Source organism: uncultured Brevundimonas sp., from assembly GCF_963975535.1.
Lineage (GTDB): Bacteria > Pseudomonadota > Alphaproteobacteria > Caulobacterales > Caulobacteraceae > Brevundimonas.
Genome location: NZ_CAXBHE010000004.1, coordinates 1 through 55830, shown reverse-complemented (window position 1 = coordinate 55830; position 55830 = coordinate 1). Strand labels below are relative to the sequence as shown.

Genomic DNA, 55830 nt, shown 5'->3' with positions numbered 1-55830 from the left:
TTTCCCGCGGCGTCGGTTCCGACGTCGACCTGTCGGCCCTGCGCATCCTTGGCCTGATGGTGCTGAAGTCCCCGGCCGTCATCATCCAGTTGCTCCCGTTCGTCTTCCTGTTCGGTACCCTCGCCGCCTATATCGGCCTGAACCGGCGCAGTGAGCTCATCGCCATGCGGGCCGCCGGGGTCTCGGCCTGGCGGTTCGTGCTGCCGGCCGCCGGCGCGGCCTTCCTGCTGGGGATCGTGACCGTGACAGCGCTCGGTCCGGCGGCGGCTTCGGCCGATGGCCTGTTCCAGCGTGAGCGCGGACGCCTGAGCAGTGGCGCGGCCGGGACGGACAGCTCCGGCGTTGTCTGGCTGCGCGAGGGCGACGGACCGCGTCAGGTGGTGATCCGGGCCGAACGCCAGGACCGGGCCAACGCGCGGCTGCTCGGCGTGACCTTCTTCATCTATTCGACCGACCCCGAGGGCCGGAGGGTGTTCACCGAACGACTCGACGCGGCTTCGGCCAGCCTCAGCGCCGGTCGCTGGCGGCTCGTTGATGCGATCGGGGCCCAGACCGGGCAACGCGCCGTGCCCTATGCAACGCTCGACCTGCCCTCCAGCCTGGCCGACGAGGAGGCCTTCGAGCGGTTCGCGCGACCGCTCTCGACCCCCTTCTGGTCCCTGCCGGCCCAGATCAAGCGTGTGGAGGACGCGGGCTTTTCATCGACGGCCTACAGACTGCGGCTGCAGCAGTTGCTGGCGACCCCGCTGATGTTCGCCGCCATGTCGATCCTGGCCGCGGCCTTTTCATTGCGGCTGATGCGGCTGGGCGACCTGGCCCGGATGAGCGCGGCGGCGGTCGTGCTCGGGTTCGGCTTCTTCTTTCTCAACCAGTCTGCTGCGGCCTTCGGGTCGGCCGAGGTGATTCCACCCTTTGTCGCGGCCTGGCTGCCCCCCATCCTGACGGCCCTCGCGGCCCTGACCTTGCTGTTCTATACCGAAGACGGCTAAGCGGACGCTCATCCGTCCCAGAGTGAATGTCGAATGCAGCGTGACCGCAGCGTCCTGAACAGGCGAGCCCTGCGCCTCCGGCTTCTGGCCGGAACGGCGGCGATCCTGCTTGGACCCTGGGTCCCTGTCGCAACGGCCCAGGCCCAGATTCCCGCACCGGCCGCTTCCGCCACACCCGGTCCGGACGGACTGACGCCCCAGGCGGCCTATTTCGACGCCGATATCCTGAGCCGCGACGGCGATGTAGTGACCGCCGACAGCTATCCGGGAAGCCGGGTTCTCGCGCGTTTCCAGCAACATACCCTGCGCGCCGGCAGGGTCACCTATGATCTGGCCGAGGGGCTGGCGTCCGCCTCGGGCAATGCCCAACTCGTGGATCCGGACGGCAACGTCGTCTTCGCCAGTCTTCTGGAGCTCAATTCCGATCTCCAGACCGGAGTCGCCGTCGATTTCGCGACCCGAATGGCCAACGGGGCCAGCCTGATGGCCGCCACCGCCGTGCGCCGCAGCGCCACGGTCAACGAGCTCAACTACGCGATTTTTACACCCTGCCCGGTCTGCAACGCCGACGGCAGCCACCGCACCCCCACGATCTCGATCCAGGCCGAGCAAGTGGTCCAGGACGAAAGCCTGCGGGCGATCCTGTACCGCAATGCCGTCTTCAAGGTCGGCGGCGTCCCGGTCTTCTACCTGCCGGTCTTCGCTCACCCCGACCCGACCGTCGAGCGCGCCTCGGGTTTTCTGGTGCCGTTGGTCAACTACGACGAAGGCCGGGGCATCAGCTACGAACAACCCTATCTCGTGGTGGTCTCACCGTCCGAGGACTGGTTGATCAGCCCACAGATCAACTCCCGGGTCGCGCCGCTGCTGAACCTCCAGTGGCGCCGCCGGTTTGCCAACGGCACTGTGGTGGCCCGAAGCGGCTACACCTATGCGCAGAATTTCGGTGATTTCGACATCGACGGCGACGGCATCGACGACACCAACGTTCCCCTGGCCGAAGAACATCGAAGCTATCTTCTGGCCCATGGACGGTTCGACCTGGACGGACCGTGGCGCTGGGGCTTCACGGCCGAACGGACCTCCGACAAAACCCTGTTCGACCGCTATGACGTGATCTCCCCCTACCAGGACAACGGCCTCTACTACGGCGACCAGCGCCGTCTGATCAGCCAGCTGTACGCCGAACGTCAGACAGCCCACGCCTATCTGTCGGTCGCGGCCTTCTCGCTCCAGAGTCTGCGGGTCGCCGCGGCCAACGAGGACGCCCCCGGCCTGAACATCTTCGAAAACGACAACAGTCTTCCGCTGGTCGCCCCGTTGATCGATGCCCGCTGGGAACCGTCCGGGCCCGTCTTCGGCGGTCGGTTGCGCCTGCACGGCTCGTCCGTGGCCCTGTTCCGCGACGCCTACGTCGGCGGTCCCGTCCTGCGGCCCGAGCAGATTCCGACAGGCTCCACCCTCGGTCTGCCCGGCGTCGACAGCCGACGCCTCACCGCCCAGGCAGAGTGGCGACGGATTGTCACCTCGGCCGCCGGGCTGCGGTGGGAGCCGTTCGTCGACGTGCGCACCGACGTCTATTCGGTATCGGACCTGCCGCCGATGCTCGGCGTCGACAGCACGACGATCACGCGCGGTCGCGCCACCGCCGGACTCGACGTCAGCTATCCGCTCATCCGCCGCTTCGCCGACGGCACCGACCTGGTTCTGGAGCCGGTCGGCCAGTTGTCCGTGTCCACCGATGCCGATCTCGACCCGCGGATTCCGAATGAAGACAGCCAGACCCTTGAGCTGGACGAGAGTTCGCTGTTCCGCGTCGACCGCTTTCCCGGCCAGGACCTCTACGAAGGCGGCCTTCGTCTGACCGCCGGCACCCGCGCCACATTGAACTGGGTCGGCGGCCGGCAGGCCAGCCTGTTCATTGGCCGCAGCCTGCGTCTGGATGAGGAACCGGCCTTTCTGGTCCCGGTGCCGGACGCTCCGTCGCAACTCTATGACCCGACCGGGCTGGCGGCGAAGTCGTCGGACTGGGTCGTGCAGGGCAGTTTCACCCCGTCGGACCGGGTTCGCGGCTGGGGTCACGCCACCGTCGACAGCAGCGGCAGTATCCGCCGCGCCGAACTGACCGTCGACGGTCGCTGGGGACGGCGTAACCAGGGGAGCCTGACCTATATCGTCGACCGCTCCGACCCCCTGCGGCGGCTGAACCCCTATCCCAACCCGTTCGATCCGGCCGCCCCGCCGATCCAGCAATCACTGAATCGCAACTACGAATTCGTCCAGTTGGCGGTGCAGCAATTTGTCCGCGGCAACTGGGGCATGACGGCGACCGGCATCGTCGATCTGGAGCGGGATCTGATCACCCGGTCCGAAGTGGGCCTGCTGTTCGACGATGATTGCTTCCGGTTTGAGATCGGTTTCCGCAGGGACAATACCCGCGTTCGACCCAGCGGCCCGTCCGAAGGTGTCTATGTCCGCCTAAACCTCGCCACTTTCGGCGGTTCAGGTTATGGACAAAGCGACAGGCGTTGGTAGCGACGCCGATAAGGCGCGCAGGCCGTTGGCGATCCATCCGGATCGATACGTTGCCGCCTCGAGGAATCAGGACTGACGATGCGTTTTAAGCGTTACATGACGGGCGTCGCCATCGCCGCGCTCCTGGCCGGCTCGGCCCATGCCCAGAATCCGGGACAATCCCCGATCGCTGCGGGAACCCTGAATCCGGCCTCCGAGGAGGCCCCGGCCCGGCCCGTCACGGCACCGGAATTCCGCATGGCCGACGGGATCGTCGCCACGGTCAACGACAGCATCATCACCGGCTTCGACCTGCGCCAGCGTATGCTGCTGGTCATCGCCATGACCCAGGTCCAACCGACGGACGAAAACATTCAGGCCATCCAGCAGGAAGCCCTGAACGTCCTGATCGATGAACGTCTGCAGGCCCAGGAAATCGCTTCCTACAAGGACCTCATCGTCTCGGACGCGGAAGTGGACGCCGAGATCGCGGCCATGGCGCAGGAGGTTGGCACCACGGCCGACACCTATCTGAGCTTCCTCGCCGAAGGCGGCATCCGCCCGCAGACCCTGCGCGAACAGATGCGCGTATCGATCGGCTGGCGCGCCCTGGTGGGGGGACGCTTCGGCAGCCGCGCCCGGGTCAGCCGGGGCCAGGTCGAGCAGGTCATGCGTCAGCTGGCTGAGTCCGCGTCCAAGCCCCAGTATCTGATCGGTGAAATCTATATCGAGGCCGCCCGCGTCGGCGGCCAGCAGCAGGCGCTGGACGGCGCGGCCCAGCTGGTCCAGCAGATGGTCCAGGGTGCCCCGTTCCAGGCCGTGGCCCAGCAGTTCTCGGCCGCGCCTTCGGCCGTGCGCGGCGGTGACGCCGGATGGGTGGTTCAGGGTACGGTCCAGCCGGCGCTGCAGACGGCTCTGGACCAGCTCAACGTCGGACAACTGTCGCGGCCGATTCCGGTCGAGGGCGGCGTCTACATCATCTACATGCGCGACAAGCGGGACAATTCGGCCAGCAGTCTGGTGCAGCTGAAGCAGGTGATGGTGCGCTTGCCGGAGTCGGCGAGCGAGGCCGACGTGATGGCCGCGACGACGCGGCTGACGGCGCTGCAGCCGCAGCTGACCTGCGACAACATGCTGGCGCGGGCCACCTCGGAAGAGGGCCTGCTCGGCGCCGACCTGGGCGAGGCCGAGGTGCCGAGCCTGGCCCCGCAGTTCCAGCAGGTGGCCCGGTCGGCCGCCGTGGGCTCGGTCAGCTCGCCGCTGCGTACGCCGCTGGGCGTGCATCTGGTGGCCGTGTGCGGCCGTCGCGCCGGCGGCATCGAGGCCCCGTCCTATCGCGACGTCGAGAACCGGCTGCGCAGCCAGAACCTGGCCATGCTGGGCCGTCGCTACATCCGCGACCTGCGCGCCGACGCCCTGATCGAGATGAAATAATGCCCGGGCCCCTGCCGCCGCTGGCCCTGTCGCTGGGCGAGCCGGCGGGCGTGGGGCCCGAGATCATCGCCGCCGCCTGGAAAGCCCTGAAGGCCGAGGGCCCCGTCTTCGCCGTGATCGGGGACGCCGGCCTGCTGCGGGCGCGGGAGGTGCCGGTGGTCGAGATCACCGCCCTGTCCGACGCGCCCGGCGTGTTCGCCCGCGCCGTGCCGGTCCTGCACCATCCCCTGCCCGCCCCGGTGCGTCCCGGCCATCCCGAGCCGGCCAATGCCGCGGCCGTGGCCGACGGGATCGAACTGGCGGTCAACCTGGCCATGTCGGGCGAGGCCTCGGGCGTGGTCACCGCCCCGATCGCCAAGGCCCCGCTGTATGCCGCCGGCTTCCGCTTTCCCGGCCATACGGAATTCATCGCCGAACTGACCGCCGACCTGCCGTTCCGCGGCACCCGCGGCCCGGTGATGATGCTGACGGCGCGCGACCTGCGCGCCTGTCTGGTGACCATTCACGCCCCCCTGTCGGAGGTGCCCGAACTGGTCACGGTCGAGCGGGTCTGCCGCACCGCCCGGGTGGTGCATGAATCGATGCAGCGCGATTTCGGCATCGCCCGCCCGCGCCTGGCCCTGGCCGCCCTGAACCCCCACGCCGGCGAAGGCGGGGCCATCGGCCTGGAGGAGATCGAGGTTCTGGCCCCGGCCGTAGCCATCCTGCGCGCCGAAGGCCTCACCATCAGCGATCCGACGCCCGCCGACACCCTGTTCCACGACGAGGCCCGGGCTGGCTATGACGCGGTCCTCTGCCTGTACCACGATCAGGCCCTGATCCCGGTCAAGACCCTGGACTTCTGGGGCGGCGTCAACGCCACCCTGGGCCTGCCCGTCGTGCGCACCTCCCCCGACCACGGCACGGGGTTCGACATCGCCGGCCAGGGCGTGGCGCGGGCCGACAGCCTGATCGCCGCGATCCGGCTGGCCGGGGTGATGGCGCGGGCAAGGGCGGGCTGATCGTCTCCTCCCTGTTGCGAAGCAATGGGGAGGTGGATCGACGGCGAAGCCGGCGAGACGGAGGGGGGGTGGTGCGCACGGCGGGTTCCCTCCACCGCTTCGCGGTCCCCCTCCCCATTGCATGGGGAGGAGACGGGGCGCGGGCGGTGCGCTAAGCCCCCCCAATGACCGACCTCCCCTCCCTGCGTGAAACGCTCGACGCCCATGGGCTGCTGGCCAAGAAGAGTTTCGGCCAGCATTTCCTGCTCGACCTGAACGTCACCCGCAAGATCGTGCGCCTGGCCGGGCCGTTCGAGGGGCGCAGTGTGATCGAGGTCGGGCCGGGGCCGGGCGGGCTGACGCGGGCCCTGATCGAGAGCGATGCCGGCCAGGTGGTTCTGGTCGAGAAGGATCCCCGCTTCCTGCCGCTGCTGGCCGAGCTGGACGACGGCACCGGGCGGCTGGTCACGGTCGAGGCCGATGCGCTGAAGGTGGATGAAGCGTCGCTGGTCGCAGGCCCGGCCCATGTGGTCTCCAACCTGCCCTATAATGTCGGCACGCCACTGCTGATCAAATGGATCACCGGGCCGTGGCTGCCGGTCGCCCTGACCCTGATGTTCCAGAAGGAGGTGGCCGAACGCATCGTGGCCGCTCCGGGCGAGGACGCCTATGGCCGGCTGGCGGTGATCGCCCAGGCCGTGTGCGAGGCGCGCATCGTCATGCATCTGCCGGCCGCGGCCTTTACCCCGCCGCCCAAGGTCGCCAGTGCCGTGGTGCATCTGATCCCCCGCCCCGACCGCCCCGACCGGGCCACGCTGAAACGGCTGGAGACGGTGACGGCGGCGGCCTTCGGCCAGAGGCGCAAGATGCTGCGCTCCAGCCTGAAACAGCTGGGCGGGGCAAGCCTGTGCGAGGCCGCCGGGGTCAATCCCGACGCCCGCGCCGAGGTCATCGACGGGGCCGGCTTCCTGCGGCTGGCGAACGCGCTGAAGGCGAACGCGCGCTGATGACGACCGGAATCGAACCGTTTCGCGCCATTGCCATCAGCCGGCTGGCCCATGCGCTGAAGGCCGGGGGGCGCAGCATCATCCATATGGAGTTCGGCCAGCCCTCGACCGGGGCTCCGGCCGCGGCCATCGCCCGGGCCCATCAGGTGCTGGACAGCGACGGCATGGGCTATTGGGAAAGCCCGCTGCTGAAGGCGCGGATCGCGCAGCATTATCAGGATCGCTATGGCCTGACGGTCGCGCCCGAGCGGCTGTTGCTGACCTGCGGGGCCTCACCGGCCCTGGTGCTGGCCCTGACCTCGCGTTTCGCGCCCGGCGACCGCATCGCCATGGCCCGGCCCGGCTATGTCGCCTATCGCAATACGGTGCGCGGCCTGCGCATGACGCCGGTCGAGATCGGCTGCGGGCCCGACGACCACTATCAGCTGACAGCGCGAGCCCTGGCGGCGCTGGAGCCGGCCCCGGCGGGGGTGATCATCGCCAGCCCGGCCAATCCGACCGGATCGATCATCCCGGCGACGGAGCTGGCGGCCATCGCCGCCGTCTGTGCCGCGCGCGGCATCGTCATCATCTCGGACGAAATCTATCACGGGCTCAGCTTCGGCGCGCCGACGCCGTCGATGCTGGAGTTCACGCCCGACGCCCTGGTGATCAACAGCTTCTCGAAATACTGGAGCATGACCGGCTGGCGGCTGGGCTGGCTACTGGTGCCGGCCGACCATGTCGAGACGGCGAAAGCCTATATCGGCAACCTGTTCCTGACCCCGCCGTCGCTGAGCCAGCACGCCGGACTGGTGGCCATGGACCAGCATGAGGAGCTGGAGGGCCATGTCGCCGTCTATCGCCGCAACCGAGAACTGATGCTAGCCGCCCTGCCCGCCCTGGGGCTGAAGACCATCGCCCCGCCCGACGGGGCCTTCTACATCTGGGCCGACATCGGCCACCTGAGCCACGACAGCCTGGCCTTTTGCGAGGCCCTGCTGCGCGACACCGGCGTGGCCACGGCCCCCGGCATCGATTTCGACCCGGTCGACGGCGAGCATTTCATCCGCATCAGCTTCGCCGTGTCGACCGCGGAGGTGGAAGAGGCGTTGCAGCGGATGGTGGCGTGGTTTGGGGCGCGGAAAGCGGGGTGATGGGGGCCAGCTGGCAGACTTCTGCCGATTGAGCGACGCCCGTTAATCTCCACGCTCAAACGGTATGATCGAGCAATCTTACGAAAGCCGGATCTTCAAGAATAAGGGACAACCCACGAATAACAGCTGAGGCTGGGTCAACCGAAATGCTTACGGGAAGACCTGTGTGGTCACGAACCTCTTCCGCTAGACCGCTCAGAAGTGCGCCACCACCAGTCAGCATGAGACCATTCCTCTGCGCCGCATCAGCAATTTCTGGCGGAGTTGCCTCAAGCGCTACCTTAAATGCTTCAATAATTTGCGTAACTGGCTCAGCAATAGCTTCTTCAACGTTCTGATCAGTTATAAATGTTGACGACTTTAACTTTCTAAACTTATCAAACCCGACAATTTCGTACGGTGAATTATTCTCATTTGAGAACCTTACCGCCTTATAACGCCTCTTGATCAACTCACATTCACTTAATGATACAGATACACCTTTAGTGCGAAATATGTAGTCCTGTAGTTTTATAGTAAGATCATCGCCACCAACCATTATTGATCTCGAGTAAATCAACCCGTTAAGAGCAACGACAGAAATTTCTGTCTTTCCTGCTCCAATATCAGCAATCATACATCCCTCTATGCCAGAAACATTCATTCCGGCACCCGCTGCGGCGGCAATAGGCGCATCTATAACTCGCACCTTCTTTGCCGGTAGCGTTTTGACGACGCGTTGCAGGGCTCGGCGCTCCACGGCGGTAGCTCCTGATGGAACTGCAACCAAAACCGTTGGCCTGGCGATTCCTCGACTTAGTTGGGCACCACTAACAGCACGCTTGAGGAACGCCTCTGTAACCGCAGCATCCGCAACCGCTCCGCCGATCATCGGCCGCGCCGATAAGGGGACGCCGCTCAGCCACTCCAGGCGCGTTGGGTTAGCTCCCCGCACCCGGGGAAGCACCTCGCTCTCCACCACGACCCCGCGCCCCTTAGCGAAAACCTGAAGCTTGGAAGTTCCCAAATCGACGGCGACATCGTCCGTTACAAGACCAAAAGTACGCGCCACATTGATCTGGACCGCTGCACTCACTGTCGAGGAAGCGCCATCTCCAAGCGCCTGCACAGCGCGCCTTAAAACTCCCAGCCCCAGGTCGGCCGTGGCAGCCGCCCGTTCCGTTACATCACGAAGGAGGCCTGTGACAGAATCTGGAATACCCTGAAGGGAAAGCGCTTGTCGAAGCGCAAGCCTCGCATTCGAAGCCATTCCTTGGAGCTGGAGGGACAGGGCTATCGCATCAATACCCGCGACATGGGCGAGGATGGACGACGCCACGCCAGCCGACTTTGTCACCGCATTTAGCGGAATACCGATCGGTCCGAAATTTAGCGAAAATCCATCGAGCGGATCGCGTCTTATTTCTTTTCTTATATCCTCTAGCGAGGATTGAATGAATTCAATCCCACTAAGCATCCCAGCAACTTCTTGCTCGTAATCTTCTCGCTTTACAAATAACTGCGCGGTAGCTCCGACACCCTTTCTGTCCACAATATCGCGAGCCGATTCGCGCAAACTTGCAACGGCATACTGATACCTCAGCTGATCGCTGGTAAAGTCTCCGTCAGAGAATTTTACGGGCAATACAATTTCTAAAATCTGTCCAGCAACTAATTCTGCTACCTCGTTTGAATCATCTCGAAGCATGTCTACAAACGCATGAATGATTTTCCATTCTACAATTTCATAGCCGTCGATTGGATAATTAGGGGCAGGCGTTTGCTTAAGTTGTTCTAGAGCCGAAGCTAAAGAATCTGACATTGCTGACATGGTGTGTCCGTACTGAGTATTGCGACATTGCACGACGACAAGCCGTCAGCCATCTAACGACCGCAGTGATTTCGGAACGTGACTTTGAAGTGTATTTTCGGAAGACGCACCAAAAAATGCCGCAACACGCCCGACGGGATAACGGTGTTGCCTTAGGAGTCGATCATCTCGCGTCTCGTGGCCCGCGATTGAACACACCCGACACACCGCCCCGGCCACAGCGGCCACAAATGCGACCTTCCCGGCCGGAATCCGCGCTTTGCTGCGCACCAGCCCGCTGATCTGACGCGGCTTTCTGCGGCGGAGCGCTGAATTTCCCGCCTCGGTCCGGGTCTGGGTGACACTGGGGCATGATCCTTACCCTGCCCGCTTCACCACACCGTCGTGCGCCTGGCGCATTCGCCGTCGGCGGGTGTGGGCGCGTACCCGTGCCCGCGATCTGGCGGGTGCGCGTGCCGCCGCCCTGGCACCGCCCCGGCGCGAGTCCAGCCGCGAACCGCCGGGACGGGTCGCCACCGCCGACACGAACATCAAGGATCTGAAGGCGATGCCCGGGAATTCAGACATCGGACCGCAGGCGTTGGACTCCTTGCACCCGGTTTATCCGGAGTGCTATTCGCCCGTCAGGTCGCGTCGCCCCTCGACCGCAACGCGGATTCCCTCCCCATGCAAACAGGGAGGAGACGTGTGACCCCCTAGACCGCCTCGTTCAGCAGGGCGCGGCGGTAGCCCTTGAGCCAGATGTTGCGCGACTGGCGCGAGCGTTCGGCGTGGTAGATATGGGCCAGCTCGGCGTAGGAGCGGTCGAAATCGTCGTTGACGAAGACGTAGTCGAATTCCTCGCAGTGCTCGATCTCGCCCTTGGCGTTCTGGATCCGCTGTTCGATGACCGCCTCGGCGTCCTGCGAGCGGGTCACCAGACGGCGGCGCAGCTCCTCGAGGCTGGGCGGCAGGATGAAGACGCGGACGGCGTCCTGCGGGCATTTCTCGGCGATGTCGCGCGCGCCCTGCCAGTCGATATCGAACAGCACGTCGCGGCCCTCGGACAGGGCGCGGTCGATCGGGGCGCGCGGACTGCCATAGCGGGCCCCGTGCACATCGGCCCATTCGAGGAAGGCGTCCTGGTCGATCAGGCGCTGGAACTCCTCGTCGTCGACGAAATGATAGTCGCGGTCGGCGACTTCACCGGGGCGGATACCGCGGGTGGTCATCGACACCGACAGCTCCAGCCCGCCGTGGTCGGCCATCAGCCGGCGACAGAGCGAGGTCTTGCCGGCACCCGAGGGACTGGCGACGATCAGGAGGACACCCCGGCGGGGCGTGCGTTCATTCGACATTCTGGACCTGTTCACGCAGCTGTTCGATCACCGCCTTCAGTTCGAGTCCGGTGGCGGTGAGCGCGGTGGTAGCCGATTTGGCGCACAGTGTGTTGGCCTCGCGCATGAATTCCTGGGTCAGGAAGTCGAGTTTCCGGCCGGCGGGGGGTTGGTGCAACAGGGTGCGGGCCGAGGCGACGTGGGCGGTGAGGCGATCCAGCTCCTCACGCACGTCGGCGCGGGTCGCCAGGGCGGCGGCCTCCAGCACGATCCGGTCGGCCAGGCCGGGGGCCCCCGCCTCGCTGAGATTCGGGGCCAGGTCGGTCATGCGCCGGGCGAAACGCTCGCGCACGGCGGTGGTCTGGTCTTCAGCCCCGGTGCCGGCCTCGGCGACGAGGGCGGCGATGCGGTCGACGAAGCCGGTCAGCACCGGCAGCAGCTGGGCCCCTTCCCGCTCGCGCGAGATCTTCAGGGCGTCGAGGGCGGCGTCGATGGTGGCGGCCATGGCGGCTTCGACGGCGGCGCGGGCGTCCGGGTCCTCGACCTCCTCGGGGATCTCCAGCACCCCGCGCAGGGCCAGCAGGCCGTCGGCGGTCGGCGGCGTGGCCCCCTGAACGGTCAGGGTTTTGGCCAGCGCCAGATAGTGGTCGAGCACCGGCTGGTTGACCCGAACGGTCGGCGTGCCGGCCTCCACCCGCCGGGCCTGCAGACCCAGGGTGACCTGACCCCGGCCGAGGCGGGCCTGGGCGGCGGCGCGGGCCAGCCGTTCCAGACTGTCAAAGCCGGGCGGCCCCCGGAAACGCACATCGAGGGTCCGGCCGTTGACCGAGCGGGCCTCGACCGACCACGTCCAGCCGTCCTGCGCCCCGTCGGCCCGACCGAAGCCGGTCATGCCCGAGATCGGGTTCATGGCCGGTCGAGGGCCGGACGGGCGGGGGCCGGCGGGCGGACCGTGATGACGGCGACACCGGCGGCCGGGGCAGCCGCAGCCTCCCCCTCCGCCGTGACCTCGGGGGCGACCTCGGGCGCGACCACCACCGGCGGCAGGCCGGCCTTCTCGCGTTCGATGGCGCGCCAGCGGGCGACATTGGCGAGGTGCTCGGGATAGGTGCGGGCGAAGGCGTGACCGCCGGTGCCGTCGGCGACAAAGAACAGCTCGTCGCTGCGCGGCGGGTTGAGCACGGCCGCCAGGGCTTCCTCGCCGGGGTTGGCGATCGGCGTCGGGGGCAGGCCGTTGATCTGGTAGGTGTTCCACGGCGTCTGCCGATCCAGCTCGGAGCGGCGGATGCCCCGGCCCAGCGGCCGGCCCTTGGTGATGCCGTAGACGATGGTCGGATCACTCTCGAGCCGCATGCCGATGCGCAGCCGGTTGGAGAAGGCGGCGGCGACACGCGGACGCTCCGAGGCGACCCCGGTCTCCTTCTCGACGATCGAGGCCAGGATCATCGCCTCCTCGGGCGAGCGGACCACAGAGGTGGGGCCGCGCAGCGCCCACAGCCGCGCCAGGTTGCGGTCGCGGGCCCGCTGCATCCGGGTGATGACGGCGGCACGGGCTTCGCCCCGGCTGATCTCGTAGGTGTCGGGCCACAGCGTGCCCTCGGCCGGGACCTCGACCTCGCCGGTCAGGATCGGCTGGCGCATCAGGATGTCGACCGCCTGGGCCGAGGACCAGCCCTCGGGCAGGGTCACATAGTGACGCACCACCCGGCCCTCGACGAGCAGGATGATGACCGAGCGCAGCGAGGCGCGCGACGGCACCTCATATTCGCCGGCCCGCAGCTTGCGGTCGGCCCCGGTCAGGCTGGCCGCCGCCTTGAACATGTCGGTCGAGCGGATCACCCCCGCCTGTTTCAGCGTGGCGGCGATGGCCGGAACCCCCGACCCGCTCGGCAGGGTGACGACCGTGGTGTCGCCCTGGGCCGCGGCCGGGCCCGGGGCGTAGAAGACGCTCCAGCCCCAGAACAGACCGGCGATCAGGAACAGGCTAAAGGTGGCCGAGGCGGCCAGCAGGCCGACCATCAGGCCGGACCGTCCCCCCGCGGGCGGGCCCGGCTTGGCGCCGCGCGCCATCTAGTCGACCTTCCGGAAGATGACCGAGGCATTGGTGCCGCCGAAGCCGAAGCTGTTGGACATGGCTACATCGATCTTGCGGGCCTTGCCCCTGTGCGGGACCAGGTCGATGGCGGTCTCGTGCTCGGGATTGTCGAGATTGATGGTCGGCGGCGCGACCTGGTCACGGATGGCCAGCACGCAGAAGATCGATTCGATGGCCCCGGCGGCCCCCAGCAGATGGCCGGTCATCGACTTGGTCGAGGACACGGCGAGGTTCTTCGCGTGGTCGCCGACCAGCCGCTCGATCGCGCGCAGCTCGATCCAGTCGGCCATGGTCGAGGTGCCGTGGGCATTGACGTAGTCGAGGTCCGAAGGCTGCATGTCCGCGCGCTTCAGCGCCGCCTTCATCGCCCGCAGCCCCCCCTCGCCGTCCTCGGACGGGGCGGTGATATGATAGGCGTCGCCGCTCATGCCGTAGCCGACGACCTCGGCATAGATCTTGGCGCCGCGCGCCTTGGCGTGCTCGTATTCCTCGAGCACCATGATCCCGGCCCCCTCGCCCATGACGAAACCGGCGTGGTCCTTGTCATAGGGCCGGCTGGCCTTCTCCGGCGTGTCGTTGAAACTGGTGCACAGCGCCTTGCAGGCCAGGAAGCCGGCGATGCCGATCGGCACGATCGAGCTTTCGGCCCCGCCCGCGACCATCACATCGGCGTCGTCCATGGCGATCATCCGCGCCGCGTCGCCGATGGCGTGGGCCCCGGTGGCGCAGGCGGTGACGACCGAATGGTTCGGCCCCTTGAGCCCGTGGCGGATCGAGATCTGGCCCGAGGTCAGGTTGATCAGGGCCGAGGGGATGAAAAAGGGGCTGACCCGTCGCGGGCCCTGTTCCTTGAGGATGATGGCCGTGTCGGCGATGGGGCCGAGACCGCCGATGCCCGAGCCGACCATGACGCCGGTGCGTTCCTGGTCCTCGTCGCTCTCGGGCTTCCAGCCGGCATCGGCCAGGGCCTCGTCCGCGGCGGCGATGGCATAGACGATGAAGTCGTCGACCCGCTTGCGGTCCTTGGGCGACATGATCTGTTCGTGATCGAACACACCCGGCTGCCCGGGCGCGCCGCCGCCGCGTCCGTCGACCGACGGAATCTCGCCGGCAATGGTGCAGCCCCAGCCCTCGACGTCGAAATTGGTGATGGGCCCGATGCCGGAGCGACCGTCCCGGATTCCCTGCCAATTATGCTCGACACCCGCCCCGAGGGGGGTCAGCAGACCGAGACCGGTGACTACAACGCGGCGCATGGGCGCTCCTTCAACAGAATCCGTGCCCAGAAACAGTAATGGCCGCCGGGCGGCCCCGCTAGGGGCGCACCACGGCGGCCACTGAAACCGTCAGTTGACCGGAGGTCAGCCGGCCAGCTTGCCGTCGATGAATTTGACGGCGTCGCCGACGGTCTGGATGTGCTCGGCGGCATCATCCGGGATCTCGATGTCGAATTCTTCCTCGAACGCCATGACCAGTTCGACGTTGTCGAGCGAGTCAGCGCCCAGATCGTCGATGAAGCTGGCCTTTTCGACCACTTTTTCGGGATCGGCGTCCAGATGGTCGATGACGATCTTGCGAACGCGTTCCAGGGTATCGGACATGGGGTCTCTGCCTTCATTATGGTGCCGCAGCACCAGCGTTTGTCTTCGCGATTGCCGTCCCACGACAGCGCCGGTGGCGCAAGCCCAAAGAGGCTGCACAGCCGGTTGCGTCACCGCCCTTTAGCACAGCCGCCCGCTTGGGGAAGAGTCGCCGCAGGCTTTGATTGCATGCCCCGGCCGCGACCGGACGGTCAGATCATCGCCATGCCGCCGTTCACGTGCAGGGTCTGGCCGGTGACATAGGCGGCCTCGTCCGAGGCCAGATAGACGGCCGCGGCGGCGATCTCGTCGCCGGTGCCGAGGCGGCCGGCCGGGATGGCCTTGAGGATGGTCTCGCGCTGGGCGTCGTTCAGCACATCGGTCATCGGCGAGGCGATGAAGCCGGGGGCGATACAATTCACCGTGATGCCGCGGCTGCCGACTTCCTGGGCCAGGGATTTGGAGAAGCCGATCATCCCCGCCTTGGACGCGGCATAGTTGGTCTGGCCCGGGTTACCGGTGACGCCGACCACCGAGGTGATGCCGATGATCCGACCCGAGCGGCGCTTCATCATCCCCTTCATCGCGGCGCGCGACAGGCGGAAATACGATTCCAGATTGACGGTGATGACCGACTGGAAGTCCTCGTCCTTCATCCGCATCAGCAGGCCGTCCTTGGTGATGCCGGCATTGGCCACCAGAATGTCGAGCGGTGCCCCGGCGGCCTCCTCGGCGCGGGCGATCAGGCCGTCGACCGAGTCGGGGTCCGACAGATTGGCGGCGGCGGCAAAGGCGCGCTCACCCAGCTCCTTCGCCAGATCCTGCAGCACCGCCTCGCGCGTGCCGGACAGAACGACAGTCGCGCCCCGGGCGTGCAGCGAGCGGGCGATGGCCCCGCCGATGCCGCCGGTGGCCCCGGTGACGAGGGCGGTCTTGCCAGTGAGATTGAACATTGATGGCTCCGGTTCAGGTCGCGGACGCGAAATAGGCGATGACCGCTGCCGCAATGGCCGCGATGGCTGATATTAAAGCGGCAACCTTGGCCGCGTTGCCGCTCTTTTCGGCCACCGCCAAGCGGCGTTCTTCGGCTGCGGCCTGCATAACAAAAGTCAGCAACATCGCAGTGGTCGTTTCCGATAAGGGACGGGCTGTAACCGGCGCACCCTGCTCTCTCAGTGCGTACCGCGCCTGCAATGCGTAGGCGGTGGAACCCGTATGCGTCGACTCACGGAAAAGGCCTTTGAATCCCTGCAGCACCCGCTCTAGGCGGGTTTCGTCGAGCGATAGCTCTTTGGCCATCTCCGAGGGAGAACGGGCCCAGTACCGCTCATAGACAGCGAGGTGCATAATCGCCGCAACCAGATACTCCTGCTCCTCGGAATAGCTTAGCCGCTTCATTGGAACGACTTCGCGAACGCTTCCAGATCTTCCGGCGTATTCAGGGCCATGCTCTCGGCATCCGGCGCGATGCGTTTGGCCATGCCGGTCAGGACCTTGCCCGAGCCGATCTCGGCGAAGCGGGTGATCCCGCCATCACCCGCCATCCACTCCATGCTCTCGCGCCAGCGCACGCGGCCGGTGACCTGTTCGACCAGCAGGCGACGGAGGGTCTCGGGGTCGGTCTCGGGGCGGGCGGTGACGTTGGCGACCACCGGCACGCGCGGGCCCAGCAGGGTGGCCCCGGACAGGGCCTCGGCCATTTCGTCGGCGGCGCGCTGCATCAGCGGGCAGTGGAAGGGGGCCGAGACGTTCAGCGGAATCGCCCGCGCGCCCAGTTCCTTGGCCTTCTCAATGGCGCGGTCGACGGCGGCCTTGTCGCCGGAGATGACGATATTGCCGGCGTTGTTGTCATTGGCGACGACGCAGACGCCGACCTCGGAGCCGGCTTTCGCGGCGGCCTCGGCCAGGGCCAGGTCGGTCTTGGGCCCGATCAGCGAGGCCATGGCCCCCTGCCCGACCGGCACGGCACGCTGCATGGCCTGGCCGCGCAGCTTCAGCAGCCGGGCGGTGTCGGCCAGGGTCAGGGCCCCGGCGGCGCACAGGGCCGAATATTCCCCCAGCGAATGACCGGCCACGAGGGCGGCGCGCGACACGTCGATATCGAACTCGACCTTCAGCACCCGGACGGCGGCGAGCGACACCGCCATCAGGGCCGGCTGGGCGTTCTCGGTCAGGGTCAGCTGGTCCTCGGGACCCTCGCGCATCAGCAGGGCCAGCTTCTGGCCCAGGGCGTCGTCGATCTCGGCATAGATCTCGCGGGCGCTGGCGAAGGCCTCGGCCAGGGCCACGCCCATGCCGACCGACTGGCTGCCTTGTCCGGGAAACAGGAGGGCGAGGGTCATGGGCGGTCCGAAGGCTGTTGAATCGAGGGGGCAGCGGTAAGACAAAGGCGGCGACGCGACAAGCCGTGGCCTCCCTCCGGCAACAGATTACAGATTAGTCAGGTTGTGGTCGAAGCTTCGACACAATGCTGACTAGAACCGTCAACGGGACAAGGGACGGGAATTCCACAACATGATCTGCAGAGGTCGGCGCGCTCTCGCGCTGGGTGCGACGATGCTGGGCCTTGGCGCGGTCACAGGGGTCGCCACGGGGGCGCAGGCCCAGGCGATCGCGCCAGCGGCGGTCGTCGACGCGAACGTCACCCCCTACCTGCCCGCCTTTTTCGCCGAATACCGGCCCGTCACGGCGCTCGACATGATCGGCCGGATTCCGGGGTTTCAGTTCGACGGCGGGTCGAGCGCACGCGGTTTCGCGGGCACGGCGGGCAATGTGCTGATCGACGGGGAGCGCCCGCCGACGCGCAGTGACAGCCTGAGCAGTGTGGTGGCCCGCATTCCTGCGGCCCAGGTCCTGAGAATCGACATCGTCCGCGCCGGTGCCGGCGGCATCGACATGCAGGGCAAGACTGTCGTGGCCAACGTTATCCGCAGGCCGGACGCGGGCATGTCCGGTGCCGTGTCGTCGAGCCTGAACATCACCGACGACCTGCGCCTGCAGCCCAGCGTCAGTCTGCAGGCCCAGCGCCAACGGGACGGCCGGTCGCTGGACGGGTCGGTGCGGCTGTCGACCGGGAGCCAACGGATCACCGGCCGTCGCGATCGCCGGCTGCCGGATGGCGACCTGATCTTCCTGGCCCAGAGCGATGCAGCGGTCGACTTCACCTCCGGCGAAACCACGGGTGTCTATGAGGGCCCCCTGGGCGGCGGGCGCATCCGGGCCAACGCCCTGATCAACTACAACGGCAGCGACTATCAGGGTCTGGACCGGCTGCTGATTCCCGGCGGCGAGGAGCGCAGTGGCAGCGATTCCACCCGCTGGCGGGGTGAGGCCGGTCTGCGCTGGACCCGCAGCCTGCCGCGCGGCTTCAACCTCGAACTGGTCGGGTTCCAGTCGCTGACCGACAACACCAATGACGGCCGCTATGCGTCGCCACGCTTCACCTCGGACACGACGACCGGACAGGTTTCGCGTGAGAGCATTGTGTCGGGGTCGGTGAAATTTCCGCCGACGGGTCGGTGGAGCCTGGAAACAGGATCGGAGATGGCGCTCAACCGGGTCGATACCGGGACCAGCTATACCTTCAACGGCAATCCGCTGCGGCTGGCCGGCGATGATACCCAGGTCGAGGAGTTGCGCACCGAGAGTTTCCTGACCGCAGGCTGGGCGGCGCGACCGGCGCTGAGTTTCGAGGGTGGTCTGCGGTTCGAGACCTCGCGGATCACGGCGGCCGGCAGCGCCGGAGAGGCGGAAACCAGCCTGCGCTATCTGAAACCGCGCCTGATGGCGACCTGGACACCCCGCCCCCGCGAGACCGTCAATCTCAGGCTGGAGAAGACGGTCGACCAGCTGTCGTTCGGGGCCTTCACCGCCTCGGCAGCCTTTGAGACCGGCATCTTCGGACGCGGCAACCCGGACATTCGTCCGGGCCAGGCGTGGCAGGCCAGTGCGCGGTATGAGCGGCTGTTCGACCGGCAGGGCACGGTCATCGCCGAATTCACCCACGAATGGCTCGATGACGTGCTCGGCTCGGTGGTGATCTACGAGATTCCGCCTGGCGAAGCCGTCGCCCGCCCCTTCAACATCACCCGAAACGTCGGCACGGCGACCCGTGACCGGCTGAGCCTGTCCACCCGTCAGCCGCTGGATCGCCTTGGCCTGACCGGGGGGCTGCTGAACGCCCAGGTGACCCTGCGCTGGTCGGAGACCGAGGACCCGGTCACCACGCTCAATCGACGGGTGTCCGGCGATCAACCGTTCGGCTGGTCGCTGGGCCTGAGTCAGAACCTCGTGGCCCGCCGCATCAACTGGAGCCTGAACACATCGAGCGGTCAGGATCAGAGGAGCTATGCGCCCAGCACCCTGTCCCGGTTCCGCAGCGATCCAAACGTCAACGCCAACGTCAGCTACCGGCCGAACGCGACCTTGAGCCTGTCGGCCGGTCTGTTCGTCGGCGGAAACAACGGCAACGAATTCATCCTGTTCAACGCGCCGCGCAACCAGGGGGCTCCGGTCTATGCCGAACGGTCTCGGACCGACGGCAACCGCCAGATCTATGCCTCGGTGCGACGCAGCTTCTGAGGCCCGCGATCGCTTGCCCTGCCGCCCCTTTTCCCCTATATGCGCCCGCTTTCCAGGGCTTCGGTCCTGTCGCGGAACATCAAAGGGTTCGGGAACTCATTCCGGCCGCCGCTGCAGGAGCCATCGTGGGAACGGACTTTAACCCGGTCTGTCTCACGCCGACGCCCACAAGGGAGACTACCGCATGGCTCTTTACGAGCACACGGTCATGTCGCGCCAGGATATCAGCGCGCAACAGGCCGAAGCGCTGAACGACACCATCAAGGGCTTGATCGAACAAGGCGGCGGTTCCGTCGCCAAGATCGAGTACTGGGGTCTGCGCAACCTGACCTACCGGGTCAAGAAGAACCGCAAGGCACACTATTCGCTGCTCGCCGTCGACTGCCCGCCCGCCGCCATGGCCGAGGTCGAGCGTCAGCTGTCGATCAATGAAGACGTGCTGCGCTGGCTGACCGTCCGCGTCGAGGAGCTCGACCTCGAGCTGTCGCCGTTGCTGGCCCGCCGTGAACGCGAGCGCGAACGTGAACGCGAACGCACCCCGCGCACCGACGAGGCCCCTGCGGCCGCCGTCGCCGAAGCCGAATAAGGAAAGCGCAGCATGACCGATACGACTGCTCCCGCCCGCGGCCCCGTGACCCCCGGCACTCCTGCCGGTTCCGGTGCCGCCGGCCGTCGCCCCTTCCATCGTCGCCGCAAGGTCTGCCCGTTCTCGGGCGAAGGCGCGCCGAAGATCGATTACAAGGATGTGAAGCTGCTGCAGCGTTACATCTCCGAACGCGGCAAGATCGTGCCCTCGCGCATCACCGCTGTTTCCCAGATCAAGCAGCGTGAACTGGCCAAGGCCATCAAGCGCGCCCGCTATCTGGCCCTCCTGCCCTATGTGGTGAAGTAATGAAGGTCGTTCTCCTCGAGCGCGTCGACAACCTCGGCGCCATCGGCGATGTCGTGACCGTCAAGGACGGCTTCGCTCGCAACTTCCTGCTGCCGCGCGACAAGGCTCGCCGCGCGACGTCCAACAACCTCAAAGCCTTCGAACTCGAACGCGCCGCCATCGAGGCCCGCAACGAGAAGAACAAGGAAGAGGCCGGCAAGATCGGCGGCAAGATCGACGGTCAGACCTATGTCATGATCCGTCAGGCCGGCGAGACGGGCCAGCTGTACGGTTCGGTCGGCGGTCGCGACGTCGTTGAGGCCATCACGGCCGAAGGCGGCAAGGTCGAGCGCAGCCAGATCGTGCTGAACACCCCGATCAAGCATCTGGGCGTCCACGAAGTGGCGGTCCGGCTGCACGCCGAGGTCTCGGTCAAGGTCAAGATCAACATCGCACGTTCGGCCGAGGAAGCCGAGCGTCAGGCCGCCGGTGAAGACGTCATCAAGGCCGCCTATGACGAGGACCGCGCCGCGGCTCTCGAACAGGCGCGCGACATGGTGGCCGGCGGTGCCGGCCAGCAGGACGGCCTGGGCTCGGAAGCCTAGGCCCTACACCGACCTAACGACGAAGAGGGCGCACCTTTGCGGGTGCGCCCTTTTTCGTGCCCGTCGCACCGGCTTCATGCCCTTGTTCGGCCACAATCCGCCCCACACACTGCCGCGTTCAACCGCAGGAAATACCCATGATCCGCAAGACATCGCTGGCCGTGGTCCTCGCGGCCAGCCTCATCGCCGGGGCCGCCAGCGCCAACGGGATGACGGTCCAGCAATTCCTCACCACCGCCGCCGGGATTCCGCGCAATCCGACCGCCATGCTGCGGTCCGACACGCGCCGGCTGATGAACGAGATGAAGGGGGCCTTCCAGACGGTTCGTTCGGAGGAGGCGGCCGCCCGCGCCGCCGGACGCCGCCCGGCCGCCTGCATGCCCGAACGGGTGTCGGTCAATCCGGAGCGGCTGCTGGGCCGGTTCAATGCCATTCCCGCCGCCCGCCGCAACATCAGCGTGACCCAGGCCATCCGCGAATGGATGGCCGAAGAGCATCCCTGCCCGGCCTGACCGGGCCGAAACGGACCGTCCACAGAGGTGTCCCCGTTCATCTGGACCGGGACCGACATTTCCGTCCGCTTCCGACGCAGCGGGGGGCTAAGCGTTAACCGATGAACGCCTTCGCCCCCTTCTCCGCCGACTCCGCGTCGATTTCCTCCCTGCCGCACAATCTCGAGGCCGAGCAGGCGCTGCTGGGCTCGCTGATGTTCGACAACGCCGTGTTCGAACGGCTGTCGGACCGCCTGCGCGGGTCGCATTTCTACGAGCCGTTCCACAACCGGCTGTTCGACGCGATCGAGGACCATATCCGCCAGGGCATGCTGGCCGAGCCGACCATCCTGATGGAACGGTTCAAGCAGGATCCGGCCTTCGCCGAGTTCGGGGGTCTGCGCTATCTGGCCGATCTGGTCGACCGGGCCCCGCCGGCCGCCAATGCCGCCGACTATGCGCGGGTCGTTTATGACCTGGCCCTGCGCCGCGACCTGATCCGCATCGGCGGAGATATCATGAAGGAGGCCCCCGATCCCGAACGGGCGGCCATGGACCAGATCGAACAGGCCGAGCAGTCGCTCTACTCCCTGGCCGAAACCGGCAAGCCGTCATCGGGATTCGTCAGCTTTTCCACCGCTTTGGCCGGGGCGGTTCAAATGGCGGGCGAAGCCTACCAGCGCGACGGCAAACTGGCCGGCCTGGCGACCCAGTTGCACGACCTCGACCAGAAGCTGGGCGGTCTGTATCCGTCCGACCTGCTGATCCTGGCGGGGCGACCGTCGATGGGCAAGACGGCGCTGGCCACCAACATCGCCTTTAACATCGCCCGCAACTATCGCTGGGAGCCGACGCCGGAGGGCCGCAAGACCGTCAACGGCGGCGTCGTGGCCTTCTTCTCGCTGGAGATGAGTGCCGAACAGCTGGCCATGCGGATCCTGGCCGACGCCTCGGGCGTGTCCTCGGACCGGCTGAGAAAGGGCGAGATCGACGCCTCGGACTTCGGCAAGGTGCGGGACGCGGCCATCGAGATTGGCGAAAGCCCCCTGTACATCGACGCCACCGGCGGTCTGGCCATCTCCAAGCTGGCGGCGCGGGCACGACGGCTGAAGCGGGCCGAACAGGGCCTGGACCTGATCATCATCGACTATCTGCAGCTGATCACCGTCGGCGACGGCAACAACCAGCGCAACCGGGTGCAGGAGGTGTCGGAGATCACCGGGGGGCTGAAGGCCCTGGCCAAGGAGCTCAACGTTCCGATCCTGGCCCTGTCGCAGCTGTCGCGTCAGGTCGAAAATCGCGAGGACAAGCGGCCGCAGCTGTCCGACCTGCGCGAATCCGGCTCGATCGAGCAGGACGCGGACTGCGTGATGTTCGTCTATCGCGAGAGCTACTACCTGGGCCGGACCGAGCCGCGCGAAGGCACCGAGGAGCATCTGAAATGGCAGGAGGACATGGACGTCCTGCAGCATCAGGCCGAGGTCGTCATCGGCAAGCAACGCCACGGCCCGATCGGCATCGTCAAGCTGAGCTTCGACGCCGACACCACCCGGTTCGGCAACCTGGCCAACGACGGCCGCTATTCGAACTTCCGCGACATCCCGGAATAGGTTCGACGTTTTCAGGTGTGCACTGCACAAAAGTTGCGGCATAAGGCGTTCATGCCCGCCCCCGCCACGCTTTCCGTCGACCTGAACGCGCTTGCGCACAATTTCCATGCGCTGGAGGCCCTCGGCGGCGTGCCGGTGCATCCGGTGGTCAAGGCCGATGCCTACGGGCTGGGCGCGGTGCCGGTGGCGCGACGGCTGATGGCCGAGGGCGCGCGAACCTTCTTCGTGGCCCGGGCCGAGGGCGGTTTCAGCCTGCGCAGAGCCCTGGGGCCGGAGCCGGTCATCCATGTACTGGACGGCTGCATCGGCGACGGGGCCGCCGCAATGATCGCCGCCGGCCTGAGTCCGGTCCTGAACCACGGCGCACAGCTGACCGCATGGCGGGCCGCCGGTGGCGGGGCCTGCGGCCTGCAGATCGACACCGGCATGAACCGGCTGGGTTTCCGGCCCGAGGACGCGCCCGAGCCGTTCGAGGGTCTGGGTCTGGTCATCAGCCATCTGGCCTGCGCCGACGCGCCCGAGGCGGCGATGAACCGGCAGCAGCGCGACGTCTTTGCCGCTGCGGCCCTGCGCTATCCCGGTGCGGTACGGTCGTTCGCCAATTCGGGCGGGGTCTTCCTGGGTCCGGACTTCGCGTTCGACGCCGTGCGCCCCGGCATCAGCCTGTATGGCGGCGGCCCCGAGGGGCGTCCTGACGACCGGCTGCGGCCCGTCGCCACCTTCACCGCGGAGGTGCTGCAGGTGCGGAACGTGCCGGTCGGCGAGAGCGTGGGCTATTCCGAAGGCTTCCGGGCCGAGACGCCGCGCCGGATCGCCATCTGCGCCGCCGGCTATGCCGACGGTGTGTTGCGCAGCAGCAGTCCCTGGGGCGCGGTGTGGCTGGGCGGCGCGTTACGGTCGATCGTGGGACGGGTGTCGATGGACGTCATCGCCGTCGACGTCACCGGCACGGACATCGCCGTCGGCGAGCGGGCCGAGCTGTTTGGATCCCGCCGGATGCTGGACGAGGCCGCGACGGCGGCCGGAACCATCGCCTATGAACTACTGTCGGCAGTCACGCCGCGGGTGCCGCGAGTCTATATCGGCTGAACCCCGGGCCCACCCGCGTCAGAAACGGACGCAGGCCTGTTCCGACCCCTGCCCCACCGTCCGCGACTCCTGTAAGTCAGGGTCATGGCCAGAGACGGTGCGATCTATGTTTGTCAGTCCTGCGGGGCGGTCCACGGCAAGTGGTCCGGTCAGTGCGGGGCCTGTAACCAGTGGAACTGTATCGTCGAGGAGAGCCGCTCGGCCCCGCCGGGGGCGATGAAACCGGTCAGTGCGGCCCGCACCCGCGGCCTGCAGTTCGAAACCCTGCAGTCCGACGCGCCCGAACCGCCGCGCATCGTCACCGGGGTCAAGGAGTTCGACCGGGTGTGCGGTGGCGGCGTCGTGCCCGGCTCGGCCATATTGTTGAGTGGCGATCCCGGCGTCGGCAAATCGACCCTGCTGCTCGACGTGGCCGGTCGGGCGGCGCTGAAGGGGGCGCGGGTGGCCTATATCTCGGGCGAGGAGGCGATCGAGCAGATCCGGGCCCGGGCCAAACGGATGGGCCTGTCCAGGGCCCCGGTCGAACTGGCCTCGGCCACGGCCCTGCGCGATATCCTGGGTACGCTGAAGCGCGAGAAATTCGACATCGTCATCGTCGACTCGATCCAGACCCTGTGGTCCGACGCCCATGAGGCCGGGCCCGGCTCGGTCACCCAGGTGCGGGCCTGCGCCGGTGAGATGGTGCGGCTGGCCAAGTCACACGGGGTGGCCGTGGTCCTGGTCGGCCATGTGACCAAGGACGGGCAGGTCGCCGGGCCGCGCGTGGTCGAACACATGGTCGACGCCGTTCTGAGCTTCGAGGGCGAGCGCGGTTATCCGTTCCGAATCCTGCGCGCCGGCAAGAATCGCTTCGGGGCCACCGACGAGATCGGCGTGTTCGAAATGGGCGACACCGGCCTGCGCGAGGTCAGCAATCCCTCCGCCCTGTTCCTGGGCGAGGGCAAGGACCGGGCCCCGGGAGCCGCCGTCTTCGCCGGGATCGAGGGCTCTCGCCCCGTGCTGGTCGAGATGCAGGCCCTGGTATCGAAATCGGCCTATGGCACGCCGCGCCGCGCGGTCGTCGGCTGGGACACCGGCCGGCTGGCCATGGTGCTGGCGGTGCTGGAGGCCCGCTGCGGTTTCGGCTTCGGCGACCAGGACATCTATCTGAACGTCGCCGGCGGCCTGCGCATCAACGAACCCGCCGCCGACCTGGCCGCCGCCGCGGCCCTGATCTCCTCGGCCACCGACAAACCCCTGCCCCAGGGCTGTGTGGTGTTCGGCGAAATCAGCCTGTCCGGCGAGGTGCGGGCCGTCGGCCGGGCCGAGGCGCGGCTGCGCGAGGCCCGCAAACTGGGCTTCGACCACGCCCTCACCCCGCCCCTGACGGTCAAGGGCGGCGGGGTGGCGGTGACTTCGGTGACGCGATTGACAGAAGCGGTCGATCGAATCTCGCAAAACCGCTATGAGGGTCTTCAGTAACTCCAATCCGAGGATCAACCGACCGCGTGACCGGCTTTGACGCTCTCGCCCTACTCGTGATCCTCGCCTCGGCTGCGGCCGGCTGGGTGCGCGGCGCGACGCGCGAAATCATCACCCTGCTGAGCTTCGTCCTGGCCGCCTTCCTGGCGCTGGTGGCCCTGCCTTTCACCACGCCGATCGGCCGGTCCCTGATTGATCCGGACTGGGCAGGTGCCATTGCTGCCGCCATCGCCTCCTTCCTGCTGGTCTATTTCGGCATTCGCATCTTCGGCTCGGCCCTGTCGAAACGGGCCCAGGCCCATCCGCAACTGGGCGGGATCGATCGCTTCTTCGGCGTCTTCGTCGGCGCGGCCCGGTCGCTGGTGCTGCTGGGCGCGATCCATCTCGTGATCGTCGCCTCGATGCCGGGCGAGGCCACGCCACGCTGGCTGACCCAGGCCATGCTGTATCCGGTCAGCGCCGGGGCCGCCCGCGTCATCCAGATCGTCCTGCCCGGCATCGGCCGGGGTGCCGACGCCCTGACCCCGGTGATCAATTCCTCGGTCCAGGAGGGCTTTTCCGATCCCCAGGCCTTGCCCCCGCCCCAAACAGGGCATACCCCGCGCCGCACCACCCCCTAGTCGCTTCCCGGACCATCGGAGTCACGATGCGCCACCAGATTGCCGATCCCGTCGTCCATCGTGACCACCATCGCGATCCCGACGATGACCGTCCGCGCCTCGAATGCGGTGTTTGCGGAGTCTGGGGGGCCGAGCCTGACGGGGCCGCCGCCATCGTCGCCCTGGGCCTGCATGCCCTGCAACATCGCGGCCAGGAGGCCTGCGGCATCGCCAGCGTCCATGAGGAGCGTTTCCATACCGAACGCCATCAGGGTCTGGTCGGTGATGCCTTCGGCGGCACCGATCTGTCGAAACGGATGCCGGGACAGGCGGCCGTCGGCCATACCCGCTACTCGACCGCCGGCGGCTCCTTCCTGCGCAATATCCAGCCGATGTTCGCCGATCTGGATTCCGGCGGCATCGCCATCGGCCACAACGGCAACCTGACCAATTTCCTGTTCCTGCGGAACCAGCTGGTCTCGGAAGGCTCCATCTTCCAGTCGACGTCGGACTCCGAGGTGATTCTGCATCTGATCGCCCGCTCGCGCAAAGCGCGGATCGTCGACCGATTCCTTGACGCGCTGGCGCGGATCGAGGGTGGCTATGCCCTGGTGGCGCAGACCAGCAAGAAAATGATCGGGGCCCGGGACCCGCTGGGCATCCGCCCGCTGGTGCTGGGTCAGATCGGCGAGGCCTGGGTGCTGGCGTCGGAGACCTGTGCGCTGGACACCATCGGGGCCACCTTCGTGCGCGACGTCGAGCACGGCGAGGTCGTGGTCATCGACAAGAACGGCCTGCAGTCGCTGAAGCCCTTCCCGACCCGCGCCGCCCGGCCGTGCCTGTTCGAATATGTCTATTTCTCGCGCCCCGACAGCATCGTCAACGGCCGCTCGGTCTATGGCGTGCGCCAGCGCATGGGTCAGGGCCTGGCGCGCGAGTTTCCGGTCGACGCCGACGTCGTGGTGCCGGTACCGGACTCCGGCGTGCCCGCGGCCCTGGGTTACGCCCGCGAAAGCGGCATCCCCTATGAGATGGGCATCATCCGCAGCCACTATCTGGGCCGAACCTTCATCCAGCCCAACCAGGGAGCCCGACAGAAGGGCGTGCGCATGAAGCACAGTCCCAACCGTTCGGTGCTGGAAGGCAAGCGGGTCGTGCTGATCGACGATTCGGTCGTCCGCGGCACCACCTCCGCCAAGCTGGTCCGGGCCGTGCGGGCCGCCGGGGCCACCGAGGTGCATCTGCGCTCGGCCAGCCCGCCGATCCTGTACCCGGACTTCTACGGCATCGACATGCCCGAGCGGGACCAGCTGATCGCGGCCAACAAGACGATGGCGGAGATGAAGGCGATGCTGGAGGTCGACAGCCTGGGCTTCCTGTCGGTCGACGGTCTGTATGAGGCTATGGACGCCGGACCGCGCGACCCGGTCAATCCGCAGTTCACGGACCACTATTTCACCGGCGACTATCCGACCCGGCTGCTGGATCGCGAGATCGAACAGGGGGGCCGCGACGCTACCTATCGCCAGCTGTCGCTGCTGGTGACCGCCTAAGGGACTTTGCCCCGGCCCGGGCGCGCGCTATCAGGCCCCATGTCCCCTGACCTTCCCCTGAAAGACCGTATTGCCCTCGTCGTCGGGGCCTCGCGCGGCATCGGCTATGAAGCCGCCCTGGCCCTGGCCAAGGCCGGGGCCCACGTCGTGGCCACCGCCCGCACCCAGGGCGGGCTGGAAGAGCTGGACGACGCCATCTACGCCGCCACCGGCCAGCACGCGACCCTGGTGCCGTTCGACCTCGTCGACGGCGGGGCCATCGACCGACTGGGCGGGGCCATCTTCGAACGCTTCGGCAAGCTGGATATCTGGGTCCAGGCGGCGGCGACCATGGGGGCCTCGGGCCTGACCCCGGTCAGTCACTCCGATCCGCGGGTCTGGGCCAAGGTCGAGAAGACCAATTTCACCGCCATCTACCGGTTGATCCGTTCGCTGGAGCCGCTGCTGCGGGCCTCGGACGCCGGGCGCGCCCTCTATCTGACCACCAGTGTGGCCGCCGCACCCAGGGCCTTCTGGGGCATGTATGCCGCGACCAAGGCCGGGGCCGAGGCCCTGATCAAATGCTGGGCCGACGAGATCGAATCGACGCCGATCCGCGCCGCCGTGGTTGATCCGGGCCGGATGCGCACCATGCTGCGGGCCCAGGCCTATCCGGGCGAGGATCCGCAGGATGTGCCCCACCCGTCCGAAATTGGCCCGCTGATCGTCGAGCTGGCCCGCAGTGACCGCGAGCCGCCGCTGGAGGTGACGTTCCGGGACTGGAAGTCCGGACCGGGCGTGGCGGCGCTGGTCTAGCGACCGGTGCCGGCGACTTTCCGTCGCGATGCGGGTCCGGGACCCGGTGGGCATCGATGTCGGACCGCCTTTTTGACCGACATGGGTGATTCTGGCCGTCCGGATGCCACAGGCTCCGGCCTGCACGGACGCCAAACGGCGTCAAAGACAGAAATTCTGCGCGGCATCGAAAACAGGCGTCAGGATCAGTCGCTTGCCCCCGAGCGTCCATGCATTAACCCTGACGTGCGCGCCGTTACAGCGTTTTACGAAGCGTGATATATTCAGATAATTCAAATGGCTGTCGGATAACACAACGGTAACGGGTGTCGTCGATCTTTCCGCCATGCGTATCGCCTTACACTTTCATCGGCGTTCAGTCTGGCTCTCTCGCCTGCTCCTCGCGCTCGCCGTCAGCGGCATGGCCTTACTCGGACTGTCGCTGGTCGCGGGGGCCCGGAGCGCCGACACCTATTCGGGCGAGTTCGAGCGTCGACAGATTCAGATCGGATTCGCGACCCGGCTGGACGAACTGGCGGCACTCGTCATGCCGCAGGTGACCTGGGACGAGGCTGTCGTCCGGCTCGATAACCGGTTTGATTCCGATTGGGCAAGCCTGAACATCGGTACCTATCTGAGCGAAGCCGACGGATTCGAACTGGCCGAAATCGTCGACCGCTCGGACCGGTCGATCTACAGGGCCGTTAACGGCGAAACCATCGACATGTCCACATCAGGCTCCCCTTCAATCGCCCTGCCGCATCTGATTGAGGACATCCGGGCGAAGGAACGCCAGCGCGGATTGTTTCGGGTCCGCAACCTGTCGCGCAAGATGATTGCCAGACCGATCCAGGCGGCAACCGTCTCAATGATCGGCGGTCAGCCGTATGCGATCGTGGCGACTCTGGTCCAGCCGGATTTCGGGGCCGCCCGCCCCGCCGGCCCTCGCGCGCCGATCGTATTTGCCGCCGACGCCCTGGACGAAACCTTCCTTGCGAACATCGCGGCGCGATACCTGCTGATAGACGCCGTTCTCGTGGCCCCCTCATTTCCCCGCAGCCCCGAGCAGGCGGAGGCGATCATCACCGACTACGGTGGCCAGCCGGTGCTGTCGGTGCGTTGGCGGCAACACAAGCCCGGAACAGCCATGCGTGAACAGACCTGGGTGTATTTGTCGGCCGTCTTCGCGTTCTTCGTTCTGAGCATCGTCCTAATCCATTTGGCCGTGGCCCGGGCGAACCGTGAACTGATGATGAAAGAGGTCGACCTGGAGGCCGCCCTCGCCAAGGCCGAACAGGCCAGCCGGGCCAAGTCCCAGTTCCTGGCCAACATGAGTCACGAGCTGCGTACGCCGCTGAACGGCATCATCGGCCTGATGGACCTGCTGCGTGAGCGGCAGACCGATACCCATAGTCGCGAGATGACGGACACGGTCATCGCGTCCGGCCGCACCCTGGAGCTGGTGGTCAATGACATCCTCGACGTGTCCAGGATCGAGGCCGGACAGCTGGCGTTCGAGACCGCGCCGTTCAAGCTTGGAGAGGTGCTGGGCAACGCCGTCGACCTGCATGCCGCGACGGCGACCGCCAAGGGCCTCAGCCTGACGCTGAGAATGGCCGAAGCCACGGACGCCACCTATCTCGGCGACCGGACGCGGATCGGCCAGATCGTCTCGAACTTGATCAGCAATGCGGTCAAATTCACCGCAGCCGGCGAGGTCAGCATCGCCGTGCGCCGTCGGCGGTCCGCCATCTGCATCAGCGTTTCCGATTCCGGAATCGGCTTTGATCGTGCCACGGCCAGTCGACTGTTCGACCGGTTTGAACAGGCTGACGTTTCTGTCAGCCGCAAGTTTGGCGGCACGGGCCTGGGCCTGTCGATCTGCCGCTCGCTGACGGAAATGATGGGGGGACGGATGGCGGTGCGGGGGAGCCCCGGCCGTGGATCGATCTTCTTCGCCTATCTGCCGTTGCCCCGAATTGCCGACGTTCCGTTCCACGTCATCGAGACCGTTCCGGACAGCCCGGCTCCCGACAGCGGCCCCCTGGCCCTCAAGGTCCTGTTCGCCGACGATCACGAGGTCAACCGGCGCGTCGTTTCGATGATCCTGGCCTCGGCGAATATCGACCTCACAGTGGTCGAAAACGGTGCACTGGCCGTTGAGGCGGCCGCGGCGAACCGGTTCGACATCATCCTGATGGATGTGCAGATGCCGGTGCTGGACGGCCTGTCGGCAACCCGCAGAATCCGGGCCCTTGAGCTGGCAGACGGTCGTGGCCGCACGCCCATCATCTCGCTCACCGCCAACGCCATGCCCGAAGACGTGACCCTGAGTCTGGAGGCGGGTTCAGACCTGCATCTGGCCAAGCCGATCCGGCCGGATGTCCTGCTGGAAGCGATCGCCCGCCTGGTGGCCCCGGAGGCGGACGTCGGGACCAGGGTCGAAGCGGCCTAGGGACGGGCAGCAGCCTCGTCACCGGCCGCAGACACAACAGGTTCAGGCAACACCGGCGGGGCTGCGTCCGGGTAGGTCAGATGGTCCGACCAGATGTCATGGCTCCGCTGGCGCGTGGCCTCGATCCGGCAACCCAGCCCCATGAGCGTGCGGATGGTGCCGGTCTTCCACTGGTCGTAAACACCCCGGCATCGGATATCGGCGTAGGCGGCCCATGCCGCCTGGGACGCATGGAGATAGGCGACGGACTGGGTGGCCTCGCCATACGACGGGTCGGCACTATCGGAATCGTGTGCGCGACCCAGGGCGGCTTCGAGATAGCGCTGCATCCGGGCCTGCTCGCGCTCGAGGTCGAGAACGCCGCAGGCGTTGAGCTCAAGCGTGTTGCCGCCGCGGTCGCAGACCGTCGACCCGTCCCGGGTGGATGACGACGCGTCGTCCTGACCCAGGGCAGCGGCGAGCAGGGCGATGATCAACATGACGGACTCCTCCGTTCGGACCCCGAAGGGTCCCTTCGAAACGCCGTCAGCAACGTCGTCACCCTATTTCTTGGGCGCGTGCTTCTGGCCGGTGCGGACGCGGCCCGAGCGCGAGACCTGACGGGCCCCGCCGCGGGCGCCCTTCTGGATGGCGACGCTGGAGCCGGCCTTCTTGTTCGAGCTGGACTTCAACCCGGTCAGGGGGCGGGGCTTGGCCGTGCGGGTCTTCTTCTGCTCCAGCGCCTTGCCGGGCAGGTTGGACAGGGCGTCGGCGGCGGCCTCGGACTTCTTGATGCGGCGCGGCGCGGTCTTGGCCGGACCGGTGAAGCGTTCCGGACCAGACTTGGAGCCACCCTCGCCGTAGGGGTTCTCGGACCCCGCCTTGACGTTGAGGCGGATCGGGGTGCCGGGCAGGTCGAAGCTCTCGCGCAGGCTGTTGACCAGATAGCGTTTGTACTGTTCCGGCATCGAGGCGGCGCGGCTGGCCATCAGCACGAAGGTCGGCGGGCGCGCCTTGATCTGGGCCATGTATTTCGGCTTGATCCGCTTGCCATCGACGGCGGGGGGCGGATGCCTCTGGGTGGCCAGGGCCAGCCAGGTGTTGAGGTCCTTGGTCTTGACCTTGACCGACCAGGTCGCGTGCGCCTTCAGGATCGCCGGCATCAGCCGCTCAACCCCTCGGCCCGAATGCGATGACAGGGCCACGAACGGCGACCCGCGCAGCTGGGGCAGCTTGTCCTCGGCCATCTGGCTGAGCTTGGCGAGTTTGGCCTGGGGCTCGTCCTCGAGGTCCCATTTGGCGGCGACATAGACCAGGGCCCGCCCCTCGCGCTCGACCAGGTCGGCCAGCTGCAGGTCCTGGGTATCGAAGGCGTCGTCCTTGTCCATCACCAGGACCACGACCTCGGCATAGGTGATGGCGCGGATCGTGTCAGCGACCGACAGCTTCTCCAGCTTCTCGTTGACCCGGGCCTTGCGGCGCATGCCGGCGGTGTCGACCAGACGGATGTTCTGGCCCTCGTACTGCCAGTCGACCGAGATGGAGTCGCGGGTGATCCCGGCCTCGGGGCCCGTCAACAGCCGGTCCTCGCCGATCAGGCGGTTGACCAGGGTCGACTTGCCGGCGTTGGGCCGGCCGATGATGGCGATGCGGATCGGCTTGTCGGGTTCGTCGACCTCCTCGACCCATATATCGGCGCTGGCCCCGACGATGGCGGCATAGAGGTCAGCCATGCCCTCGCCGTGTTCGGCCGAGATCGGCACAGGCTCGCCGAAGCCCAGGCCATAGGCCTCGCCGATCCCGCCGCCGCTCTCGCGGCTCTCGGACTTGTTGGCCAGCAGGATGACGGGCTTGTGCTGTTTGCGCAGTCGGTCGGCGAAGATCCGGTCCAGCGCCGTCACGCCCTCGCGGGCATCCATCATGAACAGGATCAGGTCGCCGTCTTCCAGCGCCGCCTCGGTCTGTTCGCGCATACGCGATTCCAGACTGTCGTCGGTGATGTCCTCATAGCCGGCCGTATCGATCAGGGTCAGATCGAAATCGCCGATATTGCCATCTGCATAGCGGCGGTCTCGGGTCACACCGGGGCGATCGTCGACCAGCGCCAGGCGCTTGCCGACAAGCCTGTTGAACAGGGTCGATTTGCCCACATTGGGGCGGCCAACAATGGCGACTTTTAATGCCATGTCGGCGTTCTAACCCAGATTGACTGCAGACGTCAGCGAATGCTGACGAGTTGACCGGCTTCGGTCACGACGTAGAGGGCCCCGTTGTAGGCGGAGGGCGCGACATAGACCGGGGCCCCGACCTTGAGACTGGCCAGCTGCTCGCCGGTCTTCGGGTTGAGGGCCACGACCTCACCATCGGAGTTGGCCAGCACCAGCCGGTTCGACGCCAGGATCGGTCCCGACCAGCTGGGGCGCACCGTGCGGTCAAAGAGGCCGAACAGGCCGCCTTCCTGACGCACCCGGCCCTCGTTGAGGTCGCGGGTCCAGTAGACCAGACCGGAGTCGCGATTGACCACGGTCAGCTCGCCTTCCTTGGACACCACATAGACCACCTCGCCCACCGGCAGCGGCGCGGCGACGCCACCGATCGGCAGGGTCCATTTCGGCGCACCCGAACGGATGTCCATCGCCGCCAGCACACCGGAATGGCTGATCGCATAGACCATGCCGCGGCTGATCACCGGGCGAGCGGCGATGTCGCGGATTTCGGACAGGGCGCTGGTACGGCTGGTGCGTGACAGCACCTGCTGCCACACCGATTGGCCGGTGGAGGCCCGCACGGCGACGACTTCACCCGAGGAGAAGGGGGCGATCACCGTATCGCCGGTCACGGCCGGACTGGCGGCGCGCATGGTGCGGGCCGGTTCCGGAATGCCGCGGTAGGACCAGTCCTGCAGGCCGGTCTCGACATTGAAGGCGTAAAGCTGGTTTTCGACGTCAACCACATAGACCCGCGTGCCCGACACCGTCGGGGCCCCGTGAATCGGCACCTCGACCGACGAGGTCCAGAGCACCGCGCCGGTGGCCTGGTTCAGGGCGGTCATGGTGCGATAGCCCGAGGCCACGAACACCTTGCCGCCGCCGACGGCCACGCCGCCCCCGAAACCGTCACGCTCGCGACCGGCCGGACGCACATTGGCGCGCCAGGCGACCGCCCCGGTGGAGGAATCCACGGCGGTTACGGTCGACTCGCCATCGAGGACGAAGACGCGGTTATTGTCGGCCACGGCGGGGGCCATGATTTCGCGGGTCTTGGACGAACCGGCCCCGATGTCACGCTTCCAGGCAATGGTGAAATTCACCCCCGCGATCGCATGCTCAACGAGGTTTTCCGAGGTGCCGCCCGGCTGGGTCCAGGCCGTGACCGCCTGCGGGCCCGGCAGGAAGAAGTCACGGCCGGCCAGTGATGCCGCCGGCGACAGCTGTTGTTCGAACTCCAGCACCGAGATGCGGGTGCCCGACGTGGCGGTCGACAACGGGGCTTCCTTGCCCCCCAGGCCGAACGGCAATGACTGGCGCACGCTGCTGCAGGAGGCGACCGTGATCGCCAGTCCGCTCAAGAGGGCGACTTTCAGCATTCTGTTCATGGACGTCTTCCTGAAAGGCCGGATCACGGCTGGGCCGGTGCCGCGGCGGGAGCCCCCGCCGAAGCGGCGGGCGCAGCTGGAATGAGCGCCTGGGCCGCGACGACGGGCGGCAGGCTGGCGGCGGTACCGGAATCAATGGCGGAAATGGCGATCTGGGCCCGCTGCTTGATCGGGTCCGGAACATCGAGACCGCGTTGAAGCAGGACGAAGACCTCACGCGCCTCGGGCAGTTTGCCATGCTGCAGCCGGGCCATGCCCAGCGCCTCCTGGGCAAACGGACGCAGCGGGCGGCCCTCGGCCGTCAAAGGCTCAAGGCGCTTTTCGACCGCCTCGAGAGAGGCGTCGGTGTCCATGACCAGCCAGACGGCCTTCAGCGCGGCGGGATCGGCGATAATCGGATCGTTGGCGACCTTGGCGGCCTCGTCGAACAGGGCGATGGCCTCGGGGGTCTTGCCGCCGCTGACGGCGATGCCGGCCCGCTGCATCAGGGCCAGGGCCTTGTAGGCGCGGGTGCCCACCTTGGCAGCCTCGGTGAAGGCGACGTCGGCACCGACCGGATTGGACGCCTCGAGGGCTTCCATACCCCGGTCATAGGCGGCCGAGGCCTTGTCAGCCTGGGACGTCTGCCAGCTCTGCCAGCCCCACCAGGACAGGGCCGCGACCAGCGCGATCGCCAGAACGGCACCGACGACGGGCAGCCAGGTACGGGCCAGCCGCTTGTATCGATCGGAGCGAAGCTCCTCCTCGACCTGTTCGAAGACATCAACCACTGAAACGTCGCCCCAAAACCGCTATTCGCAAACCGTCCGCGACCCTAGAGGGTCGGCTCGACGCCCGCAACGCAGCGGATGCGGCGAGACCGGCTTTTTGGATGAGTAGGGCCCGACTTCGGCAGGAAAACGGCGGGATCGTTGCCGATCACCGCCATCGCCGGTCCCGTACCGCCCGCCAAACCGGTGACGGTGCTAGATTTCCTCGGACAGTTTCATCACCCCGGCGGCCGCCGCGGCGACCAGCAGGGCGGTGGTGACCCAGAACAGCTCGATGCCGCCCATCCCGCCCAGGGCGAAACCTCCCAGACCCATCTGGTCAATTCCCGCCTGGAACAGTGACTGGACTCCGCCGCCGGCGGACTGGAGGCCCTGCTCCAGCGCCCGGCTGGCCACCGGCCCCTCGTTCGCCGACAGGTTCAGATTGACCGACATGGTCTCGCGCACCGCCACGACCCCGCCGACCAGTCCGGCCAGCGTCAGCGCCACGGTTCGCACCCGGGTCCCGCTCTGCAGTCGCGCCTCGACCCGCTGGGCGAACAGGGCGGCGTCGGCCATGACGGGGGCCTGGTTGAACAGGCGCTCGACGAAAGGATCGAATTCGTCAGCGGACATGTGTCGATCTCCCCAAGGCTTCCGGCTGCGGCTGGAGCCGCGCGCGGAGTCTATCCAGACCACGTTTGACATGAGACTTCACCGTACCGAGCGGCAGATTTAGGGCAGTCGCGATTTCGGGGTGCGAAAGCCCGGCACCGTGACAGAGGGAGACGCACAACCGCTCGGGTTCGCTGAGCGTCTTCAGGGCCTCGTCGAGATCAACCCGCCCGGCCTGATCGGTATCCGGCGCGGCGTCATCGACCTCCACTTCGGCGACATAGCGAGCCTCCTTGGCGCGGCGCTTGATGTAGAGCCGGGCCGCGATGCGCCGGACCCAGGCGGAGAAGGTCCCCTCCCCCCGGAATTCGCCGCAACGTTCGAAGGCCTGGATGAAGGCGTCCTGGGCGATGTCGTCGGCGAGGGCCGGCTGGGCCCCCATCCGGAGCAGCAGGGCCCGGACCGCCGAGCCGTGACGGCGCACCAGTTCACCGAACTCGCGCCGCCCGCCCGCCGCCGCGAGGGCGGCGAGCTCGACATCGTGTCTGTCGATCAGGGCCTGGGCCATGCGATTCCCCCCTCAGCCTGCGCTCAGCCCTTGTTCTTGTTGAAGACACTCAGGATGACGAAGGCCAGACCGATCATGGCCGGGATCGCGGCGATACCGACGAACGGGTACAGGGCGTCCATTTCCTCGAAGCTGATTCCGTAGCCCATCAGGGCGATACCGGCACCGACGGCCAGCAGGATGACGCCCAGACGCAGGTCGCGGGCGGCCGTGGCCGGGGGCCGGACACTGTCCTTGCTCAGGGCGTCGACCAGTTCGGGTGGCAGGGTCTGGCCCTTGTCGATGGCCGCCCGCAGCGTCTTCTGCATTTCGCGGCGTTCGTTGGTCCGGTACCAACGCGGAATGATCACGATTGCCGCAACCATCAGGAATGGTGCCAGCGGAATCAGGATTTCAAATCCGTCCATAATGTATCCCTCATTTTATCGACCGAGCCATTTGCTTCGGCCTCATGCTGACAAGAGGCAACAGCGGGGCCGTATGGATGCAGGCGGCGAGGTGAAACTTTCGTAAGGTCGCCGTCAGGCCCGGCCGAGCCGTCGCGTCAGCCACAGGGCCGCCATAAGCGACCCGCCGACCAGGGTCAGGGTCATGGCCACCGGCACCAGCACCGGCCCCACCTGGTCCGCCGCCGCACCAATCACCGGCTGCAGACCCCACAGACCGGCCGTCACGGCGATCAGCCACGGCACCAGCGACAGGACCGAGGCCCAGGCCCGGTGTCGCGCAATCCGGGCGACGACCTCGGCCTGGAAGGCGTAATCCCGGGCCGGCACCGTCTCGGCGGCAAACAGAGCCGTCATTTTCTGCTCAGGTGTCATCCGGTCCTCCGAGCGCGGCGAGCAAACGGGCCCGTCCCCGCGCAATATGCGACTTGACCGTGCCAAGGGGCAAGTCGAGCGCCAGCGCCGCCTCGCCGTGCGACCAGCCCTCGGCCAGACACAGGGCCACACAGGCCCGAACATCTTCCGGCAAGGCCGCCATCGCCGCGGTCAGGGCCAGCCGGTCCTCGGGCTGGACGCCCTGCGGCACCGAGGCTGCTTCCAGCCAGCTCCCATCCCGCGTGGCGGCGCGCCGCAGGCTGCGTTGCCGATCGCGCGCCTTGCGCCGGGCGATGCCGCACAGCCAGGCCCGGACCCCGGACGGGTCCTTCAACGCGCGCAGCGAGCGCCAGCCGGTGACGAAGGTCTCCTGGGCCAGGTCGTCCGCCTCGGCGGCGGCTGCGAGGCCGGTCCCGCCCAGCATGCGGCGCAGGAAACCGCGCACCGCCGCCTGGTGCCGGGCGACCAGCCGGGCATAGGCGGCATCCGACCCGGCGACCGCGGCGGTCACCAAATCGGCGTCACTCAGGATCAGGGCCAAGGCCGGCGCGCCCGTGTGCTTCGGACGGGACCGTCAGCGATCCCGGTTCCGGCTGCGGAACACGGCATTGATCAGGGCCCAGAAGGCCACGGCCGCCATGGTGAAGCCGACGATGGTGAAGGCCCCCGACCCGCCGTCGAGGTTCAGATAGTAGCCGGCCCCGAGGAAGCCGGCGGCCAGCATCGTGAAAAGGCCGAACAGCGACCAGTAGTTGGTCGCGCCACTGCGGGCCTGGCCCACCGGGGCCATGCCACCGTCGGCGAAGATGTCTTCAGGTGCCGCGCTCCGTTCGAGCAGCGTCAGCAGGGCGGGCGGCGGTTCCTGGCCCTTGTCGACATAGGCCTTGATCAGGTTCAGCGTATCCCTGTGCCGCCGGTAGCTCATCAGGCCGGAAAAGCCTGCACTGACAAACCAGGCCAGCGGGAACAGCAGCCACCAGTAGGACCGGAACAGGTCTTCCATCGTCATCTCCTCCATGCGCGTGGCGGCGATCGCCGTGCGTTCACAGCATAGTCGCCGCCAATGGTGCCACTGGATGCACTGCCGGAACAAAAACTGCGGCCACCGCTTGAATCCCCAGCGTAACCGGAGCCTCCCATGACCCACGTCACCTATCGTATCGTTCAACATGACGGCGGCTGGGCCTACAAGCTGGGCGACAGCTTCTCCGAGACCTTCACCAGCCATGACCGGGCGCGGGCTGCGGCCGTGGCCGCCGCACGCGAGCAGCGGGTGCCGGATCAGACGGCGATGATTGAATACGCCGACGCCTCGGGCGAGTGGATCACCGAACGCGCCGACGGGCACGACCGGCCCCGGGTCGATGTCGAAGGCTGAAGACACGCCGGCCATTGCGGCCTCGGCGGTCGCGGATATGGTGGAGACCTTCGACAACGGGAGGTTTCCAAAATGAACCGCTTCTGGATGACCCTGTCGGCAACCGCGCTGGTCGCGATGGCCGTGCCGGCCTGCGCCCAACAGGTGCAGTACTATGACGTGCCCCCGGGCGGGCGCGCGCATGACGTCGCCGTCACCGCTGACGGCAAGGAGGTCTGGTGGACCGTCCAGCGTGGCGGCGGCCACGGCATCCTCAATCCCGTGACGGGCGAGACGACCATCGTGCCGCTGGGCGAGGGCTCGGCCCCGCACGGCGTCATCGTCGGTCCCGACGGTCACGCCTGGATCACGGACGGCGGCCAGAACGCCATCGTCCGGGTGGATCGGCACACGCATGCGGTCAGGGTCTGGCCCCTGCCCGCCGACACCGGCCCGATCAATATGAACACGGCCACCTTCGACCACCGCGGCCGCATCTGGTTCACCGGCCAGACCGGCTACTACGGCCGACTCGACCCGGCCACCGACGACCTGCAGGTCTGGGCCGCGCCGCGCGGTCGCGGGCCCTACGGCATCGCCACCACCCCCTCGGGCGACGTCTGGTATGCCTCCCTGGCCGGTAACCATATCGCCCGGGTGGATCTCGACACCGGCGAGGCGACCATCGTCGAGCCGCCGACCCCGAACCAGGGCGCGCGCCGGGTCTGGTCCGACAGTCAGGGTCGCATCTGGGTCAGCGAGTGGAACAGCGGCAACGTCAGCGTCCACGACCCGCGCGACAGCAGCTGGCAGACGTGGAAACTGCCAGGGGAATCGCCCCGGACCTATTCGGTCTATGTCGACGAGACCGACAAGGTCTGGCTGACCGAGTGGTCGGCCAATGCCATCGTTCGCTTCGACCCGGAGACCGAGATCTTCCAGAGCTTCCCCAGCGACCGGCCCCGCGCCGAAGTGCGCCAGATGCTGGGTCGACCCGGCGAGGTGTGGGGCGCGGAATCCGGCACGGACCGGCTCGTGGTCATCCGGCACGGCGGCTAGGATATGCCGACGGTCTGGCTCCTGATGGCGGTGCTGACCGCCTCGCTCTCACCCGCATCGCCATCCGCACCCGCGGCTGCGCCCGTGGCGCAGGCCGCGGCCGATCCCGGGGCGCGTGCCTTTCAACGCTGCGCGGCCTGCCACTCGCTGCGGGCGGACGTCCATGACGATCCGGGCCCGAACCTGAGGGGCGTGTTCGGGCGGCGCGTGGGCGCGGTCAGCGGCTTCCCCTATTCGGACGCCCTGCGCGCGGCCGGCCGGCGCGGGACAGTCTGGAACGCGGCGACCCTGGATCGCTATCTCGCCGACCCCGAGGCCGCCATGCCCGGCACCACCATGCCCTATCAGGGCGGCACCGCGGCCGACCGGGCGGCGGTGATCGCCTGGCTGCGCCGGGCCGGCTGAGGGTCAGGCGAACGCGGCCGCGTAGATTTCGGGCTTGAAGCCGACGATACGCCTGTCGCCGAGGTCCAGGACCGGCCGTTTGATCATCGCCGGTTGGGCCAGCATCAGGGCGATCGCCCGGGCGTCGTCCAGATCGGCGCGCTCCGCCTCGGGCAGCTTGCGAAACGTCGTTCCGGCACGGTTCAACACTGTCTGCCAGCCGTGCTCGGCCACCCAGAGCGTCAGCGACGCGCGGTCGACGCCAACCTTTTTGTAGTCATGAAAGACGTAGGCGATGTCATGCTGGTCCAGCCAGACACGGGCCTTCTTCATCGTGTCGCAGTTGGGGATACCGTAGAGGGTCGGGGTCATGCCCGTGGTCATGCCATCGCGGGCACCCGCAGTTCAAGCGGCCGCGCCGGTCGCCGGGCAGGCCACGGGCCGGTGGATCGACTACCGACCGTCACGCGACTCCGTCACGGCCGCGCCGCAGGCTGATGGCGAACTGGCGAATCCGGTCCGCGGACGCGCCACTGCGGACGTCGTTTTCTGCCAGGCTCAATGTCGCGCGCGGGGGAAGACCGGCCAGGCGTTCCATCGCCTGGAACACGCCGGGATAGGCCTGCCCGCTCGCCGACACGCAGAAGGGGGCCAGGGCCCTGATCCTGCGACCGTATCGCGCCAGATAGCTGCGCACAGGCGGCGTCGGCTGTCCGGCCCAGACAGGGGTGCCGACGAGGACGAGTGCATAGTCGGCCGGATCACGGGCCGTTTCCACCGGAGGTCCGCGGCGGGTCAGGGTCTGCCAGAGACCGCGGACAAGCCCGCCCGGGCCCGTATAGGAGTCCGGCGACTGGATGAGGTCGAGATCGGCCCCCAGGCTCTCCGCCAGGGCGCGGGCGGCCAGCTCGGTCGAACCGGTTCGCGAGAAACAGGTCACCAGCACGTCCGACATCACCCAGCCTCCTCTGCTGATCCTTCATGCACGCAGGATCAGCTCCGGGCGTTGATGCAGGTCAAGGCTCGCATCGTGCAGAACGGCGCGGTCCGGGACCGGGATCCGCCCCTACCGCTGCATCCAGGGCTTGGACTTGCCGGAGGCGATGCTGGCCGACTGCTCGCGCTGGAAACGGCCACCGCGCGGAGCCTTGGGCCGGGCGTCGATCACCGCCTGCTTCATGCGCAGCGCCCGCTGAACCGGGGTTTCGCCCGGGACGGCGTCTGGGGGGCCGGCGGCGGGCGGGGACTCACTGTCGATCGGGTCGGTCATGGCCATGTCCTGAAGGGGCGGCGAAGGCGCGGGGCCGCGTGGCCCCCTCCCCCCTATTCCCACTCGATGGTGCCGGGCGGCTTGCTGGTCACGTCATAGACGACGCGATTGACGCCGCGCACCTCGTTGACGATCCGCGTCGCGCATTTGCCCAGTACGGCCCAGGGGAATTCGTAGAAGTCGGCGGTCATGCCGTCGGTCGAACTGACAGCGCGCAGGGCCAGCACCTTCTCATAGGTGCGGGCGTCGCCCATGACGCCGACGGTCTTGACCGGCAGCAGCACGGCGAAGGCCTGCCAGATGCTGTCGTACAGGCCGGCCTTGCGAATTTCGTCCAGATAGATGGCGTCGGCCTGCTGCAGGGTGGCGACGGCGTCGGGCGTGATCTCGCCGGGAATGCGGATGGCCAGGCCGGGTCCCGGAAACGGATGGCGGCCGACGAAGGCATCGGTCAGGCCCAGTTCGCGGCCCAGGGCGCGGACTTCGTCCTTGAACAGTTCACGCAGCGGCTCGACCAGCTTCAGCTTCATGAAGTCGGGCAGGCCGCCGACATTGTGGTGGCTCTTGATGACATGGGCCTTGCCGCTGGACGACGACACGCTCTCGATCACGTCGGGATAGAGGGTACCCTGGGCGAGGAATTCGGCTCCGTCGATCTTGCCGGCCTCGCGGTCGAAGATCTCGATAAAGACCCGGCCGATGATCTTGCGCTTGGTCTCGGGGTCCGAGACGCCGGCCAGTTCGCCAAGGAATTCCTTCGACGCGTCAACGTGGACCAGCGGGATATTGTAGTGTTCCCGGAACAGGGTGGTGACCTGGGTCGCCTCGTCCTTGCGCAGCAGTCCCGTATCCACGAACACACAGGTCAGCTGGTCGCCGATGGCCTCGTGGATCAACACCGCCGCCACCGAGGAATCGACTCCGCCGGACAGGCCGCAGACGACTTTGGCATCCCCGACCTGTTCGCGGATCTGGGCGATCTTCTCGTCGCGATAGGCGGCCATGGTCCAGTCGCCGGTCAGGCCGGCGATGCCATGGGTGAAATTCTTCAGCATCGCTGCGCCGCGCGGCGTGTGCATCACCTCGGGGTGGAACTGGACGCCGTAGAAGCGGCGGGCCTCGTCGGCGATGATCGCAAAGGGCGAACCGGTCGAGGTGGCGACGGCATGGAAGCCCTCGGGAATGGCGACGATCTTGTCGCCGTGGCTCATCCAGACGGTCTCCTCCGCGCCGACGGGGGCCAGACCGGCCAGCAGGGGCGACCCGGTCTGCACGGTGATCTCGGCCCGGCCGAACTCGCGGTGATGGCCGCCCTCGACCTTGCCGCCCAGCTGTTCGCACATGGTCATCTCGCCGTAGCAGATGCCCAGCACCGGGACCCCGGCCTCGAACACGCCCTGGGGCGCGCGGGGGCTGCCCTCTTCGTGGACGCTCTCGGGTCCGCCTGAGAGGATGATCGCCGCCGGTTGCATGGCCGCAAGCGCCGCCTCCGCCTTGGCGTAGGGATGGATCTCGCAATAGACGTTGGCCTCGCGCAGGCGCCGGGCGATGAGCTGGGTCACCTGGCTGCCAAAGTCGACGATCAGAACCTTCTGGTGGTCTTGCGGGGTCATGCGGGCTCCGTCTGGAAAGGCACGTGGGGCTGGATCGGCCGGCTCAAGCCGACCGCTCGAACAGGGCGAAGAAGAAGCCGTCGGTGCCGGTCGAGGCCGGCGACAGGCGCAGGCGGGTGCCGCCGTCGGCCAGTTCAGCCAGGCGGGTGCGGGCCGCCGGGGTCAGGCCGGGCGCATCGAGCAGACGGGCGATCGGCACCGGACGGAAGCCGGGGAAATCCTCCTCGAACCCGTCCATCGTGGCCTCGTTCTCGCCGCGCAGCATCGAACAGGTGACATAGGCCAGACGGCCGCCGGGCCGTACCAGCCGGGCGGCCTGGGCCAGGATGCGGGTCTGCAGGCCGTTCATGCGCTCGACCTCCTCGACCTTCATCCGCCAGGCGTCCTCGGGCCGGCGCCGCCAGGCCCCGGTGCCGCTGCAGGGGGCGTCGACGAAGACCAGATCGGCCTTGCCGTTCAAATCCTCGACCCCGCCGCCGTTCTGGCCGAGCAGACGCAGGTCGGCCTCGACCCCGGCGCGGGCCAGACGCGGTCGGATATTGTCGAGCCGCTTCTGCACCACATCGCAGCCGATCAGGGTCCCCTGTCCGGCCATGGCCTGGGCCAGGCCGACCGTCTTGCCGCCGCCGCCGGCACAATAGTCGACCACCGTCCTGCCGGCCGAGGCCCCGGCCAGCCAGCACACCAGCTGCGAGCCCTCGTCCTGGATCTCGACGCGACCGGACTGGAACACCTCCAGCGCCGGAATATTGGGGGCCGGGTCCGCCGTCAGGCGCAGGCCCCAGGCCGACCAGGGCGTGCGGGTCGGCTGCAGGCCGGCGTCGCGCAGCTCGGTCATTACCGCTTCGACCGTGGTCCTGGCCCCGTTGACCCGCAGATCGACGGGGGCCCGCTCCATCAGGGCGTGGGCCTCTTCGAACCAGCGGTCGCCATAGGTGGTCTTGAATTCCTCGACCACGAACTCCGGCACCCCGGCGGCGACACCCTCGGGCATGTCGCCGGGCGCTGCCGCCAGACGCGCGCGTTCCTGTTTCGACAGCGGGCGCGGGCCGTAGCCGTCACCGCTGTGCAGGGCCTCGATCTCCTCCAGGGTCAGGCCATCGAGCACCGACAGGGCCCCGATCACCAGCGCCCGGCCGTCCTCGCGTCCGCCCATGGTCCAGACCAGCCGCGCCCGACTGCGCAACACGTCATAGACCCGCTCGGCCACGGCCCGGCGGTCGCCCGACCCGGCATAACGGTTGGCCTGGCCCCAGGCCTTGAGCACGACCTCGGCCGGCGAACGGCCCTGGGCAATGCTGTCGAGAACGGAGGCGGCGGCGGTGAGGCGTGCGGCGGGGGTCAAATCAGGCTTTCAAACAAAAAGGGCGGCGATGACCATCACCAGACCGACGAGGGACACGCCCCAGGCCAGGCTGCGGATGTAGGCGACGCCGAGGGCGTAGAGCGGCAGATAGAGCAGACGGCCGAACAGGTAGAGGTGGCTGCCGATCAGGGTCAGGCCGGTCCCGTCCCTGGCCGTCATCTGCGCCATAAGGATGGCGGCGATGAAGATCGGCAGGGTTTCGAACAGATTGGCCTGGGCCCGGAGCAGTCGCCCGGCCAGCTTGCCCGGAGGGGCAGTCTCGCCGTCACGGGCTCCGGCGTTCCATTTCAGGCCCAGTTCGGCCGTGCGCGCCGTGGCGGCCAGCAGGATCTGCACCAGGGCCAGGATCAGCACCCCGGCCAGGGTCATGAACTCGGGCGTCATCTGCATGGTCGTGCTCCTATCCCTGCCGGTAGTTCGGCGCTTCGCGGGTGATCATCACGTCGTGAACGTGGCTTTCACGCAGGCCCGCCCCGGTGATGCGGATGAATTTCGCTCGCGCCTGGAAGTCGGCGATGGTCCCCGCCCCGACATAGCCCATGGCGGCACGCAGCCCCCCGACCATCTGGTGCAGCACCGGTCCGATAGGCCCCTTGTACGGGGTCTGGCCCTCGATGCCCTCGGGCACCAGCTTCTGGGAGTCGGCCACGTCCTTCTGGAAATAGCGGTCGGCCGAGCCGGCCCCCATGGCCCCGACCGAGCCCATGCCGCGGTAGGATTTGTAGGACCGGCCCTGGTACAGGAAGGTCTCGCCGGGACTTTCGTCGGTGCCGGCGAACATCGAGCCCATCATGGCCACGCTGGCCCCGGCGGCGATGGCCTTGGCCAGATCGCCGGAATATTTGATGCCGCCGTCGGCGATGACGGGGGCCCCCGAGTCCCGGGCGGCGCGGACGGCCTCCATGATGGCGGTCAGCTGCGGCACACCCACACCCGCGACGATGCGGGTGGTGCAGATGCTGCCCGGACCGATGCCGACCTTCACCGCGTCGGCCCCGGCGTCGATCAGGGCGCGGGCGGCGTCATAGGTGGCGACATTGCCGGCGATGATCTGGATGCGGTTGGATTCGCGCTTGATCCGTTCGACCACGCGGGAGACCTGGATCGAATGGCCGTGAGCGGTGTCGATGACCACCACGTCGACCCCGGCCTCGGCCAGGGCCATGGCCCGCTCATAGCCGGCGTCGCCGACGGTCGAGGCGGCCCCGACCAGCAGCCGGCCCTGATCGTCCTTGGCGGCGTGGGGAAAGGCCTGCGACTTCTCGATGTCCTTCATCGTGATCAGGCCGGTGGCGCGATAGTCGTCATCGACGACGATGACCCGCTCGATCTTGCGATCCCGCAGCAGGGCCAGGGCCTCGTCGCGGCCTGCGCCCTCGCGCACGGTGATCAGATCGCCGGTCGTCATCATCTCGACGGCCTTGCGGTTCGGATCGGTATCAAACCGGGTATCCCGGTGGGTCAGGATGCCGACCAGCCGGCCGCTCTCGGGATCGACCACGGGGAAGCCGGAAATCTTCCGGCGGGCCACGATCTCGCGGACCTCGCCCAGCGTCGTCTGCGGGGTGATGGTCACCGGGTTGATGACCATGCCGCTCTCGTAGCGTTTGACCACGCGGACCTGCTCGGCCTGTTCCTCGACCGTCATGTTCCGGTGCAGCACGCCCAGACCCCCGGCCTGGGCCATGGCAATGGCCAGCCGGCTCTCGGTCACCGTGTCCATCGCCGACGAGGTCAGCGGGATGTTCAGACTGATGTTGCGAGTCAGGCGGGTGGAGACATCTGCCTCTGCAGGCATGACCTCCGACGGGCCGGGTTCAAGCAAAACATCGTCGAAGGTAAGCCCTTCGCGTATCTCCATGAGGAGTCTCCGTTTTGCGGGCCGCGTATAGCGGTCATGCCCCCGGAACCGCAAGGGCCCATGCGATCTATCGTTAAGTCAGGGTCAAAAGGCTTGCGCTGTGCGGCCGCGACCCCACATCCAGTTGAGAATGGTTCGCATACTAATCACCGCCGCCCGCCGACTCGCACTGAAGATCGCGAGCTATGGTGTGATGCATCTGGGGGTCGCCATCCTGGTGGCCTTCGCCATCACCCGTGACTGGCGGCTGGCGCTGGCGGTCGGAATGGTGGAGCCGGTGTTCCAGACCCTCGCCTATTCGATTCATGACCGGGTCTGGCACCGGATCGAGCGACGGCAACGCCTGTCACGGCTGGAGGAGGCGTCCGAAGCCTTCACCGCCCGGCTGGACGTGATGGCCCCGCGGGAACAGATGCGCGCCCACGGCCACCCGGGCCACAGCCACGCCCTGCCCGGGTCGCTGAAACAGGTCGCGGCCAAGACGGTGACCTATGGGCTGATGCATTTCGTCGTCGCCGTCAGCGTCGCCTTCGCCCTGACCCGCGACTGGCGCATCGCCCTGGCCATCGGCACGATCGAGCCGCTGGTCCAGACCGTGTTCTTCACCCTGCACGACCGTGTCTGGACCCGGATCGAGGGGAAGACGTCCGGGCGTGCCGACACCAGGCCGGCGTCATCGCCGGCCGGCCTGGGTCAGCACTGAACAATCCCCCCTCAGGATTCGCCCCTACTGGGCCGAACGCACCTCCAGCGGCAGACCCAGGGCCTCCAGCTGCGGGCGGACGACCGACGCGTCACCGACCACGACCCAGACGAACTGGTCCGGATGGATGACCTGGCGGGCGGCCTCGTCCATCTGGGCGGCCGTCAGCGCGCGGGTGCGGCTGGCGATCGTCTCCTGATAGTCGTCCGGACGGCCGTACAGGGCATTGGACCGCAGGGCGCCGAGGATCTGGGCCGAGGTCTCGTAACCGCCGGCCAGCGAACGGGTGTTGCCGTTGACGGTCCGCTCCAGCTCCTGCGCCGAGACCCCGTCGACCTCCAGGAACCGGTCGTACTGGGCGATCAGGGCCGCCACCGACTCACCGGTGCGGTTGGCCTGTACGGGAGCGTTGACGATATAGGGCACGCGGTGCTCCAGCGCGGTGACATTGCCCCGCACACCGTAGGACCAGCCCTTGGTCTCGCGCAGATCGGCGTTGATCCGCGACAGGAAGTCCGAGCCCAGGATCGAATTGGCCGCGTTCAGCGTCAGCAGGTCATCGGTACCTGACAGCGGCAAAACCGCGCCGCCATAGATCAGCGACTGCGGCGACTGCGGACGGTCGATCAGGACGATCCGGTTGGCCGGGGCCGGTACGGAGTCGCTGAACGCCTTGATGCCTTTGGGCGCGGCGGGTGCCCGCCAGTCGCCGAAGGCGGCTTCCAGCTGCGGTGCCACCTGCGACAGGGGCAGGTTGGACACGACGAAGATCGTCGCATTGTCCGGACGGACCCAGGCGTCGTATTCCTGGACCAGATCGGCGCGGGTCAGGGCCGTCACTGTGGCCGCGTCGCCGGTGCCGGTGAAGGACCGGCCATAGGGGCTGTCCGTGCCGTACAACAGCGGCGGCAGGGCGCGGGCGGCGATCGCACCCGGCTGGGTCGCCTCGCTGGACAGGGCCGCCAGGCGCTGGGCCCGAAGGCGCTCGATTTCCGAAGGCGCGAAGGCCGGGTTCCGCAGCACGTCCGCCATCAGGGTCAGCGACGGGGCCAGGTTGGCGGTCACGACCGACAGGCTGGCCGAGGTCCGGTCCATGGAGGCACCGACCTGGATCGAGGCACCGAGGCGCTCCTGCTCCTCGGCCAGTGTGTTGGCGTCGCGGGTCGTCGTGCCCTCGTCCATCAGGTCCAGCATCAGGCTGTGCGCGCCCAGGCGATCGGCTCGGTCAGCCGCATAGCCGGCGTTGAACTCCACCGCCACGCGGGACGCCGGCACCGTGCCGACGTGGGCGTAGACCACCTGCATGCCGTTCGACAGGGTCGCGCGTTCGACGGCGGGGAACTGCAGGTCCTGGACCTCGCCGATCGCCGGCATCGGGTCACGCGCGACGCGCTGGATCTCGGCGGCCGGGACCGGCTCGGCCCTCGTGGGTGCCGCCTCTTCATAGGCCTCCCGCTCGCCCGGAGCGATGGTCAGGCTGAACACCGGACGGGTCAACCAGCGCTGCATGGCGGCGGTAACCTGGGCCGGGGTGACCGCGGCGTAGGCGGCGAGCTCCGTCTTGTAGTGGTCCGGATCGCCGGCATACAGCTGGCCCTCGGCCAGGACGTTGGCCTTGCCGTTGACCTGTTCCAGGCTCTGGATGCGACGCGACACATACTGGGTGGCGACGCGGGCGACCTCCTCCTCGGTTGGCCCGCTGGCGATGAAGTCGGCGACGATGGCGTCCAGTCGGGCGCCCACCTCGGCGGCATCCTGTCCCGGCTTCACATTGACCGAGATGTCGAAAATGCCGACGCGATGGAAGTCCGACAAATACGACGACACCTGAACGGCGGTCTGCTCGCCGCGCACCAGCTGGTTGTCGAGGCGCGAAGAGGCCAGGCCGCCCAGCACCGAGGCGGCGACCGACAGCGGCACCGCATCGTCGCTCAGCAGACCGGGCACGGCCCAGCTGCGGGTCAGGCGGGTGGTGGCGACCCGGTCATACATGGTCTCGATGATCGGCGCGGCCAGGGTCGGGACATCGGCATCGGCCGGAGTGTTCACCGGCCCCCGCGGAATGGCCCCGAAATAGCGCTCCATCAGCGGACGGGCCGCCGCTTCGTCGATGTCGCCCGACAGGACGACGATGGCATTGTTCGGGCCATAGTTCTCGCGGAACCAGTTGCGCACCGTCTCCAGGCTGGCGGCGTCCAGATCGGCCATCGAACCGATGGTCGAGTGGCGATAGGGGTGACCCTCCGGGAACAGGGCCTCCAGCTGGGCATATTCGAACAGGCCGTACGGCTCATTGTCGCCCTGGCGCTTCTCGTTCTGGACCACACCCCGCTGCAGATCGAGCACATCCTGGCCGACCTCGCCGAGCAGATAGCCCATGCGATCGCTTTCCAGGAACAGCGCCTGTTCCAGGGCCGGGGTCGGGACGGTCTGGAAATAGTTGGTGCGATCGAACCAGGTCGTGCCGTTCAGATTGCTCGGCCCCAGATTGCGCATCCGGCCCAGATAGCTGCCGGTCGCATTCTCCGACCCGCCGAACATCAGGTGTTCGAACAGGTGGGCGAAGCCGGTCGAGCCGGCCGGCTCGTCCTTGGAACCGACATTGTACCAGACCGAAACCGCCACCACCGGGGTCTTGCGGTCCTCGTGCACGATCACCGTCAGGCCGTTGTCCAGCGTGAATCGTTTCCAGGGGATGTTAACCTCCGACACCAGCTCGGCGACCGGCGCGGCGCGCAGCTCCGTGGCCAAGGGCGACGTCGCGGCCCGGGGCGCGGCAGAGGTCTGCGCCAGAACCGGCGCGGCCGGTGCAATCGCGGTCAGAAGGGCAACGAGCGAGATGGAACGAAGACGCATGGGAAACGGTCCTTAACCTGGGGAGGACGGACATTACCCGACCGGTTCAGTCGTGCAATCGGCACGTTGCCCCGAAGCGGCCCTAGCGTTTGTTCATCGCCACCAGGAAGACCTCGGCACTGTCCTTGCGGCTGGCTTCGGGCTTGACGTATTTGACGGTCTCGAACTCCTCGCGCAGCCGGGCCAGAACCCCGCCGCCGTCGCCGCCCTGGAAATTCTTGGTCACGAAATGCCCGCCCGGCTTCAGGGTACGAATGGCGAAATCGGCGGCGATCTCGATCAGGGCGATAATCTTCAGGTGATCGGTCTGACGATGGCCGACGGTGTTGTGGGCCATGTCCGACAGCACCAGGTCCGGAGCCCCGCCCAGCAATTCGAGCATCTCCTGATCCACGCCCGGATGGGTGAAGTCGGCCTGCAGCAGGATGGCACCGGGGATCGGTTCGATCATCAGCAGGTCGACGCCGACCACGCTGGCCGCGCCGCGCGCCAGGGCCACCTGGACCCAGCCGCCGGGGGCCGCGCCCAGGTCGATGACCCGGCTGCCCTTGCGGATCAATTTGAAGCGGTCGTCGATCCCGATCAGCTTGAAGGCCGCGCGACTGCGATAGCCTTCGGCCCGGGCCCGCACCGACCATTTGTCCGACAGCTGACGCTTGATCCACTGCTGACTCGACATCGACTTGTCGTCGGCCGTCTTCATTTTTGCGCCCATGCTGCGACCGGCTGCGGTCCCGCCCGTGGGCAATTTGACCATGCGGCGGCGCTCGGGCGGCTTGTCGGCGGGCTTTTCGTCTTCACTCATCGTTCCCACATAGCCCCCACGACCGTTGCGGGCTATGTCCCGCGCATAATCAAATGGAGCGTGCCGATGGCCGATCAAACCCTGACCCTGACTCTCGACACCGGTGACGTGGTCATCAAGCTGCGCCCCGACCTGGCCCCCGGCCATGTCGCGCGCATTTCCGAACTGGCCCAGGAAGGCTTCTATGATGGCGTGGTCTTCCACCGCGTGATCCCGGGCTTCATGGCACAGGGCGGCGATCCGACCGGCACCGGCACCTCGGGGTCGAGCAAGCCGAACCTGAAGGCCGAGTTCTCGAAAGAGAAGCATGCCCGCGGCGTCTGCTCGATGGCCCGCACCTCGGATCCGAACAGCGCCAACAGCCAGTTCTTCATCTGCCTGGACGACGCCTCCTTCCTCGACGGCCAGTACACCGTCTGGGGCGAGGTCACCGACGGCATGGATCATGTCGACGCCCTGCCCAAGGGTGAGCCGCCCCGCGCGCCGGGCAAGATCGTCAAGGCGACGGTCAGCTGATCTGAAGACGGCGGGGGACTCAGTCCCCCGCCCACCAGCGGAGCCGGACTCCGCTGATCGACCGGCCACCGACCTTCAGGGTGCCGGACACGACCGCGCCCTCATCGCCAAGATTGCGGCGGGCCGTGGCCAGGGCGTCGGCGTCCAGACGGCCCTCAAAGGCGACCTCGCCCAGGTCCGCCGTCCGCCCCGCAAATCGCACCAGGGTGCCGGTGACCGTATAGCGCGACGGCAAGACCCGGGTCCGGGCACCGGTCGCCGTCTCGAACTCCAGCATGACCGGCGCGAGTCCGGCCGTCCGCTCGGCCTGTTCCCAGGCGGTGAAGTCGGCGGCCTGTCCCATAAACAGATGGCTCAGGGTCCAGTCGCCGCTGCGGACCGGTGTCAGGGGCCGGTAGTAGCCGGACTGGTCAGCGCTGATGTTGTGGCTGAAGGCCGGACCGGTCGCCGGCTTGCCCGATCTCTCGATCGACCCGTCGCAGGCCGCGACCGCCGTCAGCAGCAGTACCCAGATGACCGTGAAGGACCGGATCCCACGCATGCCGGGGCTCAGGGCAGATGGATCAGGGTCGCCAGCCAGCCGGCGTGCTGGCTGGTCTCAATCCATTCAAACAGGGGCACGGCCAGCAGCATGACCATGCCATCGCGCAGGGTGGTCAGAAAAAAGGTCGGTCGGACCTCCAGCGTATCCTGGTCCTCCCAACGCGAGAAATTGGGCCAGAAGCGCGGGGTACGCTTCATATAGGCCTCGTAAACCGCGCCGAACTCACCGGCCAGCCACGCCTCCTCGCGCTTCACCGTCAGATAGAAGACCCCGACGGTGACCGCCAGGAACAACACGGCCATGGTGACGCTGCCGGACTGGGCCCCCATGCCGAAGGCCCCGATGAAGCTGAACACATAAAGTGGGTTGCGGCTGATAGAATAGGGGCCGCGATCGACGATCTCGGCCTTTTTGCGCCCGCCGATATAGAGGGAGCACCAGGCCCGGCCGACGATACAGATCGCGATCAGCAGCAGGCCGAACGCCTCCAGCCCCTCATGCAGCGGGGTCTCCCCGCCGAGGGTGCCGGTTACGGCCGCCAGCCCCAGCAGGCCGATGATCCCGGCCAGCAGTGCTGCCTTGCGGATCAACTGGACCGTGCGCAGGTCCAGACCCTTGGTCACCATCATCAACACATCCCCGCAACGCGGCCTTTCCGATGAACCGGAATCTTCACGTGTGCAACAGGACAACTACTGATCCAGGCCGCGATCCAGGGCGCGGAAGGCGGCGATCGACAAGGCCGTCGCACTGACGAAGACCGACGGTGTAATGCGCTCGAAGTCATCGCTGGGGCGGTGATAGTCGGGGTGGTAGTTGACACCCAGATACAGGAACGGGACGCGGGCGCGGTGGAAGGCCGCATGGTCCGAGGCCTCGACCCAGTTGTCCTCGCCGGTGTCCTGCGGCGTGTCCTTGCCGAAGGCCAAAGCCACTGCGCCGTCGGCGGGAATTGGCTCGAGAATCGGCCGCAGGGTCGGATTCTGATACGTCCCCGTGACCCACAGCTTGCCGTCGGTCTCGGCCCGGGCGGTCATGTCGAAATTCAGGTTCAGACTGATCGACTCCAGCGGCACCGGCGGCACCTCGACGAAATGGGTCGCGCCCAGCAGGCCGCGTTCCTCGCCGTCGAGAGCCACGAACAGCACGCTGTGTTCCGGGGGGCGGCGCTTCAGCTCGGCCGCCAGGGCCAGCATGGTGGCGACGCCCGAGGCATTGTCATCGGCCCCGTTGAAGACCTGACCGTCGTTGACCCCGACGTGGTCGTAATGGGCGGTGACCACGATATAACGGCCGCCGACCCGGGTGCCGGGAACCAGGCCGATGATATTGGTGCCGTTGAAGACCTTGACCGCCTCGCGGGTGCGGCCCCGGGCCTCGAACGGCTGCAGCCGCCCCATGCCCGGCGCGGCCACGCCCAGCGCGTCCAGACGCGCGACGATATAGGCCCGGGCCCGCTCGCCGCCCGGCGCGCCAGTATCGCGCCCCTCCATGTCGTCGGCGGAGAGGATGCGGACGTCCTCCAGCAGTTGGGCGTCGCCAAGGCCGGGTGCGGCCACCGGAGCCGCCGCGCCCTCCCCGGTCCCGCCCAGAAGCGAACAGCCGGACAGCGACAGGGCCACGGCGAGCGGCAGCAGGGGGCGGGAAAGGCGGGACAGACGCATGGCGGCTCCTGAGGATCGGCCGGCACGCTAGCGAGCCCGGGGCTCCGCGTCAGATTAACTTCCTGTCATGACGGTAATCGCGGCCGTCGGTGTGTCCGCAGTCTCGCGCCGCGGCGTCAGGGTGCTAGAACGACCCCTTTCCGGACCCCGCGCGATTCCCATGGCCCTGCCCCCCGTCGACCAGCTGACCGAAGATCAGGCCCGCGCTGAACTGGACCGGCTGGCGACCGAGATCGCCGGCCACGACGCCCTGTATTTCACCGAGGACGCGCCGCAGATCAGCGACGCCGACTATGACGCCCTGAAGCGCCGGGCCCTGGCGATCGAGGCCTGGTTCCCGTCCCTGAGCGGAACCGGCACGCCGTCGCAGACGGTCGGGGCCCCGGTCTCGACCCAGTTCGCCGAGGTGCGCCACGGCGTGCCCATGCTGTCGCTGGACAATGCCTTCGACGAGGGCGAGGTCACCGATTTCGTCGCCCGCATCCGCCGCTTCCTGAAACTGCCCGCTGCCGAGCCGGTGGCCTTCGTCGCCGAGCCCAAGATCGACGGTCTGTCGGCCAGCCTGCGCTATGAACACGGGGTGCTGGTGGTCGGGGCCACCCGAGGCGACGGCCGGACCGGCGAGGACGTGACCGCCAACCTGCGCACCCTGAAGGACATCCCTCAGCGCCTGAAGGGCACGGGCTGGCCGGATGTCGTCGAGGTCCGGGGCGAGGTCTATGCCCCCGGCGACGCCTTTGCCGCCTTCAATGCCGAGGCCGAGGCCGCCGGTCGCCGCACCTATGCCAATCCGCGCAATTTCGCCGCCGGTTCGCTGCGCCAGAAGGACCCGGCGATCACGGCGCAGCGGCCGTTGCGCTTCTTTGCCTATGCCTGGGGCGAGACCTCGGCCCCGTTCGCCGAGACCCAGCACGAGGCGATGACACGGCTGGCAGCCTGGGGCTTCGTCGTCAACGATCGCTCGCGTCAGGTCGAGGACGTGGCCGGCCTGATGGACGTCTATCGCGGGCTGGAACGTGACCGGGCGCGGCTGGGCTATGACATCGACGGCGTGGTCTACAAGGTCGACCGGCTGGACTGGCAGGCGCGGCTCGGCTTCGTCGCCCGCAGCCCGCGCTGGGCCATCGCCCACAAATTCCCGGCCGAGCAGGCGACCACGGTGCTGGAAGGTATCGACATCCAGGTCGGCCGCACCGGCTCCCACACCCCGGTGGCCCGCTTGCATCCGGTCACCGTCGGCGGCGTGGTCGTGCGCAACGCCACCCTGCACAATGCCGACGAGATCGCCCGCAAGGATGTGCGCATCGGCGACACCGTGACCCTGCAACGCGCCGGGGACGTGATCCCCCAGATCGTCGGCGTCGTCGATGCCGACCGCCCGGACCGGGGACCCGCCTATGTGTTTCCACTGACCTGTGTCTGTCCGCTGAAGACGGCGCTGGTCAAGGAGACCAATGCCTCCGGCGAGGAGAGCGTGGTGCGGCGCTGCACCGGGGAACTGGCCTGCCCGTTCCAGCGCATCGAACACCTGAAGCATTTTGTCAGTCGCCGCGCCTTCGACATTGAAGGTTTGGGTGAAAAGCAGATCATCAGCTTCGTTGAACGCGGTTGGATCCGGGAGCCGGCCGACATCTTCCGCCTTGCCCGCGACGCAGAGAAGCTGGACATCCTGCGCACCGAGGACGGCTATGGCGAGACCAGTGTCGCCAATCTGGTGGCCGGAATCACCGCGCGTCGGACCATCAGCCTTGACCGGTTCATCTATGGTCTGGGGATACGCGACATCGGCGAACAGACCTCGCTGGTACTGGCCCGGGCGTTCGGGAGCTGGACCGCCTTCGAGACCGCCTGCGTCGCCGCCTCGACCGGCCTGCCCGGCGACGACTGGGTGGCCCTGGCCGACACGCCCGGTGTCTCGGCGCGGGTGCTGACCGTTCTGGCCGAGGCTCCGCCGCGGGCCACCGATCCCTGGCCCGACGCCCCGATAGACATGAAGATCAGCCACGCCTTCCCCGGCCTGACCAGCCCGGCCCGGCGCGCCCTGGCGGCCCTGGCTGACGACTGGACCGGACTGGCCCGACTGGCGAGCATTGCGCGGAACGAAGGCCCCTCCCCGGCGCTCGGTCTGATCGCCGGCCTTTCCGGTGTCGGCCCCGTCGCCGCCCGGGCCCTGGCCCTGTTCTTCCGCGAGACCCACAACCGCGCCATGGTCGACGCCCTGGTGACCGAGCTGGACCGGATCGAGGACGCGGAGAAGCCAAAGTCGGACACCCCCGTCGCCGGCAAGACCGTGGTCTTCACCGGGGCGCTGGAACGGTTCACCCGCGACGAGGCCAAGGCCCGGGCGGAAAGCCTCGGGGCCAGGGTCTCGGGCTCGGTGTCGAAGAAGACCGACTATCTGGTCGCCGGTCCGGGCGCGGGATCAAAGATGGCCGACGCCGTGAAGCACGGTGTCACCGTCCTGACCGAGGACGAGTGGCTGGCGTTGATCGGAACCTGACGTCTCCTCCCTGTCGCGTAGCGATGGGGAGGGGGACCGCGAAGCGGTGGAGGGG

General features: G+C 67.5%; 55 protein-coding genes (1 of these 55 only partly in view). 24 read left to right on the top strand and 31 right to left on the bottom strand.

The annotated features are described in order from the left end of the window. The 6 genes from AACZ75_RS06435 to AACZ75_RS06410 all read left to right on the top strand — a co-directional run. Positions 1 to 989: the 3' portion of an LptF/LptG family permease gene (locus tag AACZ75_RS06435; protein WP_339871944.1), read on the top strand. 157 nt of this gene lie to the left of the window's left edge; the window shows 989 of its 1146 coding nt (coding positions 158–1146); the start codon falls outside the window, past its left edge; its stop codon occupies positions 987 to 989. 33 nt (positions 990 to 1022) lie between these two features. Continuing rightward, complete coding sequence (gene lptD / locus AACZ75_RS06430) at positions 1023 to 3524, top strand: LPS assembly protein LptD (protein ID WP_339871943.1); 2502 nt, start codon at positions 1023 to 1025, stop codon at positions 3522 to 3524. Positions 3525 to 3602: 78 nt separating this feature from the next. After that, positions 3603 to 4937 (top strand): peptidylprolyl isomerase, encoded by a 1335-nt coding sequence (locus AACZ75_RS06425; protein ID WP_339871942.1) that lies wholly within the window; start codon positions 3603 to 3605, stop codon positions 4935 to 4937. Beyond that, entirely contained in the window at positions 4937 to 5938 is a 1002-nt protein-coding gene (pdxA, locus tag AACZ75_RS06420) for a 4-hydroxythreonine-4-phosphate dehydrogenase PdxA (protein WP_339871941.1), read from the top strand. Before AACZ75_RS06425 ends, pdxA begins: the two co-directional genes overlap by 1 nt. Before the next feature lie 164 nt (positions 5939 to 6102). Then, complete coding sequence (rsmA, locus tag AACZ75_RS06415; RefSeq protein ID WP_339871940.1) at positions 6103 to 6924, top strand: 16S rRNA (adenine(1518)-N(6)/adenine(1519)-N(6))-dimethyltransferase RsmA; 822 nt, start codon at positions 6103 to 6105, stop codon at positions 6922 to 6924. After that, a complete protein-coding gene (locus AACZ75_RS06410) occupies positions 6924 to 8060 on the top strand; it encodes an aminotransferase class I/II-fold pyridoxal phosphate-dependent enzyme (RefSeq protein ID WP_339871939.1) in 1137 nt (378 codons plus the stop codon). The genes rsmA and AACZ75_RS06410 overlap by 1 nt, the downstream gene beginning before the upstream one ends. A gap of 55 nt (positions 8061 to 8115) precedes the next feature. Here AACZ75_RS06410 and AACZ75_RS06405 read toward each other — a convergent pair whose 3' ends face one another. The 9 genes from AACZ75_RS06405 to fabD all read right to left on the bottom strand — a co-directional run bounded on the left by AACZ75_RS06405 (position 8116) and on the right by fabD (position 17203). Beyond that, positions 8116 to 9870 carry a rod shape-determining protein gene (locus tag AACZ75_RS06405; RefSeq protein ID WP_339871938.1) on the bottom strand — a complete coding sequence of 585 codons (1755 nt, stop codon included), beginning with the start codon at positions 9868 to 9870 and terminating at the stop codon, positions 8116 to 8118. A 695-nt stretch (positions 9871 to 10565) separates the two neighbouring features. Further along, positions 10566 to 11207, bottom strand: coding sequence for a guanylate kinase (gmk, locus tag AACZ75_RS06400; RefSeq protein ID WP_339871937.1), 642 nt, complete (start codon positions 11205 to 11207; stop codon positions 10566 to 10568). Next, positions 11197 to 12096 carry a YicC/YloC family endoribonuclease gene (locus AACZ75_RS06395; RefSeq protein WP_339871936.1) on the bottom strand — a complete coding sequence of 300 codons (900 nt, stop codon included), beginning with the start codon at positions 12094 to 12096 and terminating at the stop codon, positions 11197 to 11199. The genes gmk and AACZ75_RS06395 overlap by 11 nt, the downstream gene beginning before the upstream one ends. Next, entirely contained in the window at positions 12093 to 13256 is a 1164-nt protein-coding gene (mltG, locus tag AACZ75_RS06390; protein ID WP_339871935.1) for an endolytic transglycosylase MltG, read from the bottom strand. Before mltG ends, AACZ75_RS06395 begins: the two co-directional genes overlap by 4 nt. Next, entirely contained in the window at positions 13257 to 14537 is a 1281-nt protein-coding gene (gene fabF, locus AACZ75_RS06385; protein ID WP_339871934.1) for a beta-ketoacyl-ACP synthase II, read from the bottom strand. A 105-nt stretch (positions 14538 to 14642) separates the two neighbouring features. Further along, complete coding sequence (locus AACZ75_RS06380; protein ID WP_300444219.1) at positions 14643 to 14882, bottom strand: acyl carrier protein; 240 nt, start codon at positions 14880 to 14882, stop codon at positions 14643 to 14645. 191 nt (positions 14883 to 15073) lie between these two features. Next, a complete protein-coding gene (fabG, locus tag AACZ75_RS06375; RefSeq protein ID WP_339871932.1) occupies positions 15074 to 15814 on the bottom strand; it encodes a 3-oxoacyl-[acyl-carrier-protein] reductase in 741 nt (246 codons plus the stop codon). A 13-nt stretch (positions 15815 to 15827) separates the two neighbouring features. Beyond that, positions 15828 to 16259, bottom strand: a complete 432-nt coding sequence (locus AACZ75_RS06370) for a hypothetical protein (RefSeq protein WP_339871931.1) — start codon at positions 16257 to 16259, stop codon at positions 15828 to 15830. Further along, positions 16256 to 17203: an ACP S-malonyltransferase gene (gene fabD / locus AACZ75_RS06365; RefSeq protein ID WP_339871930.1), complete on the bottom strand. Its 948-nt coding sequence runs from the start codon at positions 17201 to 17203 to the stop codon at positions 16256 to 16258. Before fabD ends, AACZ75_RS06370 begins: the two co-directional genes overlap by 4 nt. 172 nt (positions 17204 to 17375) lie before the next feature. On the opposite strand from fabD, the gene AACZ75_RS06360 reads away from it, so the two are divergent. The 12 genes from AACZ75_RS06360 (at position 17376) to AACZ75_RS06305 (ending at position 30950) form a co-directional block, all read left to right on the top strand. After that, complete coding sequence (locus AACZ75_RS06360; RefSeq protein ID WP_339871928.1) at positions 17376 to 19442, top strand: hypothetical protein; 2067 nt, start codon at positions 17376 to 17378, stop codon at positions 19440 to 19442. A gap of 184 nt (positions 19443 to 19626) precedes the next feature. After that, positions 19627 to 20028: a 30S ribosomal protein S6 gene (rpsF, locus tag AACZ75_RS06355; protein ID WP_339871927.1), complete on the top strand. Its 402-nt coding sequence runs from the start codon at positions 19627 to 19629 to the stop codon at positions 20026 to 20028. A 12-nt stretch (positions 20029 to 20040) separates the two neighbouring features. Further along, positions 20041 to 20334, top strand: a complete 294-nt coding sequence (gene rpsR / locus AACZ75_RS06350; RefSeq protein WP_339871926.1) for a 30S ribosomal protein S18 — start codon at positions 20041 to 20043, stop codon at positions 20332 to 20334. Beyond that, positions 20334 to 20918, top strand: a complete 585-nt coding sequence (gene rplI / locus AACZ75_RS06345; protein ID WP_339871925.1) for a 50S ribosomal protein L9 — start codon at positions 20334 to 20336, stop codon at positions 20916 to 20918. Before rpsR ends, rplI begins: the two co-directional genes overlap by 1 nt. 137 nt (positions 20919 to 21055) lie before the next feature. Further along, on the top strand, positions 21056 to 21430 hold the full coding sequence (locus AACZ75_RS06340; protein ID WP_339871924.1) for a hypothetical protein: 375 nt from the start codon (positions 21056 to 21058) through the stop codon (positions 21428 to 21430). A gap of 101 nt (positions 21431 to 21531) precedes the next feature. Further along, positions 21532 to 23019, top strand: a complete 1488-nt coding sequence (locus AACZ75_RS06335; RefSeq protein ID WP_339871923.1) for a replicative DNA helicase — start codon at positions 21532 to 21534, stop codon at positions 23017 to 23019. Between the two features lie 51 nt (positions 23020 to 23070). Next, positions 23071 to 24108, top strand: coding sequence for an alanine racemase (gene alr, locus AACZ75_RS06330; protein WP_339871922.1), 1038 nt, complete (start codon positions 23071 to 23073; stop codon positions 24106 to 24108). An 84-nt stretch (positions 24109 to 24192) separates the two neighbouring features. After that, a complete protein-coding gene (gene radA, locus AACZ75_RS06325; RefSeq protein ID WP_339871921.1) occupies positions 24193 to 25569 on the top strand; it encodes a DNA repair protein RadA in 1377 nt (458 codons plus the stop codon). Positions 25570 to 25595: 26 nt separating this feature from the next. Next, positions 25596 to 26189 carry a CvpA family protein gene (locus tag AACZ75_RS06320; RefSeq protein ID WP_339871919.1) on the top strand — a complete coding sequence of 198 codons (594 nt, stop codon included), beginning with the start codon at positions 25596 to 25598 and terminating at the stop codon, positions 26187 to 26189. 26 nt (positions 26190 to 26215) lie between these two features. Then, entirely contained in the window at positions 26216 to 27721 is a 1506-nt protein-coding gene (gene purF, locus AACZ75_RS06315; RefSeq protein WP_339871918.1) for an amidophosphoribosyltransferase, read from the top strand. 39 nt (positions 27722 to 27760) lie between these two features. Then, positions 27761 to 28516 carry an SDR family NAD(P)-dependent oxidoreductase gene (locus tag AACZ75_RS06310; protein ID WP_339871916.1) on the top strand — a complete coding sequence of 252 codons (756 nt, stop codon included), beginning with the start codon at positions 27761 to 27763 and terminating at the stop codon, positions 28514 to 28516. Between the two features lie 400 nt (positions 28517 to 28916). Further along, positions 28917 to 30950: an ATP-binding protein gene (locus tag AACZ75_RS06305; RefSeq protein WP_339871914.1), complete on the top strand. Its 2034-nt coding sequence runs from the start codon at positions 28917 to 28919 to the stop codon at positions 30948 to 30950. Here the strand turns inward: AACZ75_RS06305 and AACZ75_RS06300 are convergent. From AACZ75_RS06300 to AACZ75_RS06255, 10 genes are all read right to left on the bottom strand, one after another. Then, positions 30947 to 31429 carry a lysozyme inhibitor LprI family protein gene (locus tag AACZ75_RS06300; RefSeq protein ID WP_339871913.1) on the bottom strand — a complete coding sequence of 161 codons (483 nt, stop codon included), beginning with the start codon at positions 31427 to 31429 and terminating at the stop codon, positions 30947 to 30949. The genes AACZ75_RS06305 and AACZ75_RS06300 overlap by 4 nt on opposite strands. Positions 31430 to 31492: 63 nt before the next feature. Next, positions 31493 to 33115: a ribosome biogenesis GTPase Der gene (der, locus tag AACZ75_RS06295; RefSeq protein WP_339871912.1), complete on the bottom strand. Its 1623-nt coding sequence runs from the start codon at positions 33113 to 33115 to the stop codon at positions 31493 to 31495. A gap of 32 nt (positions 33116 to 33147) precedes the next feature. Then, on the bottom strand, positions 33148 to 34524 hold the full coding sequence (locus AACZ75_RS06290) for a PQQ-binding-like beta-propeller repeat protein (protein ID WP_339871911.1): 1377 nt from the start codon (positions 34522 to 34524) through the stop codon (positions 33148 to 33150). Between the two features lie 23 nt (positions 34525 to 34547). Continuing rightward, on the bottom strand, positions 34548 to 35294 hold the full coding sequence (locus AACZ75_RS06285) for a tetratricopeptide repeat protein (RefSeq protein ID WP_339871910.1): 747 nt from the start codon (positions 35292 to 35294) through the stop codon (positions 34548 to 34550). 195 nt (positions 35295 to 35489) lie between these two features. Continuing rightward, entirely contained in the window at positions 35490 to 35909 is a 420-nt protein-coding gene (locus tag AACZ75_RS06280) for a hypothetical protein (RefSeq protein ID WP_339871909.1), read from the bottom strand. After that, on the bottom strand, positions 35899 to 36456 hold the full coding sequence (locus AACZ75_RS06275) for a sigma-70 family RNA polymerase sigma factor (protein WP_339871907.1): 558 nt from the start codon (positions 36454 to 36456) through the stop codon (positions 35899 to 35901). The genes AACZ75_RS06280 and AACZ75_RS06275 overlap by 11 nt, the downstream gene beginning before the upstream one ends. A gap of 23 nt (positions 36457 to 36479) precedes the next feature. Then, positions 36480 to 36863 carry a DUF6249 domain-containing protein gene (locus tag AACZ75_RS06270; RefSeq protein WP_339871906.1) on the bottom strand — a complete coding sequence of 128 codons (384 nt, stop codon included), beginning with the start codon at positions 36861 to 36863 and terminating at the stop codon, positions 36480 to 36482. Positions 36864 to 36977: 114 nt separating this feature from the next. Continuing rightward, positions 36978 to 37259: a hypothetical protein gene (locus AACZ75_RS06265; RefSeq protein ID WP_339871905.1), complete on the bottom strand. Its 282-nt coding sequence runs from the start codon at positions 37257 to 37259 to the stop codon at positions 36978 to 36980. A gap of 7 nt (positions 37260 to 37266) precedes the next feature. Beyond that, the gene (locus AACZ75_RS06260; protein ID WP_339871904.1) at positions 37267 to 37818 is read right to left on the bottom strand and encodes an RNA polymerase sigma factor; all 552 of its coding nucleotides are present in this window, start codon (positions 37816 to 37818) and stop codon (positions 37267 to 37269) included. A 33-nt stretch (positions 37819 to 37851) separates the two neighbouring features. Beyond that, a complete protein-coding gene (locus tag AACZ75_RS06255; RefSeq protein WP_339871903.1) occupies positions 37852 to 38280 on the bottom strand; it encodes a hypothetical protein in 429 nt (142 codons plus the stop codon). 135 nt (positions 38281 to 38415) lie between these two features. Here AACZ75_RS06255 and AACZ75_RS06250 point away from each other — a divergent pair, with 135 nt between their 5' ends. From AACZ75_RS06250 to AACZ75_RS06240, 3 genes are all read left to right on the top strand, one after another. Beyond that, a complete protein-coding gene (locus tag AACZ75_RS06250) occupies positions 38416 to 38655 on the top strand; it encodes a DUF2188 domain-containing protein (protein WP_339871902.1) in 240 nt (79 codons plus the stop codon). A 72-nt stretch (positions 38656 to 38727) separates the two neighbouring features. Next, positions 38728 to 39693 carry a lyase gene (locus tag AACZ75_RS06245; RefSeq protein ID WP_339871901.1) on the top strand — a complete coding sequence of 322 codons (966 nt, stop codon included), beginning with the start codon at positions 38728 to 38730 and terminating at the stop codon, positions 39691 to 39693. 3 nt (positions 39694 to 39696) lie between these two features. Next, positions 39697 to 40098 (top strand): c-type cytochrome, encoded by a 402-nt coding sequence (locus tag AACZ75_RS06240; protein ID WP_339871899.1) that lies wholly within the window; start codon positions 39697 to 39699, stop codon positions 40096 to 40098. Between the two features lie 3 nt (positions 40099 to 40101). Here AACZ75_RS06240 and AACZ75_RS06235 read toward each other — a convergent pair whose 3' ends face one another. The 7 genes from AACZ75_RS06235 to guaB form a co-directional block, all read right to left on the bottom strand. Then, entirely contained in the window at positions 40102 to 40449 is a 348-nt protein-coding gene (locus AACZ75_RS06235) for an ArsC family reductase (RefSeq protein ID WP_339871898.1), read from the bottom strand. Between the two features lie 91 nt (positions 40450 to 40540). After that, entirely contained in the window at positions 40541 to 41032 is a 492-nt protein-coding gene (locus tag AACZ75_RS06230) for a hypothetical protein (protein WP_339871896.1), read from the bottom strand. Positions 41033 to 41143: 111 nt separating this feature from the next. Further along, positions 41144 to 41347 (bottom strand): hypothetical protein, encoded by a 204-nt coding sequence (locus AACZ75_RS06225; RefSeq protein ID WP_339871895.1) that lies wholly within the window; start codon positions 41345 to 41347, stop codon positions 41144 to 41146. A 53-nt stretch (positions 41348 to 41400) separates the two neighbouring features. Further along, positions 41401 to 42960 (bottom strand): glutamine-hydrolyzing GMP synthase, encoded by a 1560-nt coding sequence (gene guaA / locus AACZ75_RS06220; protein WP_339871894.1) that lies wholly within the window; start codon positions 42958 to 42960, stop codon positions 41401 to 41403. Positions 42961 to 43003: 43 nt separating this feature from the next. Then, complete coding sequence (locus tag AACZ75_RS06215; protein ID WP_339871893.1) at positions 43004 to 44305, bottom strand: RsmB/NOP family class I SAM-dependent RNA methyltransferase; 1302 nt, start codon at positions 44303 to 44305, stop codon at positions 43004 to 43006. 9 nt (positions 44306 to 44314) lie between these two features. Then, on the bottom strand, positions 44315 to 44716 hold the full coding sequence (locus tag AACZ75_RS06210) for an MAPEG family protein (RefSeq protein ID WP_339871892.1): 402 nt from the start codon (positions 44714 to 44716) through the stop codon (positions 44315 to 44317). Positions 44717 to 44726: 10 nt separating this feature from the next. Beyond that, the gene (guaB, locus tag AACZ75_RS06205) at positions 44727 to 46187 is read right to left on the bottom strand and encodes an IMP dehydrogenase (protein ID WP_339871891.1); all 1461 of its coding nucleotides are present in this window, start codon (positions 46185 to 46187) and stop codon (positions 44727 to 44729) included. Between the two features lie 130 nt (positions 46188 to 46317). Between guaB and AACZ75_RS06200 the strand changes: the two genes are divergently transcribed. After that, positions 46318 to 46890, top strand: a complete 573-nt coding sequence (locus AACZ75_RS06200; protein ID WP_339871889.1) for a DUF2061 domain-containing protein — start codon at positions 46318 to 46320, stop codon at positions 46888 to 46890. A gap of 24 nt (positions 46891 to 46914) precedes the next feature. On the opposite strand, the gene AACZ75_RS06195 is transcribed toward AACZ75_RS06200, so the two are convergent. Both AACZ75_RS06195 and AACZ75_RS06190 read right to left on the bottom strand, forming a co-directional pair. Beyond that, positions 46915 to 49746 carry a pitrilysin family protein gene (locus AACZ75_RS06195; RefSeq protein ID WP_339871888.1) on the bottom strand — a complete coding sequence of 944 codons (2832 nt, stop codon included), beginning with the start codon at positions 49744 to 49746 and terminating at the stop codon, positions 46915 to 46917. Between the two features lie 82 nt (positions 49747 to 49828). Then, the gene (locus AACZ75_RS06190) at positions 49829 to 50551 is read right to left on the bottom strand and encodes an RlmE family RNA methyltransferase (RefSeq protein WP_339871887.1); all 723 of its coding nucleotides are present in this window, start codon (positions 50549 to 50551) and stop codon (positions 49829 to 49831) included. Between the two features lie 66 nt (positions 50552 to 50617). On the opposite strand from AACZ75_RS06190, the gene AACZ75_RS06185 reads away from it, so the two are divergent. Then, positions 50618 to 51067, top strand: a complete 450-nt coding sequence (locus AACZ75_RS06185) for a peptidylprolyl isomerase (protein WP_339871886.1) — start codon at positions 50618 to 50620, stop codon at positions 51065 to 51067. Positions 51068 to 51086: 19 nt separating this feature from the next. Here AACZ75_RS06185 and AACZ75_RS06180 read toward each other — a convergent pair whose 3' ends face one another. The 3 genes from AACZ75_RS06180 to AACZ75_RS06170 form a co-directional block, all read right to left on the bottom strand. After that, positions 51087 to 51608, bottom strand: coding sequence for a hypothetical protein (locus AACZ75_RS06180; RefSeq protein WP_339871885.1), 522 nt, complete (start codon positions 51606 to 51608; stop codon positions 51087 to 51089). A gap of 8 nt (positions 51609 to 51616) precedes the next feature. After that, positions 51617 to 52240, bottom strand: coding sequence for an isoprenylcysteine carboxylmethyltransferase family protein (locus tag AACZ75_RS06175; protein ID WP_339871884.1), 624 nt, complete (start codon positions 52238 to 52240; stop codon positions 51617 to 51619). 63 nt (positions 52241 to 52303) lie between these two features. Continuing rightward, positions 52304 to 53275, bottom strand: a complete 972-nt coding sequence (locus tag AACZ75_RS06170) for a M28 family peptidase (RefSeq protein ID WP_339871883.1) — start codon at positions 53273 to 53275, stop codon at positions 52304 to 52306. Positions 53276 to 53435: 160 nt separating this feature from the next. On the opposite strand from AACZ75_RS06170, the gene ligA reads away from it, so the two are divergent. Then, complete coding sequence (gene ligA / locus AACZ75_RS06165) at positions 53436 to 55775, top strand: NAD-dependent DNA ligase LigA (RefSeq protein ID WP_339871882.1); 2340 nt, start codon at positions 53436 to 53438, stop codon at positions 55773 to 55775. Positions 55776 to 55830: the final 55 nt, after the last annotated feature.

Coding starts and splice junctions, on each gene's coding strand:
- AACZ75_RS06360 (WP_339871928.1), top strand. CDS start 17,376: ATGATCTGCAGAGGTCGGCGCGCTCTCGCGCTGGGTGCGACGATGCTG.
- AACZ75_RS06175 (WP_339871884.1), bottom strand. CDS start 52,240: ATGATGGTGACCAAGGGTCTGGACCTGCGCACGGTCCAGTTGATCCGC.
- AACZ75_RS06335 (WP_339871923.1), top strand. CDS start 21,532: ATGAACGCCTTCGCCCCCTTCTCCGCCGACTCCGCGTCGATTTCCTCC.
- lptD (WP_339871943.1), top strand. CDS start 1,023: ATGCAGCGTGACCGCAGCGTCCTGAACAGGCGAGCCCTGCGCCTCCGG.
- purF (WP_339871918.1), top strand. CDS start 26,216: ATGCGCCACCAGATTGCCGATCCCGTCGTCCATCGTGACCACCATCGC.
- AACZ75_RS06245 (WP_339871901.1), top strand. CDS start 38,728: ATGAACCGCTTCTGGATGACCCTGTCGGCAACCGCGCTGGTCGCGATG.
- fabF (WP_339871934.1), bottom strand. CDS start 14,537: ATGCGCCGCGTTGTAGTCACCGGTCTCGGTCTGCTGACCCCCCTCGGG.
- rsmA (WP_339871940.1), top strand. CDS start 6,103: ATGACCGACCTCCCCTCCCTGCGTGAAACGCTCGACGCCCATGGGCTG.
- AACZ75_RS06195 (WP_339871888.1), bottom strand. CDS start 49,746: ATGCGTCTTCGTTCCATCTCGCTCGTTGCCCTTCTGACCGCGATTGCA.
- guaA (WP_339871894.1), bottom strand. CDS start 42,960: ATGACCCCGCAAGACCACCAGAAGGTTCTGATCGTCGACTTTGGCAGC.
- AACZ75_RS06170 (WP_339871883.1), bottom strand. CDS start 53,275: ATGCGTCTGTCCCGCCTTTCCCGCCCCCTGCTGCCGCTCGCCGTGGCC.
- fabD (WP_339871930.1), bottom strand. CDS start 17,203: ATGACCCTCGCCCTCCTGTTTCCCGGACAAGGCAGCCAGTCGGTCGGC.
- rpsR (WP_339871926.1), top strand. CDS start 20,041: ATGACCGATACGACTGCTCCCGCCCGCGGCCCCGTGACCCCCGGCACT.
- AACZ75_RS06395 (WP_339871936.1), bottom strand. CDS start 12,096: ATGAACCCGATCTCGGGCATGACCGGCTTCGGTCGGGCCGACGGGGCG.
- AACZ75_RS06310 (WP_339871916.1), top strand. CDS start 27,761: ATGTCCCCTGACCTTCCCCTGAAAGACCGTATTGCCCTCGTCGTCGGG.
- AACZ75_RS06380 (WP_300444219.1), bottom strand. CDS start 14,882: ATGTCCGATACCCTGGAACGCGTTCGCAAGATCGTCATCGACCATCTG.
- AACZ75_RS06200 (WP_339871889.1), top strand. CDS start 46,318: ATGGTTCGCATACTAATCACCGCCGCCCGCCGACTCGCACTGAAGATC.
- AACZ75_RS06290 (WP_339871911.1), bottom strand. CDS start 34,524: ATGAACAGAATGCTGAAAGTCGCCCTCTTGAGCGGACTGGCGATCACG.
- fabG (WP_339871932.1), bottom strand. CDS start 15,814: ATGTTCAATCTCACTGGCAAGACCGCCCTCGTCACCGGGGCCACCGGC.
- AACZ75_RS06305 (WP_339871914.1), top strand. CDS start 28,917: ATGGCCTTACTCGGACTGTCGCTGGTCGCGGGGGCCCGGAGCGCCGAC.
- AACZ75_RS06275 (WP_339871907.1), bottom strand. CDS start 36,456: ATGGCCCAGGCCCTGATCGACAGACACGATGTCGAGCTCGCCGCCCTC.
- ligA (WP_339871882.1), top strand. CDS start 53,436: ATGGCCCTGCCCCCCGTCGACCAGCTGACCGAAGATCAGGCCCGCGCT.
- pdxA (WP_339871941.1), top strand. CDS start 4,937: ATGCCCGGGCCCCTGCCGCCGCTGGCCCTGTCGCTGGGCGAGCCGGCG.
- AACZ75_RS06250 (WP_339871902.1), top strand. CDS start 38,416: ATGACCCACGTCACCTATCGTATCGTTCAACATGACGGCGGCTGGGCC.
- AACZ75_RS06190 (WP_339871887.1), bottom strand. CDS start 50,551: ATGAGTGAAGACGAAAAGCCCGCCGACAAGCCGCCCGAGCGCCGCCGC.
- alr (WP_339871922.1), top strand. CDS start 23,071: ATGCCCGCCCCCGCCACGCTTTCCGTCGACCTGAACGCGCTTGCGCAC.
- AACZ75_RS06370 (WP_339871931.1), bottom strand. CDS start 16,259: ATGAAGCGGCTAAGCTATTCCGAGGAGCAGGAGTATCTGGTTGCGGCG.
- mltG (WP_339871935.1), bottom strand. CDS start 13,256: ATGGCGCGCGGCGCCAAGCCGGGCCCGCCCGCGGGGGGACGGTCCGGC.
- gmk (WP_339871937.1), bottom strand. CDS start 11,207: ATGTCGAATGAACGCACGCCCCGCCGGGGTGTCCTCCTGATCGTCGCC.
- radA (WP_339871921.1), top strand. CDS start 24,193: ATGGCCAGAGACGGTGCGATCTATGTTTGTCAGTCCTGCGGGGCGGTC.
- AACZ75_RS06265 (WP_339871905.1), bottom strand. CDS start 37,259: ATGACGGCTCTGTTTGCCGCCGAGACGGTGCCGGCCCGGGATTACGCC.
- AACZ75_RS06425 (WP_339871942.1), top strand. CDS start 3,603: ATGCGTTTTAAGCGTTACATGACGGGCGTCGCCATCGCCGCGCTCCTG.
- AACZ75_RS06255 (WP_339871903.1), bottom strand. CDS start 38,280: ATGGAAGACCTGTTCCGGTCCTACTGGTGGCTGCTGTTCCCGCTGGCC.
- AACZ75_RS06270 (WP_339871906.1), bottom strand. CDS start 36,863: ATGGACGGATTTGAAATCCTGATTCCGCTGGCACCATTCCTGATGGTT.
- AACZ75_RS06235 (WP_339871898.1), bottom strand. CDS start 40,449: ATGACCCCGACCCTCTACGGTATCCCCAACTGCGACACGATGAAGAAG.
- der (WP_339871912.1), bottom strand. CDS start 33,115: ATGGCATTAAAAGTCGCCATTGTTGGCCGCCCCAATGTGGGCAAATCG.
- AACZ75_RS06185 (WP_339871886.1), top strand. CDS start 50,618: ATGGCCGATCAAACCCTGACCCTGACTCTCGACACCGGTGACGTGGTC.
- guaB (WP_339871891.1), bottom strand. CDS start 46,187: ATGGAGATACGCGAAGGGCTTACCTTCGACGATGTTTTGCTTGAACCC.
- rpsF (WP_339871927.1), top strand. CDS start 19,627: ATGGCTCTTTACGAGCACACGGTCATGTCGCGCCAGGATATCAGCGCG.
- AACZ75_RS06230 (WP_339871896.1), bottom strand. CDS start 41,032: ATGTCGGACGTGCTGGTGACCTGTTTCTCGCGAACCGGTTCGACCGAG.
- AACZ75_RS06280 (WP_339871909.1), bottom strand. CDS start 35,909: ATGTCCGCTGACGAATTCGATCCTTTCGTCGAGCGCCTGTTCAACCAG.
- AACZ75_RS06240 (WP_339871899.1), top strand. CDS start 39,697: ATGCCGACGGTCTGGCTCCTGATGGCGGTGCTGACCGCCTCGCTCTCA.
- AACZ75_RS06300 (WP_339871913.1), bottom strand. CDS start 31,429: ATGTTGATCATCGCCCTGCTCGCCGCTGCCCTGGGTCAGGACGACGCG.
- AACZ75_RS06340 (WP_339871924.1), top strand. CDS start 21,056: ATGATCCGCAAGACATCGCTGGCCGTGGTCCTCGCGGCCAGCCTCATC.
- rplI (WP_339871925.1), top strand. CDS start 20,334: ATGAAGGTCGTTCTCCTCGAGCGCGTCGACAACCTCGGCGCCATCGGC.
- AACZ75_RS06210 (WP_339871892.1), bottom strand. CDS start 44,716: ATGCAGATGACGCCCGAGTTCATGACCCTGGCCGGGGTGCTGATCCTG.
- AACZ75_RS06180 (WP_339871885.1), bottom strand. CDS start 51,608: ATGCGTGGGATCCGGTCCTTCACGGTCATCTGGGTACTGCTGCTGACG.
- AACZ75_RS06225 (WP_339871895.1), bottom strand. CDS start 41,347: ATGACCGACCCGATCGACAGTGAGTCCCCGCCCGCCGCCGGCCCCCCA.
- AACZ75_RS06405 (WP_339871938.1), bottom strand. CDS start 9,870: ATGTCAGCAATGTCAGATTCTTTAGCTTCGGCTCTAGAACAACTTAAG.
- AACZ75_RS06410 (WP_339871939.1), top strand. CDS start 6,924: ATGACGACCGGAATCGAACCGTTTCGCGCCATTGCCATCAGCCGGCTG.